Origin of the sequence: Pigmentiphaga humi (genome assembly GCF_900606115.1) — a bacterium.
GTDB lineage: Bacteria > Pseudomonadota > Gammaproteobacteria > Burkholderiales > Burkholderiaceae_B > Pigmentiphaga > Pigmentiphaga humi.
Genome location: NZ_UWPJ01000032.1, coordinates 1 through 54,049, shown reverse-complemented (window position 1 = coordinate 54,049; position 54,049 = coordinate 1). Strand labels below are relative to the sequence as shown.

57 protein-coding genes, 1 tRNA gene and 1 pseudogene (1 of these 59 cut by a window edge) are annotated in these 54,049 nt (G+C 65.6%); 35 read left to right on the top strand and 24 right to left on the bottom strand.

Going from position 1 to position 54,049, the window contains the following annotated elements:
* Positions 1 to 290 carry the 3' portion of an ABC transporter ATP-binding protein gene (locus tag PIGHUM_RS20260; RefSeq protein WP_222929294.1) on the top strand. Its footprint begins 439 nt before the window's first position, so only the last 290 of its 729 coding nucleotides appear in the window; the start codon falls outside the window, past its left edge; its stop codon occupies positions 288 to 290.
* Between the two features lie 22 nt (positions 291 to 312).
* Here PIGHUM_RS20260 and PIGHUM_RS20255 read toward each other — a convergent pair whose 3' ends face one another.
* Positions 313 to 1,857, bottom strand: coding sequence for an acetolactate synthase large subunit (locus PIGHUM_RS20255; RefSeq protein WP_124081534.1), 1,545 nt, complete (start codon positions 1,855 to 1,857; stop codon positions 313 to 315).
* Between the two features lie 85 nt (positions 1,858 to 1,942).
* Positions 1,943 to 2,911 (bottom strand): Bug family tripartite tricarboxylate transporter substrate binding protein, encoded by a 969-nt coding sequence (locus PIGHUM_RS20250; RefSeq protein WP_124081533.1) that lies wholly within the window; start codon positions 2,909 to 2,911, stop codon positions 1,943 to 1,945.
* Between the two features lie 141 nt (positions 2,912 to 3,052).
* On the opposite strand from PIGHUM_RS20250, the gene PIGHUM_RS20245 reads away from it, so the two are divergent.
* Together PIGHUM_RS20245 and PIGHUM_RS20240 are read left to right on the top strand one after the other, a co-directional pair.
* Entirely contained in the window at positions 3,053 to 4,072 is a 1,020-nt protein-coding gene (locus PIGHUM_RS20245) for a WD40/YVTN/BNR-like repeat-containing protein (protein WP_124081532.1), read from the top strand.
* A gap of 34 nt (positions 4,073 to 4,106) precedes the next feature.
* Positions 4,107 to 4,679: a carboxymuconolactone decarboxylase family protein gene (locus PIGHUM_RS20240; protein ID WP_160142376.1), complete on the top strand. Its 573-nt coding sequence runs from the start codon at positions 4,107 to 4,109 to the stop codon at positions 4,677 to 4,679.
* A 25-nt stretch (positions 4,680 to 4,704) separates the two neighbouring features.
* On the opposite strand, the gene PIGHUM_RS20235 is transcribed toward PIGHUM_RS20240, so the two are convergent.
* Positions 4,705 to 5,484: an IclR family transcriptional regulator gene (locus PIGHUM_RS20235; RefSeq protein WP_124081530.1), complete on the bottom strand. Its 780-nt coding sequence runs from the start codon at positions 5,482 to 5,484 to the stop codon at positions 4,705 to 4,707.
* Positions 5,485 to 5,768: 284 nt separating this feature from the next.
* On the opposite strand from PIGHUM_RS20235, the gene PIGHUM_RS20230 reads away from it, so the two are divergent.
* From PIGHUM_RS20230 to PIGHUM_RS20215, 4 genes are all read left to right on the top strand, one after another.
* Positions 5,769 to 6,455 (top strand): maleate cis-trans isomerase family protein, encoded by a 687-nt coding sequence (locus PIGHUM_RS20230; protein ID WP_124081529.1) that lies wholly within the window; start codon positions 5,769 to 5,771, stop codon positions 6,453 to 6,455.
* A 246-nt stretch (positions 6,456 to 6,701) separates the two neighbouring features.
* Complete coding sequence (locus tag PIGHUM_RS20225; protein WP_160142375.1) at positions 6,702 to 7,673, top strand: Bug family tripartite tricarboxylate transporter substrate binding protein; 972 nt, start codon at positions 6,702 to 6,704, stop codon at positions 7,671 to 7,673.
* Between the two features lie 16 nt (positions 7,674 to 7,689).
* Positions 7,690 to 8,481: an HpcH/HpaI aldolase family protein gene (locus PIGHUM_RS20220; RefSeq protein WP_124081527.1), complete on the top strand. Its 792-nt coding sequence runs from the start codon at positions 7,690 to 7,692 to the stop codon at positions 8,479 to 8,481.
* Between the two features lie 11 nt (positions 8,482 to 8,492).
* Positions 8,493 to 9,350 carry an amidohydrolase family protein gene (locus PIGHUM_RS20215; RefSeq protein ID WP_124081526.1) on the top strand — a complete coding sequence of 286 codons (858 nt, stop codon included), beginning with the start codon at positions 8,493 to 8,495 and terminating at the stop codon, positions 9,348 to 9,350.
* A 42-nt stretch (positions 9,351 to 9,392) separates the two neighbouring features.
* Here the strand turns inward: PIGHUM_RS20215 and PIGHUM_RS20210 are convergent, their stop codons facing one another.
* On the bottom strand, positions 9,393 to 10,565 hold the full coding sequence (locus tag PIGHUM_RS20210) for a S1C family serine protease (protein ID WP_124081525.1): 1,173 nt from the start codon (positions 10,563 to 10,565) through the stop codon (positions 9,393 to 9,395).
* Between the two features lie 36 nt (positions 10,566 to 10,601).
* On the opposite strand from PIGHUM_RS20210, the gene PIGHUM_RS20205 reads away from it, so the two are divergent.
* On the top strand, positions 10,602 to 11,417 hold the full coding sequence (locus PIGHUM_RS20205; protein ID WP_124081524.1) for a Nif3-like dinuclear metal center hexameric protein: 816 nt from the start codon (positions 10,602 to 10,604) through the stop codon (positions 11,415 to 11,417).
* Positions 11,418 to 11,431: 14 nt separating this feature from the next.
* Here PIGHUM_RS20205 and mscL read toward each other — a convergent pair whose 3' ends face one another.
* The gene (gene mscL / locus PIGHUM_RS20200; RefSeq protein ID WP_124081523.1) at positions 11,432 to 11,884 is read right to left on the bottom strand and encodes a large conductance mechanosensitive channel protein MscL; all 453 of its coding nucleotides are present in this window, start codon (positions 11,882 to 11,884) and stop codon (positions 11,432 to 11,434) included.
* Between the two features lie 228 nt (positions 11,885 to 12,112).
* Between mscL and petA the strand changes: the two genes are divergently transcribed.
* The 13 genes and pseudogenes from petA to PIGHUM_RS20135 all read left to right on the top strand — a co-directional run.
* The gene (gene petA / locus PIGHUM_RS20195) at positions 12,113 to 12,721 is read left to right on the top strand and encodes a ubiquinol-cytochrome c reductase iron-sulfur subunit (protein WP_124081522.1); all 609 of its coding nucleotides are present in this window, start codon (positions 12,113 to 12,115) and stop codon (positions 12,719 to 12,721) included.
* Between the two features lie 127 nt (positions 12,722 to 12,848).
* Entirely contained in the window at positions 12,849 to 14,234 is a 1,386-nt protein-coding gene (locus PIGHUM_RS20190) for a cytochrome b (protein WP_124081521.1), read from the top strand.
* A 57-nt stretch (positions 14,235 to 14,291) separates the two neighbouring features.
* Positions 14,292 to 15,131, top strand: a complete 840-nt coding sequence (locus PIGHUM_RS20185; protein ID WP_124081520.1) for a cytochrome c1 — start codon at positions 14,292 to 14,294, stop codon at positions 15,129 to 15,131.
* A gap of 87 nt (positions 15,132 to 15,218) precedes the next feature.
* Entirely contained in the window at positions 15,219 to 15,830 is a 612-nt protein-coding gene (locus PIGHUM_RS20180) for a glutathione S-transferase N-terminal domain-containing protein (RefSeq protein ID WP_124081519.1), read from the top strand.
* Between the two features lie 87 nt (positions 15,831 to 15,917).
* On the top strand, positions 15,918 to 16,442 hold the full coding sequence (locus PIGHUM_RS20175) for a ClpXP protease specificity-enhancing factor (RefSeq protein ID WP_124081518.1): 525 nt from the start codon (positions 15,918 to 15,920) through the stop codon (positions 16,440 to 16,442).
* A gap of 132 nt (positions 16,443 to 16,574) precedes the next feature.
* Positions 16,575 to 17,486: a TauD/TfdA dioxygenase family protein gene (locus PIGHUM_RS20170; protein WP_160142374.1), complete on the top strand. Its 912-nt coding sequence runs from the start codon at positions 16,575 to 16,577 to the stop codon at positions 17,484 to 17,486.
* Positions 17,487 to 17,500: 14 nt separating this feature from the next.
* Complete coding sequence (locus tag PIGHUM_RS20165; protein WP_124081516.1) at positions 17,501 to 18,526, top strand: ABC transporter substrate-binding protein; 1,026 nt, start codon at positions 17,501 to 17,503, stop codon at positions 18,524 to 18,526.
* A complete protein-coding gene (locus tag PIGHUM_RS20160; protein WP_160142373.1) occupies positions 18,519 to 19,346 on the top strand; it encodes an ABC transporter permease in 828 nt (275 codons plus the stop codon). Before PIGHUM_RS20165 ends, PIGHUM_RS20160 begins: the two co-directional genes overlap by 8 nt.
* Positions 19,339 to 20,118, top strand: coding sequence for an ABC transporter ATP-binding protein (locus PIGHUM_RS20155; RefSeq protein ID WP_160142372.1), 780 nt, complete (start codon positions 19,339 to 19,341; stop codon positions 20,116 to 20,118). The genes PIGHUM_RS20160 and PIGHUM_RS20155 overlap by 8 nt, the downstream gene beginning before the upstream one ends.
* Positions 20,118 to 21,548 carry an MFS transporter gene (locus PIGHUM_RS20150; protein WP_124081513.1) on the top strand — a complete coding sequence of 477 codons (1,431 nt, stop codon included), beginning with the start codon at positions 20,118 to 20,120 and terminating at the stop codon, positions 21,546 to 21,548. Before PIGHUM_RS20155 ends, PIGHUM_RS20150 begins: the two co-directional genes overlap by 1 nt.
* 17 nt (positions 21,549 to 21,565) lie before the next feature.
* A complete protein-coding gene (locus tag PIGHUM_RS20145) occupies positions 21,566 to 22,378 on the top strand; it encodes a sulfurtransferase (RefSeq protein WP_124081512.1) in 813 nt (270 codons plus the stop codon).
* Between the two features lie 45 nt (positions 22,379 to 22,423).
* Positions 22,424 to 22,499, top strand: a tRNA-Thr gene (locus tag PIGHUM_RS20140).
* A 181-nt stretch (positions 22,500 to 22,680) separates the two neighbouring features.
* A pseudogene (locus PIGHUM_RS20135) lies at positions 22,681 to 23,257 on the top strand (tyrosine-type recombinase/integrase); the annotation flags it as partial.
* A 593-nt stretch (positions 23,258 to 23,850) separates the two neighbouring features.
* Here the strand turns inward: PIGHUM_RS20135 and PIGHUM_RS20130 are convergent.
* From PIGHUM_RS20130 to PIGHUM_RS20105, 6 genes are all read right to left on the bottom strand, one after another.
* Complete coding sequence (locus tag PIGHUM_RS20130; protein ID WP_124081511.1) at positions 23,851 to 24,249, bottom strand: hypothetical protein; 399 nt, start codon at positions 24,247 to 24,249, stop codon at positions 23,851 to 23,853.
* Positions 24,250 to 24,330: 81 nt separating this feature from the next.
* Positions 24,331 to 24,645: a helix-turn-helix transcriptional regulator gene (locus tag PIGHUM_RS20125; protein ID WP_246013373.1), complete on the bottom strand. Its 315-nt coding sequence runs from the start codon at positions 24,643 to 24,645 to the stop codon at positions 24,331 to 24,333.
* Positions 24,642 to 24,962 (bottom strand): type II toxin-antitoxin system RelE/ParE family toxin, encoded by a 321-nt coding sequence (locus tag PIGHUM_RS20120; RefSeq protein WP_124081510.1) that lies wholly within the window; start codon positions 24,960 to 24,962, stop codon positions 24,642 to 24,644. Before PIGHUM_RS20120 ends, PIGHUM_RS20125 begins: the two co-directional genes overlap by 4 nt.
* 338 nt (positions 24,963 to 25,300) lie before the next feature.
* Positions 25,301 to 25,636: a hypothetical protein gene (locus PIGHUM_RS20115; RefSeq protein WP_124081509.1), complete on the bottom strand. Its 336-nt coding sequence runs from the start codon at positions 25,634 to 25,636 to the stop codon at positions 25,301 to 25,303.
* A complete protein-coding gene (locus PIGHUM_RS20110; RefSeq protein WP_124081508.1) occupies positions 25,633 to 26,250 on the bottom strand; it encodes a hypothetical protein in 618 nt (205 codons plus the stop codon). Before PIGHUM_RS20110 ends, PIGHUM_RS20115 begins: the two co-directional genes overlap by 4 nt.
* 577 nt (positions 26,251 to 26,827) lie before the next feature.
* Complete coding sequence (locus tag PIGHUM_RS20105) at positions 26,828 to 27,721, bottom strand: LysR family transcriptional regulator (RefSeq protein ID WP_160142371.1); 894 nt, start codon at positions 27,719 to 27,721, stop codon at positions 26,828 to 26,830.
* 166 nt (positions 27,722 to 27,887) lie between these two features.
* On the opposite strand from PIGHUM_RS20105, the gene purU reads away from it, so the two are divergent.
* The 5 genes from purU to PIGHUM_RS20080 all read left to right on the top strand — a co-directional run bounded on the left by purU (position 27,888) and on the right by PIGHUM_RS20080 (position 33,107).
* Positions 27,888 to 28,736 carry a formyltetrahydrofolate deformylase gene (gene purU, locus PIGHUM_RS20100; protein ID WP_124081506.1) on the top strand — a complete coding sequence of 283 codons (849 nt, stop codon included), beginning with the start codon at positions 27,888 to 27,890 and terminating at the stop codon, positions 28,734 to 28,736.
* Between the two features lie 35 nt (positions 28,737 to 28,771).
* A complete protein-coding gene (locus tag PIGHUM_RS20095) occupies positions 28,772 to 30,181 on the top strand; it encodes an aminomethyltransferase family protein (RefSeq protein ID WP_124081505.1) in 1,410 nt (469 codons plus the stop codon).
* Positions 30,182 to 30,221: 40 nt separating this feature from the next.
* Positions 30,222 to 31,121, top strand: coding sequence for a methylenetetrahydrofolate reductase (locus tag PIGHUM_RS20090; RefSeq protein WP_160142370.1), 900 nt, complete (start codon positions 30,222 to 30,224; stop codon positions 31,119 to 31,121).
* Positions 31,122 to 31,186: 65 nt separating this feature from the next.
* On the top strand, positions 31,187 to 32,044 hold the full coding sequence (folD, locus tag PIGHUM_RS20085) for a bifunctional methylenetetrahydrofolate dehydrogenase/methenyltetrahydrofolate cyclohydrolase FolD (RefSeq protein WP_124081503.1): 858 nt from the start codon (positions 31,187 to 31,189) through the stop codon (positions 32,042 to 32,044).
* An 85-nt stretch (positions 32,045 to 32,129) separates the two neighbouring features.
* Positions 32,130 to 33,107 (top strand): Bug family tripartite tricarboxylate transporter substrate binding protein, encoded by a 978-nt coding sequence (locus PIGHUM_RS20080; RefSeq protein ID WP_246013371.1) that lies wholly within the window; start codon positions 32,130 to 32,132, stop codon positions 33,105 to 33,107.
* 117 nt (positions 33,108 to 33,224) lie between these two features.
* Here PIGHUM_RS20080 and PIGHUM_RS20075 read toward each other — a convergent pair whose 3' ends face one another.
* From PIGHUM_RS20075 to PIGHUM_RS20050, 6 genes are all read right to left on the bottom strand, one after another.
* Positions 33,225 to 34,088 (bottom strand): alpha/beta fold hydrolase, encoded by an 864-nt coding sequence (locus PIGHUM_RS20075; RefSeq protein WP_222929293.1) that lies wholly within the window; start codon positions 34,086 to 34,088, stop codon positions 33,225 to 33,227.
* Between the two features lie 76 nt (positions 34,089 to 34,164).
* Positions 34,165 to 35,106 carry a 3-carboxyethylcatechol 2,3-dioxygenase gene (locus tag PIGHUM_RS20070; RefSeq protein ID WP_124081501.1) on the bottom strand — a complete coding sequence of 314 codons (942 nt, stop codon included), beginning with the start codon at positions 35,104 to 35,106 and terminating at the stop codon, positions 34,165 to 34,167.
* Between the two features lie 70 nt (positions 35,107 to 35,176).
* On the bottom strand, positions 35,177 to 36,166 hold the full coding sequence (locus tag PIGHUM_RS20065) for a PhnD/SsuA/transferrin family substrate-binding protein (protein ID WP_124081500.1): 990 nt from the start codon (positions 36,164 to 36,166) through the stop codon (positions 35,177 to 35,179).
* Between the two features lie 8 nt (positions 36,167 to 36,174).
* On the bottom strand, positions 36,175 to 37,200 hold the full coding sequence (locus PIGHUM_RS20060; RefSeq protein ID WP_124081499.1) for a Bug family tripartite tricarboxylate transporter substrate binding protein: 1,026 nt from the start codon (positions 37,198 to 37,200) through the stop codon (positions 36,175 to 36,177).
* Between the two features lie 78 nt (positions 37,201 to 37,278).
* A complete protein-coding gene (locus tag PIGHUM_RS20055) occupies positions 37,279 to 37,920 on the bottom strand; it encodes a cysteine hydrolase family protein (protein WP_124081498.1) in 642 nt (213 codons plus the stop codon).
* A 6-nt stretch (positions 37,921 to 37,926) separates the two neighbouring features.
* Positions 37,927 to 38,709, bottom strand: a complete 783-nt coding sequence (locus PIGHUM_RS20050; RefSeq protein ID WP_124081540.1) for a short-chain dehydrogenase/reductase — start codon at positions 38,707 to 38,709, stop codon at positions 37,927 to 37,929.
* A gap of 172 nt (positions 38,710 to 38,881) precedes the next feature.
* On the opposite strand from PIGHUM_RS20050, the gene PIGHUM_RS20045 reads away from it, so the two are divergent.
* The 6 genes from PIGHUM_RS20045 (at position 38,882) to PIGHUM_RS20020 (ending at position 45,373) form a co-directional block, all read left to right on the top strand.
* Positions 38,882 to 39,697 (top strand): DNA-binding transcriptional regulator, encoded by an 816-nt coding sequence (locus PIGHUM_RS20045; RefSeq protein WP_124081497.1) that lies wholly within the window; start codon positions 38,882 to 38,884, stop codon positions 39,695 to 39,697.
* 192 nt (positions 39,698 to 39,889) lie between these two features.
* On the top strand, positions 39,890 to 41,119 hold the full coding sequence (locus tag PIGHUM_RS20040; protein WP_124081496.1) for an MFS transporter: 1,230 nt from the start codon (positions 39,890 to 39,892) through the stop codon (positions 41,117 to 41,119).
* Positions 41,120 to 41,193: 74 nt separating this feature from the next.
* Positions 41,194 to 42,099, top strand: a complete 906-nt coding sequence (locus PIGHUM_RS20035; protein WP_246013367.1) for a LysR family transcriptional regulator — start codon at positions 41,194 to 41,196, stop codon at positions 42,097 to 42,099.
* Positions 42,100 to 42,237: 138 nt separating this feature from the next.
* Entirely contained in the window at positions 42,238 to 43,506 is a 1,269-nt protein-coding gene (locus PIGHUM_RS20030; RefSeq protein ID WP_124081494.1) for a carboxylesterase/lipase family protein, read from the top strand.
* A gap of 13 nt (positions 43,507 to 43,519) precedes the next feature.
* Positions 43,520 to 44,389 (top strand): VOC family protein, encoded by an 870-nt coding sequence (locus PIGHUM_RS20025; protein WP_160142369.1) that lies wholly within the window; start codon positions 43,520 to 43,522, stop codon positions 44,387 to 44,389.
* A 15-nt stretch (positions 44,390 to 44,404) separates the two neighbouring features.
* Positions 44,405 to 45,373: a Bug family tripartite tricarboxylate transporter substrate binding protein gene (locus PIGHUM_RS20020; RefSeq protein WP_246013366.1), complete on the top strand. Its 969-nt coding sequence runs from the start codon at positions 44,405 to 44,407 to the stop codon at positions 45,371 to 45,373.
* Positions 45,374 to 45,419: 46 nt separating this feature from the next.
* On the opposite strand, the gene PIGHUM_RS20015 is transcribed toward PIGHUM_RS20020, so the two are convergent.
* Together PIGHUM_RS20015 and PIGHUM_RS20010 are read right to left on the bottom strand one after the other, a co-directional pair.
* Complete coding sequence (locus PIGHUM_RS20015; protein ID WP_124081491.1) at positions 45,420 to 46,580, bottom strand: DUF1501 domain-containing protein; 1,161 nt, start codon at positions 46,578 to 46,580, stop codon at positions 45,420 to 45,422.
* A gap of 4 nt (positions 46,581 to 46,584) precedes the next feature.
* Positions 46,585 to 47,991, bottom strand: a complete 1,407-nt coding sequence (locus PIGHUM_RS20010; RefSeq protein ID WP_124081490.1) for a DUF1800 domain-containing protein — start codon at positions 47,989 to 47,991, stop codon at positions 46,585 to 46,587.
* 99 nt (positions 47,992 to 48,090) lie between these two features.
* Between PIGHUM_RS20010 and PIGHUM_RS20005 the strand changes: the two genes are divergently transcribed.
* Together PIGHUM_RS20005 and PIGHUM_RS23960 are read left to right on the top strand one after the other, a co-directional pair.
* Positions 48,091 to 48,357, top strand: coding sequence for a hypothetical protein (locus PIGHUM_RS20005; protein ID WP_124081489.1), 267 nt, complete (start codon positions 48,091 to 48,093; stop codon positions 48,355 to 48,357).
* 88 nt (positions 48,358 to 48,445) lie between these two features.
* Entirely contained in the window at positions 48,446 to 48,598 is a 153-nt protein-coding gene (locus tag PIGHUM_RS23960) for a hypothetical protein (RefSeq protein ID WP_160142368.1), read from the top strand.
* A gap of 186 nt (positions 48,599 to 48,784) precedes the next feature.
* On the opposite strand, the gene PIGHUM_RS20000 is transcribed toward PIGHUM_RS23960, so the two are convergent.
* The 5 genes from PIGHUM_RS20000 to PIGHUM_RS19980 all read right to left on the bottom strand — a co-directional run bounded on the left by PIGHUM_RS20000 (position 48,785) and on the right by PIGHUM_RS19980 (position 53,152).
* On the bottom strand, positions 48,785 to 49,756 hold the full coding sequence (locus tag PIGHUM_RS20000) for a Bug family tripartite tricarboxylate transporter substrate binding protein (protein ID WP_124081488.1): 972 nt from the start codon (positions 49,754 to 49,756) through the stop codon (positions 48,785 to 48,787).
* Positions 49,757 to 49,895: 139 nt separating this feature from the next.
* Positions 49,896 to 50,828 (bottom strand): SMP-30/gluconolactonase/LRE family protein, encoded by a 933-nt coding sequence (locus PIGHUM_RS19995; RefSeq protein ID WP_124081539.1) that lies wholly within the window; start codon positions 50,826 to 50,828, stop codon positions 49,896 to 49,898.
* A gap of 1 nt (position 50,829) precedes the next feature.
* Complete coding sequence (locus tag PIGHUM_RS19990; protein WP_124081487.1) at positions 50,830 to 51,630, bottom strand: SDR family NAD(P)-dependent oxidoreductase; 801 nt, start codon at positions 51,628 to 51,630, stop codon at positions 50,830 to 50,832.
* 43 nt (positions 51,631 to 51,673) lie between these two features.
* A complete protein-coding gene (locus PIGHUM_RS19985; protein WP_124081486.1) occupies positions 51,674 to 52,225 on the bottom strand; it encodes a carboxymuconolactone decarboxylase family protein in 552 nt (183 codons plus the stop codon).
* Positions 52,226 to 52,246: 21 nt separating this feature from the next.
* On the bottom strand, positions 52,247 to 53,152 hold the full coding sequence (locus PIGHUM_RS19980; protein WP_342773224.1) for an amidohydrolase family protein: 906 nt from the start codon (positions 53,150 to 53,152) through the stop codon (positions 52,247 to 52,249).
* Positions 53,153 to 53,224: 72 nt separating this feature from the next.
* On the opposite strand from PIGHUM_RS19980, the gene PIGHUM_RS19975 reads away from it, so the two are divergent.
* The coding region (locus PIGHUM_RS19975; protein ID WP_148087264.1) for a LysR family transcriptional regulator at positions 53,225 to 54,049 on the top strand (825 nt) is incomplete at its 3' end.

Here is a 54,049-nt window from a genome sequence, read left to right as displayed (position 1 = left end):
TGCTGGCGCTGGGCCGCGCGCTGATGGCCAAGCCGCGCCTGCTGCTGCTCGACGAGCCCTCGCTCGGGCTGGCGCCCCGCATCGTCAAGGAAATCTTCCACATCATCGCCGAACTGCGCCGTCGCGGCGTGGCCATCCTGCTGGTCGAGCAGAATGCCCGGGCGGCCTTGCAGACCGCCGACTACGCCTACGTGCTGGAGACCGGCCAGGTGGTGCTGGCCGGGCCGGCAGGGGAATTGGCCGACGATCCGCGCGTGATCGAGAGCTACCTGGGGCTGGGCCGGAAGTAGGCCGCGCCGCCCCGGCCCTTTCCTAGGGAATGCGGGCTTCGATCAGGAACGGCCCCTTGCGGGCGCACGCCGCCTTGAATGCCCGCGCGAATCCGCCGACCGTATCGACGGCCACCGCTTCGACGCCCTGGCCGCGCGCCAGCGCCATCCAGTCCAGGCTGGGGCCGGACAGGTCCAGCATCCGGCGGGCCTGCTCGCCGGGGCTATCGATGCCCACGCCTTTCAGTTCACCCTGCAGGATGCGATAGCTGCGGTTGGCCAGGATGATGGTCAATACGTCTAGGTTCTCGCGCGCCTGGGTCCACAGCGCCTGCAGCGTGTACATGCCGCTGCCGTCGCCCTCGAAACACACGACCTTGCGGTCGGGGCAGGCGACGCTCGCGCCCGTGGCCAGCGGCAGGCCGCAGCCGATGGAGCCGCCGGTGATCTGCAGGTAGTCGTGCGGGGCCGCGCCGTCGGTGAATTTGAACAAGGAGCGGCCGGACGATACCGATTCGTCGCACAGAATGGCGTTTTCCGGCAGCAGCGCCGCCATGGCTTGCATGATGGTGTCGGCGTCCAGCCGATCAGTGGCGGGCAGGGTGGGGGCGGCGGCTTGCGGGATGGCTGCCGGCCGGGCCGGGCAGCCGAGCTCGTCGGCCAGCCATGCCAGCGCGTGCAGCGTGTCGCCGCCGGGTTCGACCAGCGGCAGGATCTCGCAGCCGGGCGGCGTCTGCAGGCGCGGTTTGTTCGGATAGCCGAAGAACGCCGCGGGAGGATGGCTGCCCGCCAGCACGAGCATCTCCAGGCCGGCGAGTTGCTGGACCGCCTGATCGATGGAGAAGGGCACGCGCGGGACGACCAGGCGGCCGCGGCCGCGTGCGAAGCGGCGGTTGGCCTGCTGCGCGAGCAGCTGGATGCCGCTGTCCTGCAGGCGGGCGAGCACGGCCAGCCCGGCCTCTTCGAGCGCGCGCCCCGTGACCAGCAGCCCGCAGCGCTTGCCCGCTTTGACGGCCTGCACGACGCGCGCCATCGTTTCCGGCAGGGCCTGGACGAGCGGCGGCGGCGCGCTGGCAACCTGCGGCGTTTCGCCCGGGCCCCAGGCCGTATCGGCGGGCAGGATCAGCGTGGCGATCTGGCCGTCGCGCGAGCGCGCGGCGGTGACGGCTTCGGCCGCGTCGTGCGGAATGCGCGCGCCGGCGCCGACCCGGTACCAGTCGGAGATCAGCGCCGCGGTGGCGGGCACGTCGCTGCGCAGCGGGCTTTCGTACTGGAGGTGGTCGCTGGCGTGTTCGCCGACGATGTTGACGATGGGCGTGCGCGCCTTGCGCGCGTTGTGCAGGTTGGCAATGCCGTTGGCCAGGCCGGGGCCGAGGTGCAGCAGTGTCGCGGCCGGTTTGTCCGCCATGCGGCCGTATCCGTCGGCCGCGCCTGTCACCACGCCTTCGAACAGGCCCAGGACGCAGCGCATGCCCGGCACCCGGTCGAGCGCCGCCACGAAATGCATTTCGGATGTGCCGGGATTGGCGAAGCAGACGTCGATATTGGACGCCAGCAGGGTTCTGACCAGCGACTCGGCCCCGTTCATGATGGGAGGTTCTCCAGTGTGCGCAAAAAATGGTGAAACGCGCCGTGAGGGGCCATCCAGGCCCGCCGCCGCGGCGCGGCAACGCTCAGTTCGTCGTAATGTTGGCGTCTTTAATGACTTTGGTCCAGCGGGCGCGCTCTTCGGCCATGTAGCGTCCGGCCTGCGCCGGCGTGCTGCCGACCACCGCCACCCCCAGCGCGTCGAGGCGCTTGCGGATCTCGGGTTCCTTCAGCACGACGGCGATTTCTTTCTGCAGGCGCTCGATGCGATCGGCGGGCGTGCGCGCCGGCGCGACGATGCCGAACCAGTTGGTGACCTCGTAGCCCGGCACGCTTTCGGCGACGGTCGGCACATCCGGCAGGACGGGGGAGCGTTCGCGGCCGGTCGTGGCCAAAGCGCGCAACTGGCCGGACTGGACGAAGGGCAGGCCGATGGCGGGCGCCTCGATCGTCATCTGCACCTGGCCGGCCACGACGTCCTTGACCGCCGGCGCGCTGCCGCTATAAGGCACGTGCACCAGCTTGAGCCCGGTAGCGGAATTGAAGAGTTCGCCCGCCATGTGCGGCAGTCCGCCATTGCCGCTGGAAGCGAAATTCACCTTGTCGGGATTCGCCTTGGCATAGGCGATCAGCTCGGGTACGGAGCGCACCGGCAGGGAGGGGTGCGTATAGACCACCATGACCGACGACGCGACTACGGTGACCGGCGCGAAATCCTTCTCCATGTCGAAGGAGAAATCCTTCACCAGGCCCGGGCTGATGCTCAGGTTGCCCATCGTGCCCATCAGCACCGTATAGCCGTCCGGCTCGGCTTTGCCGATTCCCTGGAGGGCGACGATGCCGCCGGCCCCGGGCTTGTTCTCGATCACGACCGATTGCCCCAGGCGTTCGGCCAGGCGGGGGCCGATCAGCCGTCCGATGGTGTCGATGGCGCCCCCGGGCGGGAAGCCGATCACGATCCTGATCGGCCGTTCCGGATAGGCCGCGGCGGCGGGCGCCCAGGCCATGTTCCAGACGGCGCAGGCGGCAGCGCAGGCAAGCAGAGGGTGCTTCATGGTCTCCTCCTTGAATGGAGCAAAAAACTAATCTTGGAGATTTATAATAAAATTTCTTATATAGTTGGATTTATTATCAATGCATGGCGCCGGCTTGGCAACCGGATTTCCCGGCGGCCGGCAAGAAATGAGGAATCGACGATGTCCAGGCGTATCGAGGCCTACGTAGGCACGGCCGGCCACTCGGCATGGTTCAGCGATGACCAGGGCGCGACGTGGATCCACCCCAACAGCCATTCCGGGATGTACCTGGAGGCGCGCGTGTGGGCCTTCAGCAGCCACCCGGACCGCCCGGAACTGTTGTGGGCCGGTACCGACATGGGGGTGTTCAAGTGGGATGAGCGGACCACGCGCTGGACGCACGTGCCTTCGCCGATCGAGGACGCCTGGGCGCTGTGCCAGCAGCCCGACGATCCGGACGTCATCTATGCGGGCGGGCGGCCGGCAGGGCTGTATCGCTCGCAGGACGGCGGCGCCAGCTGGGAGACCCTGAGCGTTCCGGGATTGGCGGATTTCTCGCCGATCAACCGGGGGCCCACCCGTGTCACGCAGATCCTGGTGGACCCAATGGACAACGACGTGCTGTGGGCTTCCATCGAGATCGGCGGCATCTTCCGCAGCGCGGACCGAGGCAAGACCTGGACGTCCCAGGTGGAGGGGCTGGTTTCGCTGGACGTGCACGGCATTGCCGTGATCCGGCGCCCGGGCGGCCGCCTGCTGTTGGCGACGACCAACCAGGGCCTGCATCGCAGCGAGGACGAGGGCGCGCACTGGACCTTCCAGCCGCTCGATTCGCCTTGGCAGTACACGCGCGCCGTCGTGCCGCGCGCCGATACCGACCGGATCGTGTTCCTGACCAACGGCAACGGTCCGCCGGGAACGACCGGCCGGCTGCTGCGCAGTGTCGACTACGGCGATACGTGGCAGGAACTGCCGCTGCCGGGCCGGCTGAACAGTACGGTGTGGTGCGTGGCGACGCATCCGCACGACCCGATGCTGCTGCTGGTCTGCACCAACCTCGGCCAGATTTTCAGGAGCCGGGACGGCGGCGATTCATGGGAGCGGCTGCCGCACGAGTTCGGGGAGGTGCGCGCGCTGCACTGGCGCTGGGCCGAGATCCCCGAGGGGCGGCCGGGACACGCGATGACGGTGCGCAACTGAGCCGCGCCTCGATCCAATCGATATGGAGGAATACATGAGCGAACAACGTTTCCCGCGCCTTGCGCCGGAACAGATGACACCGCGCCAGCGGGAGGTGGCGCAGCAGATCGCCGCCGGTCCGCGGGGCGAGGTCAAAGGCCCTTTCCTGGCGTTGCTTCACAACCCCGACCTGGCCGAGCGGATCCAGCAGCTGGGCGAGCACCTGCGCTTCGGCACGGAATTGCCTGGCGAGCTCATCGAACTGGCGGTGCTGGTGGCGGCGCGGGTCTGGGATTGCCAGTACGAGTGGGCCGCGCATCGCCGCATCGCCACGGCGACCACCAGCCTGGCTCCCGAGATCATGGACGCGATCGCCGCCGGCCGCGATCCGGGCGAGATGCCCGGCCATTTGCGCGATGCCTATGTCTTCTGCATGGCAGTGCACCGGCTCGGCCAGCCCGGCGAGGCGGCCTGCGACGCGGTCGAGGCGCGCTATGGCAAGCGCGGCGTGCTGGATCTGCTTGCGCTGTGCGGCTATTACACGATGCTGGCAATGGTGCTGAACACGGCGCAGGTGCCGCTGCCGGACGGCGCGGCACCGCCGCTGGAGCCGTTGCGGCGGCCCTGATCCCGGCTCTTGCGGCAGCAGGCGGTCAGCCGATCGCGCGCGCGGGCAAGTCCACCACATTGGCGGAATTCGAGATGCGCTGCGAGACTTCCCGGCTCGCCTCCACCACGCGGCCGGCCAGTTTCTGGAATTCGGCGGCGCCGATCTCGGATTCGGCGGCTGCCAGCGCCAGGCTGCCCAGCACGTCGCCGGAGCGGTTGAACAGCGGCGCGGCGATGGACAGGATGCCGTGGTTGTATTCGCCGTAGGTCATGACGTGGCCGGCCTGCTTGATCTCGCGCAGGATCTGCCGGAAGCCTTCCCAGTCCGCGCCCAGCCCGACCGACGCGATGCTCTTGCGGTGGCGCGAGAAGATGGTGCGCAACTGGTGGACCGGCAGGTGGGCCAGGATGATCTTGGCCGATGCGCCCGCCACCAGCGGCCGGCGCTGGCCGCGGCTGAACAGTACGGAGGGAGCGTTTTCGGCAAGAGCTTCCTGCACGCACATGATGGAGTCGCTGAACAGCATGCACAGCAGCGAACTGTAGCCGGTCTCGGCGGTCAGCCTCCGGATGACCGGCGTGCCGGCAATGTAGACCGGGTCGCACAGGCGTGTGGTGCGGTCCATCTCCAGCACGCGCGGGCCCAGCACGTACGAGCCGTTGGCGACGCGCGCCAGCAGGCCGGCGCTGTGCAGTGCCTTGATGTAGCGGTAACAGGTCGAAGCGGGGACGCCGGAATACCGTATCAGATCGTCCGTCGCCCAGACGGGGGCTGCCGGCGTGAATACGTCCAGCAAACTCAGCATCTTGTCCAGGCTGCTCATGGAGGATCTATTCTCGATCGCTTGAAGGCCGGTCGGCCGTCCCGCCGGCCCGGCTCCGGTTTCCGGGCGGCGGGGCGGCAAAGACGGTTTTGAAAACCCGGGAATTATTCCACATCGGCATAGGCGTTACCGGAGCATGGCGGTGCCGGCATTCCTGCCGCCCGTGCGGCACGGGGGCCCTGAAGAGCTTGCCATGCGCAGACGGGTCGTTCTAGATTAAACGAAATAATTATCGAATTATGGAATTAATTTATGGCGGCGGTGGCGCCGCCGAGGAGGCAGGCATGGAAAGCGCAGCAAGGGCCCGGCCGCTGAAGGTCGGGCTGATCGTTCCCATCAACAACACCACGATGGAGCGCGAGCTCGCGGGCTGGCTGCCGCCGGGCTCCACGGTGGAGACCCGGCGCATTCCGCGCGGCAAGGGGCTGATCACGCCCGACGTGCTGCCTGCCTACGTCGCCAACACGCTGGAGCTGGCGCGGACGCTGCCGGATGACATCGACGCGGTGGCCTACGGCTGCACCGCTGCCGGCTTCGTCGCCGGGCCGGAAGGCGAGGCGCAGCTGGCGCAGTCCCTGCGGGAATTGACCGGCAAGCCGGTGATCACCACCGCGCGCGCCATGGTCGTTGCGCTGTCCGAAGCCGGCGCGCAGGACATCGCGCTGGTGACGCCGTACAGCGAGCAGGTCAATCGCGCGCTGATGCGTTTCCTCGACGAGGGGCGCATCGCGGTGCGCCGGCTCAGCAGCTTCGAGGCCGCGGACGTCGAGGCGCTGGGCCGGATCACGCACGAAGAGGTGGCGCAGCGGGCGCGCGAAGTCATGGATGAGCAATGCGGAGCGATGTTCATCGCATGTTCGCAACTGCCCACGCAGGCGATCCTGGACGACCTGGAGCGCGAGTTCGGCAAGCCGGTGCTGTCGTCGATCAAGGCGACCGCCATGCAGACTGCGCGTGCGGTCCTGGGTTGACGTAGGCATAAAATAATTATCACCATATTAGACTTTTTATAATCATCCTGCCAGAATGCGCCAATCGGCGCCGCGGCAGGACCGCTGGTCCGTGAACATGCATCGAGCGGCGCGACGCCGGCACTGGCCGGCCGCAGCGCCCCGCAACCAGGAGACACTGCCATGAAGAATTGCCCCTACGCTCTTCCCGCTATGCGGGATCGCTGCCCCCCGAGGGGGCGTTTTTCATCTTGGGACGGCCCGGCGATGAAAAAACTCCTGCTCGGCGCTGCCGCGGCGCTTGCCTGCGCAACCCAGGTCCATGCCCAGTCCGCCGCGGACGCCTGGCCCAGCCGCCCGGTGCGGGTCATCGTGCCGTTCACCGCCGGTTCGTTCACCGATACGGCCGCCCGGGCCATGAGCCGCGAATTGTCCGCGAGCCTGGGCCAGCAGTTCGTGGTGGAAAACCGCGGCGGGGCAGGCAGCACGATCGGAACGGACGTCGCGGCCAAGGCGGCCCCGGACGGCTACACCTTCGTCGTGACGGACAACTCGTTCGCCGTGTCGTCGGCCCTCTACGCATCGCTGCCCTACGATCCGAAGAAAGACATCGTCCAGGTCGCCGAACTGGCCGAGGCGCCCGCGGTGCTGGTCGGGCGGACGGAATTGCCGCAGAAGGACCTGAAGTCAGTGATCGCGGCGGCCAAGGCCCAGCCGGACAAACTGACCTTCGGTTCGGGCGGACAAGGTTCGTCGGCGCACCTAGCGATGGAGGAACTGCTGCTGCAGACGGGCTCGCGCATGGTGCACGTGCCCTACAAAGGCATCGCCGCGGCGATCCTGGACGTGGTGGCGCAGCGCATCGACGTCGCGATCGGCAGCGTCGGCTCGACCGTCCAGTTCATCAAGGACGGCAGGGTGCGCGGCCTGGCGCTCAGCGGCAAGACGCGCCATCCCATGTTCCCGCAGGTGCCCACCTTCGCCGAAGCGGGCTTTCCCGACTACGGCGTGATGTACTGGTTCGGCGTCATGGCGCCGGCAGGCATTCCTCCCGCCATTCTCGACAAGATGCAGGCGGCGGTGCAGCAAGCCACCCGTGCGCCGAAGCTGCGCGAAGTATTCGAGGCGGCGGGGGTGCAGCCGTCCGGCACCGGCGGAGCCGAGTTCGGCCGGCGCGTCGCGGACGAAACGCAGATGTGGAAACGGGTAATTGAAAAGGCCGGGATCAAGCCGGAATGAGCAGGAGGACGATAGCGTGATTTCATACGAGAACCGCGCGCTGGCGCGGATGCTGGCAGGCGATCTGGTGCTGTGCATGGGCCTGCGCCAGGCGCGTACGCCGGACATCGCGCTGATGGCGTCGGCATGCGGCTTCGACAGCATCTACGTGGACATGGAGCACAGTCCGATCGGGCTGGATGCCGTGTCGGCCATCTGCATCGCGGCGACCGGCTGCGGCGTCACGCCGCTGGTGCGCGTGCCCGGGCACGACCTGCAATGCATGGTGCGCGCGCTCGATGGCGGCGCGCAGGGCATCATCGTGCCGCACGTCGAGGATGCGGGGCAGGCCCGGGCGCTGGTCGAGGCGGCCAAGTATCCGCCCATGGGCCACCGCTCGGTGATGGGCAGCGGTCCGAGCCTCGGCTACGAGCCGCTGCCGCTGGCGCAGGTCAATGAACTCGGCAATCGGGAAACGCTGCTGGTCGCCATGCTGGAGACGCCGCGCGGCATCGCCAATGCCGACGAGATCGCCGCGGTCGCCGGCATCGACATGCTGCTGATCGGCTCCAACGACTTGTGCACCGAGATGGGCATTCCCGGCCAGCTGCATCATCCCGCCTTGCGCGAGGCTTTCGAAAGCACGGCGGCGGCGTGCCGGCGCCACGGCAAGTTCCTCGGCATCGGCGGCGTGCGCGGCGACATCGCGCTGCAGCGGGCATTGCTGGGGCTGGGTGCCCGCATGCTCATCGCCGGCAGCGATGTCACCTACCTGATGCGCGCCGCCGCGCAGGACGCCAAGCAGTTGCGCGATGTGCAGAATTCGTAGCCGGAGACGCCATGCTTCACGATGATGAAAAACCAGCCTTCCATGCGCCCGCGGGCGCTTGCGACAGCCATTTCCACGTATTCGGGCCGCCGGGCAGCTATGGGTACGGCGCCGACCTGCGCTACGAGCCGCCGCACGCGCCGCTGGAAGACTACCTCGCCCTGGCGGGCCGCCTGGGCATCGAGCGCTTCGTGTTCGTGCAGCCCAGCGCCTACGGGCGCGACAATGCCTGCATGCTCGACGCGATGGCCCGCACGCAGGCGCCGCGGCGCGGGATCGTGGACGTGGACGAGCATGCGCCGGATGCCGAACTGGCGCGCATGGACGCCCTGGGCGTGCGCGGCGTGCGCATCAACGTGCGGCCGGTCATGCCGCCCCAGCCCGGCTTCGGCGACACCCTGGTGCCGCGCATCCAGCGGCTGGCGGCGCGCTGCGCGGAGATCGGCTGGCACCTGGACTTCCTGCTGCCCGGCTGGTTGACGGTGGAGCTGATGCCGGTACTGCGGGGCTTGCAATTGCCTTTCACGCTGGCCCACCTGGGCATGCAGCAGGCCGCCCTGGGCACGGACGCCCCCGGGTTTCGGCAGGTACTGGAATTGGTGCGCGGGGGCGACCGCCATTGCCGGCTGAAGGTCACCGGCATCTACCGCATCTCCACCGCGCCGGATTTCGACGATGTCGGGCCCATGGTGCGGGCGGCGCTGGAGGCCGCGCCCGATCGCGTGATCTGGGGCAGCGATTATCCCCATCTCTCGTTCGGCGACAACAGCTCCGTCGCGTTGTTCAACCTGCTCGGCAAGTGGGTGCCCGATCCGGTCCTGCGCAAGCGCATCCTGGTGGACACCCCGGCCGAGCTGTACGGGTTCTGACGCCGCGGCAATCGCCGCGGCCGTCAGGGCGCGCCCTCCCGCTCAGGGCTGCTGCGCTTCCCGCCTGGGCTTGGGACGGGTGCCTATGGTCACCGTCGCTTCCATCTCCTGGCCGCCGCGCACGATCTTCACCGCGACCTTGTCTCCCGGCGGAAGCTGGGCGATGGTGTTGAGCATGGAGGTCGTGTCCGAGATGGGCCTGTCGCCCACGGTGATCACGATGTCGCCCGTGCGTATGCCCGCCCTGGCCGCCGGCCCGCCGCGCACCACGCCGGCGATGATGACGCCGTCCTTGCGCGACAGCTTGAAGGCATCGGCCAGTTCGGCGGTCAGGTCTTGCGGCTCGACGCCGATGTAGCCGCGCGTCACGGTGCCGGTGGTGATCAGCTGTTCCATGATCTGCCGCGCGGTGCTGACCGGGATGGCGAAGCCTATGCCCAGCGAGCCGCCCGAGCGCGAGTAGATCGCGGTGTTGATGCCGACCAGGTTGCCGTCGGCGTCGATCAGCGCGCCGCCGGAGTTGCCGGGGTTGATGGCGGCGTCGGTCTGGATGAAGTTCTCGAACGTGTTGATGCCCAGGTGCGTGCGGCCCAGCGCCGAGATGATGCCCATCGTGGTGGTCTGGCCTACGCCGAAGGGATTGCCGATGGCCAGCACCACGTCGCCCACCTGGAGGTCGTCGGCCCGGCCGAAGGTGACCGAAGGCAGATTGGGCAGGTCGAGCTTGAGCACGGCCAGGTCGGTGTCCGGATCCGCGCCCACCAGCGTCGCCTTGCTCTTGCGGCCATCGGCCAGCGCCACCTCGATCTCGTCGGCGGATTCGATGACGTGGTTATTGGTGAGGATGTAGCCCTCCGGGCTGACGATGACCCCCGATCCCAGGCTGGAAACCGGGTCCTGGCGGGTGTCGGGATCGCCGAAGAAGTAGCGGAAGACCGGGTCGTCGGAATAGGGGGTGCTAGGCTGCTGCGGCGTGTCCTTGCTGGTGAATATGTTCACCACGGCCGGCGCGGCCCGGTGGGTGGCGTCGGCGTAGGAGGCCTGCCTGCCCGCGCCGGACGAAGGGGGGCTGGCCTCGAAGAAGGGCACGACGATCGCGTTGCCGTTGCCCGGCCCGCGGCGCGTCAGCCATTCTGGGCGCAGGGTCGCCACGATGAATAAAATGGCCAGACAGACGGTGGTGGTCTGGGCGAAGATCAGCCATAGTCGGCGCATGTGCAAAATACTTTTCTCTAGCGTAGGAGATTGACAATGATCGCAGGCGAGCAGGCCTCAAGGCAAACCGGCGCATCCGGGCAGGGCGTGGACGCTTCGGAGCTGGATGCATGGCTGGCCGCCGAACTGCAGGTCGCCCGGTTTCGCGACTACTGTCCCAACGGGTTGCAGGTCGAGGGCCGGCCGGTAGTGCGCCATATTATCGCCGCAGTTACGGCTTCCGAGGCGGCGATCCGGCACGCGATCGCCGCCGGCGCCGACAGCCTGCTGGTTCACCACGGCTGGTTCTGGAAAAACGAGGATCCGCGCGTGCGCGGCATCCGGCGCGCCCGGCTCTCGCTGGTGCTGGGCCACGAGCTGAACCTGTTCGCCTATCATCTGCCGCTGGACGCCCACCCCAGCTGGGGCAACAACGCCCAACTGGCCGAGGTGCTGGGCCTGGAGCCGGACCGGATCGGCGGCGTGCCCCGCACCGCCGGCCACGACAACCTCATCTGGCTGGGCCGCGCCCCGGGCGTGGCGACCGTAGGCGAACTGGCTGCCCGGGTAGCCGGGCAGCTCGCGCGCACGCCCACGCTGATCGGAGACCCGGCGCAGCCGCTGGGCACGGTGGCCTGGTGCACCGGCGCCGCGCAGGGCATGCTGCAGGACGCGATCGACGCCGGCGCGCAGGCCTACATCACCGGCGAAATCTCCGAACCCACCGTACACCTGGCCCGCGAAACCGGCACCGCCTTCCTGGCCGCCGGCCACCACGCCACCGAACGCTACGGCGTGCAGGCGCTGGGCCGCGCCATTGCGGAACGCTTCGGCGTGCGGGTCGATTTCGTGGATATCGACAACCCCGTATAGGGGCGGGCTTTCCTTCAGCGCGCCGGGGGGGCCTTCAATAGATCGCGGATCTCCCGCAGCAGCGCGACGTCCTCGGGCGGCGCGGCCGGGGCGGGCGGCGGCGCTTCTTTTTCGAAGCGGGCCTTGGCGCGGTTCATCAGCTTGATCATCCAGAAGATGACGAAGGCCAGCAGGATGAAATTGATCAGGATGGTCACGAAGTTGCCCCAGCCCAGCAGCGTGGCGCCGGCTTTGGACAAGGCGTCGTAGGTCTGGGGGCCGGTGTAGTCGGCCGGAGCCCGGAGCACGATGAATTTGTTGCTGAAATCGACGCTGCCGCCGAGGATGAAGTTGACCAGAGGCATGATCACGTCCCTGACCATCGAATCGACGATCTTGCCGAATGCCCCGCCGATGATCACGCCGACCGCGAGGTCGACGACGCTGCCGCGCATGGCGAACTCGCGGAATTCCTTCATGACGCTCATTGTTTCCCTCTCCCTGGGATGCCCTGCGCGGAAGTATCTCTCATTTCCCGCCGTCCGGACATTGTCGTTGCGCCGGTACGCCGCCGTGCGATAGAGGGTGTCGGCCGGGGTGGGCATTGCGCTATACTCGAAAGTTACTATGAGCGCTTGTGTCTTCAAAGGCGCAAAATATAAGAAGAGTCAGCTTTCAAGTGCTTAACGAGAAGAAGTAATCTTGAGGGTCATTAAATGAGTGAGGACAAAGTGGTAGACGCCGACCGTCGTTTTTGGGTCGGCACCACCTGTGCCGTCGGGGGAGTCGCGGCAGTTGGCGTCGCCGTGCCGTTCGTCAGTACCTTTGCGCCGTCCGAGCGCGCGAAGGCGGCGGGAGCCCCGGTAGAGGTCGAAGTAGGAGACATGCAGCCTGGCGAGATGCGCACCGTCGAGTGGCGCGGCAAGCCGGTCTGGATCATCCGGCGCACGCCGGAGCAATTGGCTACGCTCAAGCAAGTGGACGGCGAACTGGCCGATCCGAATTCCGAGCGCAATCCCGACGAGATCACGCCGGAATACGCGCGCAATGAATATCGCTCGCTGAAGCCCGAGTATTTCGTGGCCGTCGGCATCTGTCCGCACTTGGGATGTTCGCCCACGGCCCGTTTCACCACGGGATCCCAGCCCAACCTGCCTGCCGACTGGCATGGCGGCTTCCTGTGTCCCTGCCACGGCTCGACGTTCGACATGGCCGGCCGGGTCTACAAGAACAAGCCGTCACCGGACAATCTGACGATTCCTCCTTACGAGTTCCTGTCCGACACCAAGATCGTGGTGGGCGTGGACGAGAGCAACAAGGCCTGAGCGCCAGTGACCCGTAGCGGCGCGGGCCGGATGCGCCGCGTCAGTTGAACGAAGCCAATAGAACACGTCGGCACCGCGGAGCGCGCAGCGCAGCGCCAGGGACCGCCGACCAAAAGGAGCAGCAGCCATGGCTGGCGAGAAGAATGTCGAGACCACTGGCCTTCTGGGCTGGATCGACGCCCGCTTTCCGCTCACATCGACCTGGAAAGCGCACCTGTCCGAGTACTACGCGCCGAAGAACTTCAACTTCTGGTATTTCTTCGGCTCGCTGGCGCTCCTGGTGCTGGTAATCCAGATCGTGACCGGGATATTCCTGGTCATGCACTACAAGCCCGACGCCGAACGCGCGTTCCAGTCGGTCGAATACATCATGCGGGAAGTGCCCTGGGGCTGGCTGGTGCGCTACATGCACTCCACCGGCGCCTCGATGTTCTTCGTCGTGGTCTACCTGCACATGCTGCGCGGGCTGTTCTACGGCTCCTACCGCAAACCGCGCGAACTGGTCTGGATCTTCGGCGTGGCGATCTTCCTGTGCCTGATGGCCGAGGCCTTCATGGGCTACCTGCTGCCCTGGGGCCAGATGTCGTACTGGGGCGCACAGGTGATCGTGAACCTGTTCTCGGCCATTCCGTTCGTCGGTCCCGATCTCGCCCTCCTGATCCGCGGCGACTACGTCGTCTCCGACGCGACGCTGAACCGTTTCTTCTCGTTCCACGTGATCGCCGTGCCGCTGGTGCTGCTGGGACTGGTGGTCGCGCACATCATCGCACTGCACGAAGTCGGGTCGAACAACCCCGACGGCGTCGAGATCAAGGCCAACAAGGATGCCAACGGCATCCCGCTGGACGGCATTCCCTTCCACCCGTATTACTCGGTGCACGACCTGTTCGGCGTGGCGATCTTCCTGATGATCTTCAGCGCCATCGTGTTCTTCGCGCCGGAAATGGGCGGCTACTTCCTCGAGTACAACAACTTCATCCCGGCCGATCCGCTCAAGACCCCGCCGCACATCGCGCCGGTCTGGTACTTCACGCCGTTCTACTCGATGCTGCGCGCGTGTACCGACGACTTCACCTGGGTGCTCGCCATCATCGCCGCGCTGGCCGCGATCGCCTTCTTCGTCAAGGGCCGCATGGCGTTCACCGTCCGCGTGACCGTGGCGGTCGTGCTGCTGGCCGTGGCCGTGCTGCTGCGCGTCTGGGACGCCAAGTTCTGGGGCGTGCTCACGATGGGCGGCGCGGTCGTGATCCTGTTCTTCCTGCCTTGGCTCGACCATTCGCCGGTCAAGTCCATCCGCTACCGTCCGGGCTGGCACAAGTGGCTGTACGGCGTGTTCATCGTCAACTTCCTGGTGCTGGGCTACCTGGGTACGCAGGCGCCGAACGACGTCTTCAACCTGATGTCGCAGATCGGCACGATCATTTACCTGGGCTTCTTCATGCTGATGCCGTTCTGGAGCCGGTGCGGCAAGTTCAAGCCCGTGCCCGAGCGCGTGACCTTTTCCGCCCACTGAGGATGCCCCAGGAAGCCGGCGCCTGGCGCCGGCCCGACAGACTTAACGGATACCAAGATGAAGAAGCTGCTCGGTGTATTGATTTTTATGCTGGCCTGCACGGCGGGAGCCCATGCCGCGGAAGGCGGGTTCCACCTGGAGAAGGCTCCCGCGCGTGTCAACGACCTGCCGGCGCTGCAGAACGGCGCCAAACTGTTCGTCAACTACTGTCTGAACTGCCATGCCGCTTCGTCCATGCGGTACAATCGGCTCAAGGACATCGGCCTGACCGACGAACAGATCAAGGAAAACCTGCTGTTTACGGGCGGTAAAGTCGGCGACATGATGACCATTGCCATGAGCGCCAAAGAGGCGAAGGAATGGTTCGGCGCTGCTCCCCCCGACCTGTCTGTCATTGCCCGGGCGAAATCCGTGAATGCGGGTCCGTCGGGTGCCGATTACCTCTACACCTACCTGCGTACGTTCTATCGCGACGAATCCCGGCCCACCGGCTGGAACAACCTGGTGTTTCCGAACGTGGGCATGCCCCACGTCCTCTGGCAGCAGCAGGGCCCGCGCGAGCTCACCACCATCGCCATGCACAAGAGCGAGGGCGAGCACGGCTGGGAACGCGTCACGACCACTTACGACGTGAACGGCGTCGCAACCGTCAAGCACGAGCCGGTGACGGGCTATCATGGCCACGAAACGATGGAAACGCGTTTCACGACCAAGGATCCCGCCAAGGCCGCAGCCTACGAGAGCGACGTGGCCGACCTGGTCGCGTTCATGACGTGGATGGCCGAACCCGTGCAGCAGCAGCGCGTGCGTCTGGGGGTGTGGGTGCTGATATTCCTGGCTTTCTTCACGGTCATCACCTGGCGCCTGAACGCCGTGTACTGGAAGAACGTCAAGTAGTTTTCGAACTACCTTTCCGGGGCCAGCATCCTTCACCAGGATGTCTGGCCCTTTAATGTTTTTACTCCCTGTCTGGAGCCCCTCGCCATGATGGTGCTTTACTCCGGAACCACGTGTCCGTTCTCCCAACGCTGCCGTTTCGTGCTGTTCGAAAAAGGCATGGATTTCGAAATCCGCGACGTCGACCTCTACAACAAGCCTGAGGACATCGCCGTCATGAACCCCTACGGCCAGGTGCCCATCCTGGTCGAGCGCGACCTGGTGCTGTACGAGTCGAACATCATCAACGAGTACATCGACGAGCGCTTCCCGCATCCCCAGCTGATGCCGGCCGACCCCGTCATGCGCGCCCGCACCCGCCTGTTCCTGTTCAACTTCGAAAAGGAATTGTTCGTGCACGTCAGCACGCTGGAAGCGCGCGAAAGCCGTGCCGACGAAAAGGCCCTGGAGCAGGCTCGCCAGCAGATCCGCGACCGCCTGTCGCAACTGGCTCCCATGTTCCTGAAGAACAAGTTCATGCTGGGCGAAGAGTTCTCGATGCTGGACGTGGCCATCGCGCCGCTGCTCTGGCGCCTGGACCACTACGGCATCGAGCTGCCCAAGAACGCCGCGCCGCTGCAGAAGTACGCCGAGCGTATCTTCTCGCGTCCGGCCTACATCGAAGCGCTGACGCCTTCCGAGAAGGTCATGCGCCGCTGATGCGGAGCGTCCGAACCACCGGGCGGGCGCGACGTCCGTCCGTGCCGCCGGGCAAGGCCGGCGGCTTGCAGCGCCGGGGGTGCAACCATGAGTGAAGTCTCTACCAAGCCTTACCTGATCCGCGCGCTGCACGAGTGGTGCACCGACAACGGCTATACGCCCCACATCGCCGTGGCCGTCGACGAACGCGTCGTGGTGCCGCGCGAGCACGTCCGCAACGGCGAGATCGTGCTGAACGTCGGGCGCCTGGCCACCCACAAGCTGGAGCTGGGCAACGAGTTCATCGAGTTCCAGGCCCGCTTCGGCGGCGTGGCGCGCCAGATCTCGGTGCCCATCGATGCCGTCACGGCCATCTATGCGCGCGAGACCGGGCATGGCATGGCCTTCGAGGCCGGTCCCTCGGCTGTCGCGGGCAACGATGTCGATGCGCCGTCAACCGAGGAGTCCGGCGGTACGGCGGCGGCCGACGGATCTTCCGCCATTCGTCCGCAGCTTTCGTCGGTGCCTTCGGGCGACACCACCCCGGCCGCTCCTGCCGGTAGCCCCGACGAAACCGACCCGCCGCCCGCCGGTCCGGACCGCGGCCGTCCGAAGCTGACGGTGATCAAATAGCGGGGCCCGGCATCGTCCGGGCGGTAATTAGCAAACAAGGCATTTGCAAAGACGCATAACGAAACGCGAAAACGTTCGTTCGTCGCGCGCGGGCCTGTCGATATTCTTCTTGCTTTGATGGGAAGAATCACGATGAACGCGCTGCTCAAACCCTTGCACCGGCCCGCGGATACGACGCTGCATCAACCGCGCATCCTGGAGCCGGAGCTTTATCGGCATGAGGATGCCCGCCTCGGGGATATCCGCATCGAGGCGTATTCCCCCATTGTCGGCGGGGTGGTGCATGGCTTCCGCTTCGAGCAGGAAACCCCGGACGCGGTTCGTTCGTTTCTGTATCGCTCCCTGCTCGAGTACGGCTTTCTTTCCTTCGCGCCGGGATCGGTCGCGGCCGAGGAGTTCGAAGGTTTCGCCGCCTTGTTCGGCGCGCCGCGCTTCGCCGGCAATCCGCAGGCGCCCCGCGTCGGCGGCGAGGCCAATTCCATCGACTCGGCGCGCAAGAAGACGCGCACCAACTACATCTGGCACATCGACCAGGCGTATCGCGAGCGTCCGCAGAAATTCACCGCGCTGTATGCCGTGAAAGCCCCGGAGCACGGCGGCGGCACCTTGTTCTCCAACGCCACCGCGGCCTATCGCTTGCTCGATCCGCAGTTCGCGGCCTACCTGGACACGCTGACCATTCTGCACAACGCCGACCAGATGGGGCTGGTGTCGATGTCCTATGCCGATTCGGAGCGCCTGCTGCAGGCCAGGATCGACACGCCGCCGCTGGAGGTGCCGCTGGTGCGCGTCCATCCCGAAACCGGCGCGAAGCAGCTGTTCGCCTGCGAGCTCTATGCGCAGCGGATCCTCGGCCTGCCCAGGCTGGTCAGCGACCATTTGCTCGGCATCGTCTTCGAATTCATCAAGGCGCCCGAAGTCTGCACCGAATACCGGTGGGAGGCCGGCGCGGCGCTGATCTGGGACAACCGCATCGTCCAGCACCGGGGCATTTTCAACTACGCCGGCCAGGACCGCCTGTTGCACCGCGCGGTGCTCGATTGAACGGAAAGAACATCATGAAGAAATCGTTTGGAAAACTCGCCGCCGGCCTGATCGCCGGGTTGGCCTCGATCGCGCTGGCCCCCACGGCGCAAGCGGCCGAGCCGCTGCCCAGGCTTGCGGTCACGGTATTCGCGCCGCCCTCGCAGAGCATCTGGATACCGGCGCTGATCCAGCGGCTGGAGCTGGACCGCAAGCATGGATTCGAGCTGGTCGTGACGCCCAAGCCGTCCAACGTTGCCTATACGGACTTCGCCACCGGCAAGGACCCGGTCTGCTTCTGCGCGGCGATCGCCGCCGTCAGCCGCTTCAAGCAGCAGGGCGCGGATTTCACGCTGCTCTGGAACATCTTCAATTTCGAATCCGACATCGTGGTGCGCGACCCGGCCATCAAGGACGTGAAGCAGCTGCAGGGCAAGGTCGTGCAGACCGACACCATTACGGGGAGCTGGGCGCTGTCGAAATGGTTCCTGCAAGCTCGTGGCGTCGATCTTGACAAGGTCAAGATCAAATCGTCCAGCGCACGCGGTGCCGCTGGGTTGGCAGAACTGCAGCTCGGCCGTATCGATGCGCTGCTGGTCAATCCGACCGAAGGCGCCGCGGCCGTGGCGCAGGGCAAGGGTGCCTTGCATTCGCTGCCGGTATTCGACCAGGCAGTGTGGCAGAAGGTGTCGGGTACGGATTTCGTGCCTTCGATCGCGCTCGGCGTGGCTTCGTCCTGGATCGCGCAAAAGCCCAACCAGGATCTGGCGCGCAGATTCTATGCGGCCAATCGTGAAGCGGCGGCGTTCATCCGGGAGCAGCCGGCCAAGGCCGCGCAACTCGTGGCCAAGGACGCCCAGATGGACGCGCCCGCGCTGCAAGGCGTGCTGGAGCGCTACCGCGACCTGATGCGCATCGAGCCGCTGCGCCGCCACATCAAGACGGTGGCACTGCTGACGCAGAAGCTGCTGCCCGAAGGCGGCCAGTTGCCGCGGCCGTTGACCGACCCGGAACTCGATTCGCTGGTATCGGCATTCGATGTGGAGGGCCGCAATGAATAGCATCGCAAGCGGACGGGCCGCGCCGGCGCCGCGGCCGTCCTGGCGCGCGCGGGAATGGCCCGCGGTGCCGTGGGAGGGCGCGCTCGCCATCGCCCTGATGCTGGCGGCATGGGAGTGGGCCTCGCGGCATTCCACGCCCATGTTCTTCCCTTCGCTCGCGCAGATTGCCGCAACCGGAGCCGAGCAGCTCGCCTCGCCGGAGGGCTGGACCGCGATCGCGATGACGTACGGCCGCATCTGGGCCTATCTGCTGGTCTCGTTCGTGGTGTCCTTCCTGCTCGGCATGGCAGTGGCCGGCAATGTGCACATCGAGCGCTTCCTGGTGCCGCTGGTCGAACTCAAACAGGGGATTCCTTCGCTGTGCTGGATCCTCTTCGCCATCCTGTGGTTCCAGGATTCCGAGACGCGCATCGCTTTCGTGGTCGTTACCTCCGCGCTGCCCGCGTTCTTCTACCAGGCGCGCGACGCGCTGCGCGGCATTCCGCGCGACTGGATCGACCTGGTGCAGGCCATGCGGCCGACCTTGTGGCAGAAGGCGCGCATCCTGTGGTGGCCGGCGGTCCTGCCGTCGCTGCTGACGGTGTGGCGCATCAACATCGGCAATGCCACGCGCGTCACCATCATGGCAGAACTGCTGGGCGGCATCACCGGGATCGGCCATCAATTGCGGGTCTCGCAAGAGATGTTCCGCATGGACCAGACCATCGTCTGGACGGTCGTGCTGGTGGCTTTCGTGATCCTGAGCAACCAGGTCTTGAGCGGCTTCGAGCGGCGCCTGCTGTCGTATCGCGGCCATGACGGAGTACGCGGCGATGCCTGACGCCATCGAATTCTTCAACGTGGAGAAACGCTTCTCCAAGAGCGCCGGCCGGCCGGCCATCGCCGACCTCAGTTTCACCGTGGCGGCAGGCGAGCACGTCTGCGTGGTCGGACGGACCGGGTGCGGCAAGTCCACCGCCGTCAACCTCATTCTCGGCTTGGCGCAGGCGACCCGCGGACAGGTGAGAGTGCTGGACGTCGACCCGTACCGCGCGTTCGGCCAGTTGCGCGGCCGCATCGGCTGCGTATTCCAGACCGATCGCCTGCTGCCGTGGCGCACCGCGCTCGACAACGTGCTGCTGCCGCTGGAAGTGCTGCGCGAGCGTTCGCCCGAGACCGAGCAGCAGGCGGTCGAATTGCTGCGCAAGGTCGGGTTGGGTGGTTACGAGCACATGCATCCCGCGCAACTGTCGGGCGGGATGCGCCAGCGCGTGGCGCTCGCCCGGGCGCTGATCACGCGTCCCGAGGTCATGATTGCCGACGAGGCGTTCGGCGCGCTGGACGAAGTGACCGCCGCCGCGCTGCGCGCCGATTTCCAGCGCATCGCCAAGGCGCACGGACAGACGGTGCTGCAGATCACGCATTCGCTGGACGAGGCGCTATCCATGGCGGACCGCATCCTGGTGTTCGACCGGCCGGGCCGCGTGGCGGGCGAATTCGCGCGCGTCCAATGGCAGACGCCGGAACAGCGGCAGTCGGTCAGGCACTCGCTGCGCGGTTTGATCGCGGGCATCCATGACGCCGGCGCGGCCGCCGTGCGCGAGGTAGCGTGATGCCACCGACTGCCGCCGCTGTCGGGGCGCCGCCGTCCGAACGCCTGTCGCCGCAAACCCGGCGCACCGCATGGATCGTCTCGTCCATCTTTTTCGTCGAGCAGCTCGACGCGACCAGCGTGGCCTCGGCGCTGCCCGCGATGGCCGCCGACCTGAACACCGACGCGGTGACGCTGAGCGCGACCATTACCGCCTATCTGCTCGGCCTGACCATACTGATCCCGCTGAGCGGCAGGCTGGCGGAGCGGTATGGCGACAAGCAGGTCTTCGCGGGGGCGATCTGGCTGTTCCTGGCCAGTTCGATCGCTTGCGGACTGGCGCCCAATGCGACGTTCCTGATCGCGCTGCGATTCATCCAGGGCATGGCCGGCGCGCTGATGGCGCCGGTGGGCCGCCTGATCGTCCTGCGCGCGGCCGCCAAGCACGAGATCGTCGAAGCCATGGCGCTGGTCATCCTGCTGGCCATGATCGCGCCCATGGTCGGGCCGTTTCTGGGCGGCCTGCTGACCACCTACGTGGGATGGCGCTGGATATTCTGGATCAACGGGCCGCTCTGCCTGGCGGCGCTGTGGCTGGTCTGGCGCTTCCTGCCGGCCACCGGAGGCAGGAAGGATGGCGCGTTCGATCTGCGCGGCACCGCACTCAGCGGACTCGGCTTCGCCGGACTGACGTGGGGCCTGATCGCCTTGGCCGACGCCCACGCGCAGACCGGACCGGCCGTCGCGGCGCTCGTCGCCGGCCTGCTGCTGCTGGGCGCCTACGTTCGCCATGCGCGCCGCACGGCCGAGCCGGTGCTCGCCCTGGACCTGCTCAAGCTGCGCAGCTTCCGCGATGCGATGGCGGGCGGTTCCGTATTCCGCATCGCCGTGGGCGGCGTGCCCTTCCTGCTGCCCGTCACCTTGCAGCAGCGCGACGGCTACAGCCCCCTGGAAGCCGGGCTGGTGGTGCTGATCCCGGCGGTGGGCGGCTTCGCCATGAAATTCTTCAGCGGCAAGATCCTGCGGCGCGCCGGATACCGCACAGGGCTGTTCCTGCACGGACTGCTCGCAGCGGCGTGCCTGGCGGCCGCCGGACTGGTGCCGCCCCGCGACCTGCTGCCGTTCTACGCGGCCCTGCTGCTGGGATTCGGCTGGGCCCGCTCGCTGCAGATGAACGCCTACGGCACGCTGGCCTATGCCGATGTCGCGCGCCCCAGGCTGGCCGCCGCAACCAGCTTCTTCCTGGCCGTCCAGAACCTCACCGTCGCCGTCGGCGTGGCCGCCGCGGCGCTCCTGCTCAAAAGCGGCGCGGCGATCGATGGCGCGGGCACGGCCTTTTATTCCTGGGCCCATCTGGCCCTCGCCGCGATCGCGCTGGCCAGTGCGATCATGACGCTCTCCATGCCGGCCTCGGCAGGCAGCGCCCTCCTGCAAAGCAAACGCCCATCCTGACAACGAGGAGTCCATCCATGAGTACCGTCCACGCTGCAGCCGTTTCCCCTTTCATTTCCGCCGAAGCACTGGCCGCCCGCCTGGAGGCGGGGGAGGCGGCCGTGGTCTACGTCGCCCGCGAGCCCGGGGCCGCGCCGTCCACGCTGATCCCCGGATCGGTCCGGACTGCCGTTCCCACGCACTACGCCGACCCGGGCGATCCGGCACGAGGCCAACTGCCGCTGCCCACGCAGGACGCCGTGCGGCGCTGGGCCGCCGAGGCGAGCCTGGACCGGGCCCGCGAGATCGTCGTCTACGACGACACTACCGGCACCGCCGCGGCGCGGGCATGGTGGGTGCTGACCTGGGCCGGCCTGGAAGGCGTGCGCATCCTCGACGGCGGCCTGCGCGCCTGGACGGAAAAAGTGGATGCCGAGGCAGAGTCCGGCCCGGCGGTTCCCGCAGCACTCCCCGCGCTGTCCGCCATCGACACCGAGGCCATCGCCGCCCAACCGGCCGGCTACCGCCTGTTTGACGCCCGCTCCCGCTCGGCCTATGACGGCGACGGCGTCGCGCCCTCCCACTTGCCGGGCGCGCTCAGCAGCCCGGCCGCGGTCTGGCAGGACGCCGACGGCCGCCTGCTGCCCATCGACCGCCGCCGCGCCGTCGCCCGCGCCCTCGGCCTCCTGGACGAGAACGAGCGCCCCGTGGTCGCCTACTGCGGTTCGGGCGGCGCCGCCGCCTACTGGATCGCAGCGGTCCAGGACCTGGGCGTGCAGGCGTCGCTGTACGCGGGGTCATGGAGCGCATGGTCCAGCGACTCCGCGCGGCTGGCGGCGCATGCAGGCTGAGGGCGTCTTCTGGTAAGGGAGTTTTCCATTACAATCCGGCCTTTCGCCGGTGTAGCTCAGTTGGTAGAGCAGCTCACTTGTAATGAGAAGGTCGAGGGTTCGATTCCTTTCACCGGCACCAAGTACTTGTCCAAAGTAGTCTGAGAAAGTCCAAAAGCCCGTATCGCTCCTAGCGTTGTGGGCTTTTTCTTGTCTACAGTGATCCAAGTGCATCCATTGCCATACCATCAGGCGCTGGTATCTTTGCTGGTATCTGGCCGTTTCGTTAAGCCGGAGCGGAAAAATACCATCAGGACGCCGCTATGCCCCTCACCGATACCGCCGTGAGCCAGGCCAAGCCCAGGGCGAAGCCCTACAAGCTTGCCAATGGGGACGGTCTGTACTTGCTGGTGAACCCGGACGGCGGGAAATATTGGCGCTGGAATTACCGCCATCTAGGCAAGCAAAAGACCCTGGCTTATGGCGTCTATCCGGATGTGACGTTGGCCGGCGCTCGGGACAGGCACCAGGAGGCCCGCAAGCTGTTGGCGGCAGGCTCCGATCCTGGCGAGGTCAAACAGGCCTCCAAGCGCGCCGAGACGTTGGCGGCGGCTAATTCCTTCGAGGCCGACGGAAAGCACCTATGACCATGCGCTGTCATGGATGGAAAATGACGTGTTCCCTTGGCTAGGCAAGCGGCCCATTACTGCGATTGACGCCCCCGAAATCCTGATCGTGCTGAAGCGCATCGACGGGCGGGGTGCCCGGCATACTGCCCACAAGGTGCGCAGCAAGATTAGCCTCGTATTCCGCTTCGGGATCAAGGAGGGCCTTTGCAAATCCGATCCGGCCCGCGACTTGGTTGGCGCGATCCCTTCGCCCAAGACCACACACTTTGCGTTGACCCGCGTTCGCTTGCGTTCGTGCGCGTTCGTCACCTCCGCGGTGCCTAGTCCGAATCTCGGACAGTGAACGAATGTCGTGCTATCTGCTAGGCCAGATTCCGCACCAGGCACGCCAGCGCGTGTTGGGGATAAAGGTAGTTGCTACGTTTTCTACCCGAAGGCACGCAGGCCCGTGCCGGATGGGCTGGTTTCGATGCAGGTGGCCCCGATGCGCTTCATGATTTCGACGGCCGCGGGGTCGGGTGTACCCTCAAGTCCACGGCGATATCTGCGACGGTCTTGTATCGGCCAATTGGGTCATCCTGGCGGCGGATTCGCTCTAAGGCGTAGTTGGCAATTTTCTCCGCATCTATGCCTAGGTGCTTAAATACATTCCCAGGGTGCTCCATTGCGTCGTCCACACCTTCGTCTGTGTGCAAGCGCTTGTATGGATCGACGCTTAGGGCGGGTGGAGCTTTCTCCTTCGTCATGCATGTAGCCCTTGGTCGTTCATTTGAGGCATATCAGCACCAGGCCGGTGGACGACCGGCTTTTCTCCCCGTTGGGATAGGTGTTGGCGTAGAGGGGTTAGGCAACGTCAGCCCCACGCTACTTCTCTACGTTTTTCTGCCACGTTGAGCGATCACACTTTGGCGCTGGCTTGAGGTCGCTACTCCCGGACATCGATTCGGCCTCTCTATCGCATGCGTAAGCTGCATCGTGATATGCGCGGTCACTAATCGGTTGTGCTATTGGATTGCACTTGTTTGCTGCCATCAGGGCAATATTGGCCTGTATGACATTCAAATCATAGATTGCAGATAGCTTCCTGTTAGTCTCACGGGGAGCGCTGTCATCGATGACATACAACCTATCCATTGCAAGCTCTTTAAGCCCGGCGTCTACTTCTCCACTTAAGGCTGTGCATGCGGGGGTTTGTGCGTTAGCCCCCATGGACGCTATTCCGATCAAGAAGGCGACGAGGAAGCGGGAGGTCTCGTCTCTCATTACATCCTATCCACAGTAGAAATCACGATGTTTGCTCTAGGGTAAGTGTCGGCCCGAGATCGAAGCGAGAAAAATTCGGGGTTAGGCAGCGGCCAGGCGCTTACCGCGCTTCACCTGCGGCGACTCCAGGCGCACCGCTACGCGCGCGCCCGTGGCCTCGGCAAAGCGGGCGAGCGTGCGCATGGATGGCATGGACCTGCCGCTCTCCAGGCGGGCGATGGTCGATTGCGTGGTCTGCATCCGCTCGGCCACCTCGTCTTGGGTCAGGCCGGCACGCACCCGGGCCGCGATCAGCTCTCGGGCTAAGGCAAATTCCGGGGCCTGGGCCTCGTACTCCGCTTTCACCTTCGGGTCAGCCAGCAGATGGCGCTTGAGTTTTTCCAGGTCGCTCATCATGTCGCCTCTTTCAATCTGCCCAAGGCCGTTTCGATGGCTTGGGGCGGGGTTTTCTCGGTTTTCTTCACGAAGACGTGCAGTACTTGCAACCGCCGCCCGGACATCGCCACATACAGGGCACGAGCGATGCCATCGCGGCCGGTCATGCGGATTTCCCATAACTTGCCCTGAATGGGGCGGATATGGGGCATGCCGACTCGCTGCGGCCCGAAGGCTTCTAGTAGCTCGGCGATGTGCAGGAACCGCGCCTGCATGTCTTTGGGTAAAGCACTCAATTCGGCTTCTGCCTGGGGCAGTAGCACCACCTTCCATGCCATAGATTTTATCTCTTTTTTGCTATGTAGCAAGATTTCCTGACTCCCGCCCGATGCCACATGCAGCACCAAGCGGGGAATGCGGGCGTGGACTACAGTAGCTACTACGGCAGCTACTGTAGGTGTAGGTAGGCCAGAGCGTTAGCAAAGTCTCCTATCGCATTGCCAGACCCGTCCGGGCTGAGTGGCATGACTCCCTCGGGGTCTCCTGCCCCATGTCCTTCCAGAATTTCACCTCGCCCTGGACACGCACGACCTCGCCATAAGCGGCCAAGCCAAGGACCAGGGCATACCGGATGGCCTCTATTGCCTCCTGGTCGAGCGTGAGGTGTTTTCTTCGCTCATGCCCGTACTTCCTCGTTCTGGCGCTGCTTCCGTGCATGGCGTCGTCGCTGTTCGGCTTCGTCCACGCAATTGCAGCCGACGGCCTCCGCCTCCGCGTTGATGCAGTTCTCTAAGCGCAAGGCGGTACCCCAAATCGTTTCCAGCGCGACGGCGTAGGTTTCGATCTCGTGTGCCGTGGTAGGAGATTCCATCGCATACAGGGCCAGCCGGGCAATGCTGGCGATCTGTCCGAAGCCTTCCCGCGAAAGGCCGTCCATGTTCTCGATGGCTTCTTTGAGCGCCTTCACGCTAGCTTCTGTCGTGGTGCGGGTATCAGGGTGATTCGTGTTCATGCTTGGCCCTCGCGCTCTTGTGCTTCCAAAGCTCTGTGATACGCAGGGGGAAGCATCCACTCCTCGGCATCTCCGCGAACACCGACACCGCCCAGCTTCTTGGTCCCCAGGTCTGCAAGCCACCCGACCTTGCAGATCGCGGAACGAAGGTAGGAGGCTTCCGCCGCCCATGCCTCCGTGTCGCCATCGTTGCATGTGTAAGCGCACAGGGTGTCCGCCGCTTGCGCCGTCTGCGCCAATTCGTCGAATATCCAACGAAGGACATCATGGGGCGCAATACCACGCCGGCGCATGACAGCTTCTACCAGGGGCATGAACACGGCCGTGGAGTAACCGTTGGGTTGCTCGACCTGGTGGGCCAGGCGGGCGACGATATCGTTTACGGTTTCGCATCCGGCGAGGCTGACGGGGCTGTACAGCGCCGCGCCGATGGCCTGTACTAGGGCTTGGTATGCACGGGCGATCCCATCGGCGTCCCCGGGATGGCGGTTGGCGCAGCCGAAGGTGGAGATGGCGCGCTCGATGTGCGGGGGAATGCTCGGCGCGGCGTTGCCGGCGGCCTGGCCGGCGGGCGGAGTGGTGGGGCGGGAGGTATGATCGGGTACGGCTGACATGGCGTTTCCTTTGCAGGGGTTGTAGATAAGTGCCCAGCGGGCACGCCATGATGGTATTTTTGGTTGCTTGTCTTCGTAGATCAAGCATTCATGTGGATTATCGAGGAATGTTCGATTCCTTTAATCGCCACATTAGAAACCCCGGAAATGCCCTGTTTCCGGGGTTTTTTTGCCCGCAACAATGGGGCGGGGCCGCCGCAAAAGCGGAAATGCTGTGTTAAAAGCTAGCCACAATACATAGGGAGGTAGTATGGATTACACACCGAACCAGCAGCCGGCGGCGCCGGAACTCGAATCGAAGCGCCCCTACATGGCCCCGTCCGTGCTTGTACTGGGGACGGTCGGCGGCGTCACCGAGGGGCCCCTCATGGGCATCGGCCCCGACCTTGCACTCTTTGAGTCGTAAGCACAGAGCGCGATAAACCCGCTATCCACGGACCGGCGGGCTTTGGGCGCAACGCGAAGAGGCCCCTGCATGGCGCTTGCGCTTGCATGCGCATGACCGGTCCGGTGGGTCCGCGGGCAGAATGCGCGGCGTGCTCAGAGTCCGCGTGTCGCCGGTCGTAATGGCGGCCTGCTACTTCAGATCGAGAACGCCTTGCCTTTTTGCCCAATGGGCGTCCAGCCATTCCAGCATTGCCTTCACTCTCGCAATGGATAGGCGCCGCCTCGGAACATAGGCCTTGAACCAGTTTTCCTGAGGCGAGAAGTCCGGCAGCACATTCTGCAGGCTGCCCGCCAGAAGGGCTTCGCCCGCCACGTACTCCGGCAAGAGCGCCAGACCCAGGCCGGCACAAGCTGCATCGAGCAGCGTGCCTGTTTCGTCCACAAGCAGCCTGGGCGTTACATCAACGCTTTGCACCCCTCGCGCACCTTGGAATCTCCAGGTCGTTCCCGTCGCGGAGAACACCAGACAGCTATGGTCTGCCAGGTCGCGCGGATTCGTCGGCGGGGGGCGCGATGCCAGGTAGCTCGGCGCCGCGCACAGCAGCGGCCTGACAGGGCAAAGCGGAACATCGACGACTCCTTCGTAGGTCGCGGCGCGACCGCTGATCGCAATGTCGAAGCCTCGTTCGGCGGGATTCGCTGAACGGTCCACCAGAGATACTTCCAGGGTGATGCGGGGGTGTTCGAGCAGAAACGAGCGAAACACGGGCGCCAATTGCTGGGTGGCCAAGGTCGTCGGCGCCATCACGCGCAGATGTCCTACGAGCTGGCCGTCGTCACGTTCGACGGAGTTGACCAGTTGTTCGAAGTCGGCCACCAGGTTCGATGCCTTGACGAAGAATTTCTCGCCCGCTTCGGTTAGCGTCACGCGCCGGGTCGTTCGCTCGAACAGCCGGGTGCGGAGCTCTTCTTCCAGCTGGCCGATGCGCTTGGCCACGACCGACGGTACGACGCCGAGCTCCCGGGCGGTTTCCGTGAAGCTTCCGAGCCGCCCGGCGGCGACGAAGGTACGAACGTGGGTCATGAGATCCATTGATGCACCCGAGCGAATTGTTATAAGCAAAAATTAGTCTAATTGTGCTTGGGTGGCAACAATATACTTGGCTCAACCAAGTGCGCGATGGCTGTACCGCGGCAGCAGTACCGGGTTTCCTGTCATGCCGAAAGCCATCTCGCTCCGGAGCACATTGATGAGCCACGTCTACATTCTCACCCTCTCTTGTCCTGACCGAATCGGTCTGGTCCACGCCGTGTCGGGCTTTCTCGCCGAGCGTGGCGGGAACATCGAAGAGGCGGCCCAGTTCAACGACTGTGCCGAAGATCTGTTCTTCATGCGCGTCCGCTTTTCCTGCGATACGTGCGAGATGGAGGATCTGCAGGCGCAGTTCGCGTCCTTCAACGAGCCCTTCAAGATGGACTGGGCCTTGCACAGAGCCGACGTCCGCGTGCGGACGGCCATCATGGTCAGCAAGGAAGGGCACTGTCTCAACGACCTGCTGTTCCGCGCCAAGACCGGTCTGCTGGCAATCGACGTGTGCGCGATCATTTCCAATCACCGCGACTTCTATCAGTTGGCGGCCAGCTACGACATCCCGTTCCATCACATTCCGGTGACGGCTCAGACAAAGGCCCATGCGGAAGCAAGGCAATGGGAGATCGTGGAGTCGGAGCGGGCGGAACTGGTGGTGCTTGCGCGCTACATGCAGGTTCTCAGCGACGAGATGTGCCGCAAGCTGAGCGGCAGGGCGATCAACATCCACCACAGTTTCCTGCCCAGCTTCAAGGGCGCTCGGCCCTATCGCCAGGCGCACGAGCGAGGCGTCAAGCTCATCGGCGCGACTGCCCACTACGTGACGGCAGATCTCGACGAGGGCCCGATCATCGAACAGGACGTCGCGCGCGTCGACCATAGCAAGACGGTCGGCGACCTCACTGCGATCGGACGCGACACCGAAAGCCGGGTACTTGCCCGCGCGGTGAAATTCCACAGCGAACGCCGCGTGCTGCTGGACAGGAACAAGACAATAGTTTTCGGTTGAGAACGGCTCAATTTCTGACGAAAAGGTCAAGCATCATGATGCAAGGCGCAACGGGCAAGTCCTTACAGGATCTGATCGATTCCACTCCGAACCTGGCGGAGTATTTCTACAACGGAACGGCGTCGCCGCACGACCGCAATAACGCCGGAGGCTCGCCGGTACCCCTGGAGCACTCCAACTGGCGCGAAGAGCAACGCGCGTGGCGCGAGGCGGCAGTTCTTTTCGACCAGTCCCACCACATGCCCGAGCTGTTTCTCAAGGGACCCGACTCCGCGCGTCTTCTGAACTACCTCGGGATCAACACCTTCAATAACTTCGTGCCAGGGCGAGCCAAGCAGTTCATTGCTTGCAACCACAACGGCCAAGTGATCGGCGAGTGCGTGCTGTATTACCTCGAGGAGAACAGCTTCGAACTGGTCAGCGGCATGCAATTGCAGGACTGGGTTCATTTCCATGCCGAGACCGGCGGCTACGACGTCAGCTTCGAACGCGATCTGCAGACGGCGGAGAACCCCAAGGGGCGGACGAAATTCCGCTATGGCATGGACGGACCCGAAGCCCGGCAGATCTTCGCCGAGATCGTCGAGGGCGAGGTGCCCGAGATTCCATTCTTCCACTTTGCAAAGGTGCGGATTGCCGGTCGGGAAGTGCTTGCGCTGCGCCATGGCATGGCGGGTCATATGGGCGTCGAGCTGTCCGGCAGATGGGACGACGGTGATGCGGTGCTCGCGGCAATCCTCGAGTCCGGCAAAAAGCACGGCCTCAAAAGAGGTGGCCGTATGTCGTACTTCAGCGCACAGGGCGAAGGCGGATGGATGGCGTATCCGCTTCCCGCGGTGTACACCGACCCGAAACTCCAGGCCTTCAGACAATGGCTGCCCGCCAGTTCCTGGGCGGGCCGGGCGCAGCTTTCGGGCAGCGACTACGTCCCCGACATCAAGCACTACTACGTCACGCCCTGGGACATGGGCCTCGATCGCATCATGAAGTTCGACCACGACTTCGTCGGCCGCGCCGCGCTGGAAGCAATGGTCGATGCGCCGCACCGCACCAAGGTGACCCTGGTATGGAACAAGGAGGACATAGCCCGTATCCAGGCTTCCATGTTCGAACCGGGAACAGCTTTCAAATCCCTCAATTTCCCGATGGCGTCGTACGGCTTTCCGCATTGCGATGCAGTGCGTACCGCCGGCGGAAAACTTGTCGGCCGCGCCGGCTACTCCGGCTATTCCGCCAACGAGGCCGAGATGCTTTCGATCGCATCCGTGGACGGCGGCCTGGCATCGCCGGGCACCGAGCTCGTCCTGACCTGGGGCGAACCCGATGGCGGATCGGGCAAGAGACACGTCGAGCGGCACCGCCAAACCGACGTGCGTGTCACCGTCGCTCCGGCTCCGTATGCGACGGCCGCGCGCATCGCACGCGGCCTCGGCCTCGGCCAGTGACATTCATGCACGGCGCGTTCGTCGATTACAGGAGAAGCCGGTGCCGGCACTTTCGACAGGGAATCAGGTGAGCATGGATTCAAGGACGGCTCGGCCAGACCTGGACGCCATCAAACGACTCGCGGCGGTTGCCACGATCGAAACGTCCACACGCGAGGAATCGGAAATCCGGATCCAGGCCAGACGCGTGGCTCCCGGCTCGGACGTGTACATCCCTTGGCTGCCCGACAGCTCCTGGCGGGACATCGTTGCGGTGGCCGCCGAACTGCGAGCGTGCGGCGTGAACCCCGTCCCGCACGTTGCGGCACGCCGGCTTCTCTCTCGTGAGGATGCACAGCAGTATCTGTCGGCACTGCGTGGGCAAGCCGGCGTGACGCGAGCGCTGCTCATCGGTGGCGAGCACAGCGCAAAGCGCATGGGGTTCGCCCACAGCATCGAGCTGCTGGAGTCCGGCCTGATCGAAACCCATGGCATTCGGAGCCTCGGGTTTGCCGGGCATCCGGAGGGGCATCCCGCCGTTGCGAGCGAAGTCATGGACGCCGCCCTGCAGCGAAAGATCGCCTATGCGGACGAGCACGATCTGGAGCCGTTCATCGTTACCCAGTTCGCGTTCGACCACCGTTCCGTTTTGTCCTGGCTCGAACACGTGCGCGCCATCGGCATCCGCGCGCCGGTGCGCCTCGGCGTAACCGGACCGGCCTCGGTGCGCACGCTGCTCCGCTATGCATTGCGCTGCGGCATCGGCACTTCCCTGAAAACGGTAGCTGCCAGGGGCCCGGCATTGATGCGGTTGATCGAGAAAGGCGGCGCCGAAGACGTGGTGCGCGCCGTAGCGCCTCGGGCCGCCGAACTCGGAGTCATCGGACTTCATCTGTTCCCATTCGGAGGGTTCGAGCTTTCCGCCGGTTGGATCGCGAAAGTGGCCGCCGAAGGCCTTTAGGCGCGCCGGCGCGAGCGCCGTCTTCCATCCAAGGATATCCATGTGGCGAGAGCCGGGGATTTCGCATGACTGCACACCTCATCGATGGAGCTGCTTTGGCAAGGCGCCTGCGCGCCGGCGTGGCCGCCCAGCTTCCCGTTCTGAAAGCCGCAGGGGTGAATCCCGGCCTGGCAGTCGTGCTGCTGGGCGACGATCCAGCCAGCCATGTGTACGTGCGCCACAAGATCAAGGCGTGCGAGGAAGCCGGCATCGATTCCTTCCTGGAGAAGTACGAGGCGACGCTGTCCGAGCAGGCGCTGTTGGCGCGAATCGACGCGTTGAACCGGGATGCGCGCGTACATGGCATCTTGGTGCAGCTGCCGCTGCCCAGGCACATCGATGCTCGGAAGGTCATCCAGGCCATCTCGGCGAAAAAAGACGTAGATGGCTTCCACGTCGCCAACGCGGGCGCCTTGATGACAGGTATCGAAGGTTTTTGGCCTTGTACGCCCTACGGCTGCATGAAGATGCTCGAAAGCATCGGCTATCCGCTCCCGGGAAAGCATGCCGTCGTCATCGGCCGCAGCAACATCGTCGGCAAACCGATGGCGATGATGCTGCTGCAGCAGAACGCCACCGTAACCATCTGCCATAGCGGGACCAGGAACTTGAAGGCGCTGACGCGCGAGGCTGACGTTCTCGTTGCCGCCGTCGGGAAAGCCCGGCTCGTAACTGGCGACATGGTCAAGCAAGGCGCAGTGGTACTGGATGTCGGCATGAATCGCACGACGGAAGGAAAGCTGTGCGGCGACGTCGATTTCGAATCAGTGAGAACGGTGGCCGGACACATCACTCCCGTGCCCGGCGGCGTAGGGCCGATGACGATCGCGATGCTCCTGGTCAACACCCTAGAGTCGGCGCGCCGCGCCGCTCGCGCGCAATAACGCGTGGCGCGCTGATGCGCGTCCGTATCCCCGGGCACATGCTGCTCAGTCCTTCCACCCCGTCGTTCATTTGCGGAGAAGTGCCATGTTGAATGCCATTGTTCTTATTGCCAGAAGAATTGCAGTGTGTCTTGGTCTGGCAGTAGCGAGCCAGGCCGCGGTTGCGGCCGATTGGCCGGCGAAGCCCGTGACCATCGTGGTTCCGTACGCCGCCGGCGGCAATACCGACCTCATGGCGCGGGTCACCGCCGAGGCGCTGTCGCAGTTCACCGGCAAGCGCTTCGTCGTCGAGAACCGCGGCGGAGCCGGCGGCACGATCGCGGCTGAATACGTCGCGAAGCTGGCCAATGACGGCCACACCCTGTTTTTCGGCACGGTCGGCCAACTCTCGACGGCGCCATTCACCAATCGAATCAAGTATGACCCGCAGAAGGACTTCATTCCCATTGCCAACGTAGGCGGCAATCCCTGCGTCTTTGCCGCGAGTCCGAATGCCCCATTCAAGACCCTGCAGGAGATGGTCGCCTATGGCAAGGCGCACCCGGGCAAGATGACCATCGGTAACGCCGGCATCGGCGGACTGACGCATCTTTCCTCGGCGCTGTTTCTTTCCCAATCGAAGATCGATGCGGTGCTGGTTCCGTACAAAGGCGCTTCCGCGGCATTGGCGGACGCCCTGGCAGGACAGATCGACTTCTACTCCGGAAGCCTGTCGGAGGTGCTTCCCCATGCGAAGAGCGGGAGCTTGCGTATGCTCGCCGTGACCAGCCCCGGGCGCGACGCGAGTCTTCCGGACGTACCTGCGATATCCGAGATGTACCCGGGCTACTCGGTCGAGACCTGGAACGGACTTCTGGCGCCTGCCGGTCTGCCCGCCTCCGGCGCCGCATATCTCATCGAGGCAATGAGAAAGATCCACGCCGACCCGGCTTTCCAGAAAAAGCTCTTGAACCTCGGCATTACGCCGATTCCCGAATTCGGCGATGATTTCCGCAAACGGATCGTCGCGGATACGGAGAAGTGGGGCCCGGTCATCCAGGCCGCGGGTATCGTGCCGGAATAGCCGGCGGGCCGGCTGCCCGGTGTTTCTGCTGTATCCCGGCAGCGGCATCGCGCGGCATGCCTTGCCACGGATCTGGGCAACTCGTGAAGGCAGGAAGCAAGCTCCACCACGCGGACCTCATGCTTCCCCGGCCAGGAACTCCAGGACCATGCGGTTGAATTTCTCCGCGTGTTCCCATTGCGCCCAATGTCCGCAGCGGCTGAAGACGTGCAGGTCTGCGTTCTGCAAGCCTGCCAGCAAGCGCAGGCCTATGTCGAGCGGCACGAAGCGGTCGTCTCGTCCCCAGATGATCAAGGTTTGCGCGCCTACCTCGCCAAGGCGGTGCCCGACGTCGGGGAATTGCCGGGGATTGGCCGCCGCGCTCTTGACGAAGTTCTCGAGATGGTCGCGCCGGGCCAGCATGTTGTCGAGCCGGCTCTGCATGAGTGCTTCAGTCAGGCTGCTACTGTCGTATACGAAGACCTGCAGCATGCGTTTGAGGTTTTCTATGCTTGGGTCGCGATACAGCGCTCCGATCAGTTTGATGCCCTCGGTCGGCATGGGAACCACCGAGCTCGTTCCTCCGGTGCCGCCTCCCATCAGCACCAGTCTGCCCACACGATGGGGATGCGCCAGAGCGAATGCGACGGCGCTGTGCGCGCCCATGGAGTTGCCCACCAGGTGGGCCTTGTCGATGTTCAGGCCGTCCATCAAGCCTTGCAGCATACGGGCATTGAGGTCGGATCTCGAACCTGTCGAGACGATCGCATCGCTTTTGCTCCAACCGGGGAAGTCGAGCAGGATCACGCGATGTCCTGCGTTGACGAAGGGCTCGACGTTGCGATGGAAGTTCGCCCATCCGCTCGCTCCGGGGCCGGAGCCGTGGAGCATGATGACGGTGTCGGCGCCGCGCTCCGTGTCGTTGTAGTGAAGCCTGAGGGCGTGGCCGCCTTCGGTGATTTCGATGAAGCGGCTCGTTTCCGCTTCGCAGAGGGGTGGCATCGTTTGAGGCATTCCTGTTCCTTTTGGTTGGGCTGCGGCGGGTCTGGCCGGTAGAAATCGATAGAAGCGCAGCCGCTCAGCGCATGAAAACCAGCCCGAATCCCGCGATGTATTCCGGTATCGCCCGGTAGTAGCGCAGGAGGCACGAGTGGGATGCATCGGGCCGAAGGGCTGCGCGTCCGATCAGCCAGCTTTTCGATTCATGGGCCGACCGGCCGGCAACCGCGTCAATCCCTGCCTCCGGGTGCCGGCAAAGCTCGTCCAGCCCCGAAGCCGGGCCGACGATGGCGTCCATCCACCACTGATCCCAATCGGGGTTCAACGGCTTGACGGATATATCCCCGGCGGCCAGTGCCCGGCCTGCGGCCATGACGCGGATTTTTCGTGCCTCCATATCGTCAGCGGTCGGCTCCCGGGGAACGGTTATCCGCTCGCGGACGGCGGGGTCGGCATGCTCGAGCGTCGGCACCGGGGGTTCGTGCGATAGCCCTCCCGACCCGATGAGCAGCGTTCGCCGGGGCAGTTCGTCGAGATATCGGCCGATGGCCTCGCCCAGGGCACGGCAGCGCCCCAGCCGCGGGATGCCGGGAGGCGCGACGGCATTCAGGAAGACCGGCACCACCGGGGGAGTCTCCAACCCGCCCCAAAGGAGTTGGAGCGGCTGGGAGAATCCATGGTCGACCGTCATCCGCCGCGATACGGCGATGTCGAAGCCGGCGTCCATCAGGGCATCGACCAGGTCGAGCGCCGTTTCTTCCGCCACGCGCAAGTTCCCTTTCGGCGAAAGGTAATCGCCTATTGCGCAAGCCTGGCTGCCGATGCAGAAGGGCGGCATCAGTTGATTGAAGAAGCCGTTGTAATGGTCTGGAGCGATCAGGACGATCAGCTCGGGGTCGAACTCCCGGATCTGCGCCCGGGCTTCGGCGAAGGTCTGCTGCAACGCCGCTTCAACGTAGCGCGGTATCTCGTTGAGGCCCAGCAGAGGCGTGTGGGAGATGCCCAGGAAGGCGCGGCTCATGGATCGTTCCTCGTCGTTGCGCCGGAATCGCCGCTGGAGTCCTGACGAATCGTCGGTAGATGTTTCGCTGTCACGTCTTGGTGTATGTCAGGCACTCACGGGCGAACAGCTCTTCGACTTCGATCCGCCGGCGCGTGACGCCCTGCTCGAACGCATACTGCAGGAAAGCCTCAAGAGTCGGCCGATTCGCCTCGACCCCATAGGGCCAATAGTCTTGCCCTGCCACGGACCTGGCCTGTTCGACGGCGTAGGCCATCAGGGGCACCGGAAAGTACGACGCGGTGAGATCGGCCGCCCGTTCCAGGCTGCGGCGCTTGGCCTCTTCGAAGCCCTTGAGCAATTGCATGGCGACCCACCGGTTGCGCTCATAGACGTCCCGGCGGATGCCTATGAGGTGCATGATGGGAAATACGCCGGTCCGGCTCCAGTAGTTCAGTTCCTCTGTCCGCGGGTCGCCGAACAGGTGGCGCACCCGGCCGCTGCCGCCTTGCATGACACGCGGCACGCGGGCGCTGATCAGCGCATCCAGTTCTCCGGCGGCGAGCAGATCGTTCAGCGAGCTCGCCGTCTCTTGGCGGTAGTCCAGGCCCAGTTCGGGATCCGGGGGGCTGCGGTCTTCCCTGCCGGGATCGTGCAGTCCTCCCTGCACCCAGTGCAGCGTCCGCAGGTCCATGCCGTACTGGTGGACCAGCGCCCCGCGGGCATACACGGCCGCGGCCATGCCCCATTCGGGAACGCCCACTTTTCTGCCCACCAGTTGGGCGGGGGACGAGATGCCGCTGTCGGCGCGCACATAGATCGCGGAGTGGCGGAAGATCCTCGACGTGAATACCGGGATGGCGATGATCGAGTCGTCTCCCCGGTCGATCGCCGCGACGTAGGCGCCCAGGCCCGTTTCGGCGACGTCCCATTCCTTGTAGCGATGCCCACGCACCAGAATGTCTTCGATCGGCCCGTGCACCGCATGGATCTCCAGGCCGGAGGCGCGCACGTCTCCCGAGGCCAGATCGCGCACGTGGTCGTATTCACCGACGGCCAGCGAGAGAGATATGTTCGCCATGGCCGTTCTCACTCGGGCTTGACGCCGGCCTGCCGCAGCAGGGTCTTGTATTTGTCGACCTCCGCGGTCATCCGTTTCTTGAACTCGGCTCCCGGCTGCAGCTCCGGGTTCAGGTTCAGATTGGCCAGTTTCTTGGCGAAGCCAGGATCGGCGTAAACGCGCTCCAGGTCTGCGTAGATTTTTGAAACGACATCGCTGCCGGTGCCGTTCGGAACGAACAATCCGAACCAGTGATGAAAGCTCACCGGATAACCCAGTTCTTTCAGCGTCGGCACGTCGGGAAACAAGGGATCCCTGGTTTCGGACACCACCGCCAGTGCCTTCAGCCGGCCCGAACGGAGCTGAGGCGTGATGCCGCCTGCGCCCCCGATGACGAGCGGAATCTGGCCGCCGGCCGCGTCGACCACGGCGTTTGCGCAACCTTTATAGGGAACGTGGAGCATCTCCGTGGAAGCTTCCGTCTTGAGCTGCAGGCCGACGATCTGCCCCGGCGAGCCGTTGCCGCACGAGCCGAACGCGAGTTTGCCCGGCTCCGCCTGGGCGCGCTTGGCCGCCTCGCCGAAACTGGACAGGCCGGAGCCAGCGGCCGTTGCAACGATTTGCGTAGAGTTGGCGAGGGAAGCCACAGGGGTGAGGTTCTGGGCCGGATCGTAGCGATTGCCGTCGAGCACGGCCGGATTGATCGCGATGTCGAGCGGCATGATCAGGACCGAATAGCCATCGGCCGGCGAGCGGGCGACGTACTCCGCGCCGATCAGGCCACTGGCGCCGGCACGGTTGTCCACGATCACCTGCTGGTTCCAGCGCTCGCCCAGGCCCTCCGCGATCAAGCGCCCGACTTGATCGACACCGGCGCCGGGAGGATAAGGGACGACCAGCCTGACGGGCTTGGCCGGGTAGCTCTGGGCCTGCGCCGGCAGCGAGGCGGCGAGCGCGGCAGCGCACATCAAGGCTGCCGCGAATCGGACGGTACGCGATGCGCCGGCCAGGGCCGCGTAGGAATGGCGTGAAAACAGGGATGGAATCTTGGACATGTCGTTGTCTCCTGAGTCGAATGTCGTGATCAAGCAAGACCGTGGCAGTGCGTTGCCAGTCGATCGCAAGCGGTTAATTCAACGGGCGTGCAACCACGCCAGAAAGTGTTCTGCTTCGAGCACATGCGTGGACAGCGCACGCAGCGTAAGCAATCCGGCTTCGTGGAAGGACGCGTTGGACGAGCAACAACAGTCTTCCAGCAGCACGGTCGTGAAGCCGTCCTCGACCGCGTCGCGCACGCTGTGATCCACGGCGACATTGGTGGCGACCCCGGTGAACACCAGCGTATCGATGCCGCGCTCGCGCAAGGCATCCGCCAGTCCGGTCCGGTAGAACACGCTGATGCGGTCGTGCTCGACAACCATCTCTCCCGGCTGCGGGCCGAGCGGCGTGGCGAATTCGGAACCGGGCGTGCCGCGCACGAACGCGTCGCGCTCGCAGACCGTTCGGAACAGTGCGTTATTGCGCAGAACGCCGGCGTGGCCGGGCTCATAGACGACCTTGACGTGGACCATCGCCATGCCGATGGCCCTGGCCGCATCGAAGACCCGCCGCACGCGGGGCACGAGGCCGAGCTCGGCAGCCCTGGCGGCGAAGATCGGTCCGAACGCGCCCTCGGGATCGAGGATGTCGTTTTGCCAATGAATGCCGATCAAGGCGGTTCGCCGGGGATCGACTTCGCCCAGCGCTTGAATTCGATGATCGAGGATGAGCTGCATAGTGGGTCAGGCAATGGATTTGCGGTACGACGCCCCTGCGTCGATCGTGAGAACGGTGCCGCTGGTGTACGCCGACACAGGAGAGGCGAGCCACATGACGGCATTGGCGATTTCCTCGACTTCGGCGGCGCGTCCGAGCGGAAAGGCTGACAAGACTTCCCTCCAGCGTTCTTCCGAGCCGAGCCGCTGCTGCGCCCGGCCCCGCGCAATCCTCTCGAGCCGGTCCGTGGCCACGGGGCCCGGATTCACGCCGACGACACGAACGCCATGGTCCGTACTGACCGAACCGAGCGTTTTCGTGAATGCCATCAGCGCCGCGTTACCGACGCTGCCGGCGATGTAGTTCGCGTCGAGAGACTCGCCGGCAGCCCCGATCACGTTAACGATGACGCCGCCGTTCGCCGCTTTCATCAGCGGCAGATAGGCGCGCGACAGATTGATATAACCGTAGACCTTCACGTCCCAGGCGGCGCGCCAGGCGTGGTCGCTGACTTCTTCCAACGAGCCGCCCGGGATGTTGCCGGCGTTGTTGACCAGAATGTCGATGTCGGGAAATCGCGCGGCGAGGCGCTCGGCCGCCGAGGCCGAGCCTGTGTCCTCGACATGGGTCAGCACCTGTGCCCCGCATTCCTCGCGGATGAGCGAGGCTGCACGAGCCAGGGCCTCCTCGTTCCTCGAGACGATGCAGACGCGCGCGCCTTCCCGTGCAAAGGCGCGAGCTATGCCGAGCCCTATTCCCTGGCTCCCTCCCGTCACGAGCACCTTGTGGCCATAAAGACGTAAGTCGATCATTCTTGTCCTTTCATGCATTGAATTCCGGACCGTCCCGGTCCGGCTCGTCCGGATCCGGCCGCAGTAAACTCAGGAACGACCCAATTCTCCGGTGCTTCACCGCGACCCAAAACACTGTGCACCTGGTGCACCAAAAACCGCGGGTTATCCCTGAAGATCTCAACCGACAATGCCTACCGAGCGTAACGAGCATCGGGGCGAATCCCCCTACAAGGAAGTTCGCGGGCTGAGCCGAGGCATCGACGTGCTGAAGGCGATGAACGCCTGCCCTGGCGGTTTCTCGACCGTCAGCGAGCTGGCGCGCAGGACGGGTATCCACCGGACCACGGTCAAGCGCCTTCTCGAAACCTTGCGAGCCCACGGACTGGTGACGCAGGAGGATGAAGAGGGAAGGTACACATTGGGCCATGACCTGCTGCGGCTGACCGAGGGCATCCAGCAGCGCGGCTGGATCAAGCAGGTCGCTTCTCCACTGATGCATGCGTCCATACGCAAGCTGCTCTGGCCGAGCGACCTGGCTGTCTCGGAAGCCGGCTTCATGGTCGTCCGCGAGTCGACGCACAGTTCGAGTCTGCTTTCCCAGCATCGCGCGATGGTGGGCGAGCGCCTTCCGATGCTGGTCACGGCAATCGGCCGAGCGTACCTGGCAGCGTGTTCCGACAGCGAGATCCAGGCGATCGTCCAAGTGTTGTCCAGACGCCGCGACGCCCTCGGGGAGTTGGCAAGGACCAAAGACTACGTTCGCAACGTCATCCGGGAAACGCGCCGCCGAGGCTATGGCGTGAATTCGGGCGACTGGACCATGCAGCCGTCGATTGCCGCCATTGCAGTGCCGGTTGCCAGTGGCGAAAGGCTGCTGGGCGCGATCAATCTGATCTACCCGATAGGCGCGTTGGGCGCCGCGGAAATCCGCCAGCGTTTCCTGCCGGCCTTGAAAGAGCTGGCCGCATCGATCGGGGAGGCCAGTTCCGCCTGGCTCGACTGAAAGTGCCGATGCGGCGCCGGCACCGCGCCGTCTTGGAATATGAATCGCCATCACCGCCGGCTTCCATCGTTCGACGAGCGCAACGCCGTTCATCCGGTGCGGGGGGGGGTATCATTCAAGGGGCGTGGCAGCCCGGCCGGCGCCGTTCGGTCCGCCCCGCATCCTCCCGACAAGAACGACGCAAGAGACTCGATGACCAGCGCAGCGCCTGCTTGGCTCATGCCCATAGTGGCAATTTGCACTCTGCAGACCATTTCGTCATTTCTGACCCGGTTCATTCCCATCATCGCACCGGCAATGTCCGCGGATTTCGGCTGGAGCGGCAGTTCCATCGGCTACCTGACCGCGAGCAACTCCCTGGGCGGGCTTGCAATGCTGATCGCGGGCTCCGCATTGCTCAAGCAGATAGGCGGGATGCGGACCTTGCAGTTCACCTTGTCCCTGGGAGCCTGCTGCCTGGCGTTCCTGCTGTATCCCAGCATCGCCGTCGCCCTGGCGGCATGCTTCACCATGGGCCTGAGCAACGGCGTTTCCAACCCGGCCGGCAGCGAGGTTCTGCAAAGGTTTTCCCCGCCGGGCAAGCGCAATCTGATGTTTTCGATCAAGCAGGCCGGAGTGCCGCTGGGCGGCGTGATGGCGGGGCTGCTGGTGCCCATGGTGGTCGACTGGGCGGGCTGGCGCATGGCGCTTCTCGTCTGTGCGCTGCTCGTGCTGCTGCCCACCGTGTTGACCTGGCGGCTGAGCGCCGGGCTGGACGAGGTCCCCGAAAGAACGGGTCGCTTCCTGCCCATGCCGACATGGCGGTCGCTGCGCACGCTCGTCGTGCCGCTGACATCGCTGGCGTACAACCGCGGCCTGATGAAGATTTCCATCGTGGGCGGCCTGTTCGCCGTATCGCAGAGCTGCTGGTTCACCTTTACGGTGATCTACCTGATCGACGGGCTGGGCTATTCCCTGAGCCGGGCCGGAATGGTGTTCGCCGTGATGCAGGCGGGAGGCGTGATCGGCCGCATTGCATTGGGTTGGCTGTCCGACCGCATGAAATCGGCTACCGCGACATTGTCGATCGCGGCCATTTTCTCGGCGGCGACGACGGTGCTGCTGGGGCTCACCACGCCGCAGTGGCCGCTATGGAGCACCGCTCTGCTGGCGTTTGTCGCGGGATGTTCGGTGGCGAGCTGGAACGGGGTGCAGATCGCGGAAGTGGCGCGGCGCTCGGCCCCGCAGGCGATCTCCGAAACCGCGGCGGGATCCAGCATCCTGGTCAACCTGACCAACATGGTGGCGCCCACGATGTTCGCGCTGTTCGTTTCGGCAGGCGGAGGCTACGGCTACGCCTTCATCTGCGCCGGCGCATGTTCGCTGCTCGTGCTGGTCTGCTTGCCGCGCGATCGGCGCAAAGGCGCCGGCGCGGCGGCTTGACAAGACGGCCGGCGTGTCGGCACATTCGGCCAGTCGACAGCCTGCGTGCGATTATGAGACCGTTTCAGGGGAAATTGCGGATCCGTCATCTCGAGACGATTCTGACCATCGTCGATTGCGGCAGCGTATCGAAAGCCTCTCAGCAACTGCACATGACTCAGTCGGGGCTTTCCCGCGCCATCGCCGAACTGGAGGAGATCGTCGGCGGACGGCTGTTCGAGCGAACGGGGAAGGGCATGACGTGCACTGCCCTGGGCGAGACGATGTGCCGGCACGCGCGCATCCTGCTCGGGGACTTCGCCAAGGCCGAGACGGACATGATCGCGGTGTCGCGCGGGGATCTCGGCAGCCTGGCCGTAGGCTGCTTCTCGATGTTCAGCGGGTGGCCCCTGGCCGAATCGGTGCAGCGTTTCCGCGTCCAGTATCCGCGCGTCGAACTCACGGTGCAGGTGGGCATGCACGAGCGCATGATCGAGGATCTCGATTCCGGTAGGCTGGACGTGCTCGTCAGCCGTAGTCTTCCCAGTCTGGACTCGGAGATCTACCGGTCCGTCACGCTGCTGGACGATGCGGTGATCCTGGCTTGTTCTCCAGGCCACCCGCTGGCGCTTAGCGAACGCATTGGGCTGGCGGACTGCGTGGCCTATCCGTGGGTGACGGCGCCGCCTCAGACGCGCGTGCGAACAGAGCTCGAGAGTTTCCTGCGGCAGCGCGAGTTCGCCGTGCCCGACGTGGTCGGGGCGCTGTCCCTCGAGTTCGCGCTGGAGATGCTGGCGAGCGGTGTCTATCTCTGCATGCTTCCTCGCAGCGTGGCCATGGTGCATCAAGCGCGGGGCGCGGTGCACGTGCTTCCGACCGTGCTGGAGGTCGAATTTCCGCCCCTGGCGGCGATATGGCGGCGCGAGCGATCGAGCACCCGCCACATCCGGGAGTTCGCCGCTGTGCTGGCCTCGGTCGTCGAGGAGCATTCTTCCGCCTGATCGTCTTCCCCGCAAGGTATGACGGTTGCGAACAGATCCGTTCACAACCGTCATGGCTGCTGGCCGCCGGGCGCACCTAGAATACGCCACGGCGGCATCGTCATGCCGTCTTCTCTCCGGAGCTTAGACGAGACATGCATGAGTGAGCGAATCGATGTGGCGCTATCGAACGGCATCGTCACGGGAGAGCGCGAACGCGACGTCTGCCGTTTCTCGGCGATACCTTATGCGCAGGCTCCGATCGGCAGCCTGCGGTTCGCGCCGCCGGTGCCGTCGACGTGGCGAGGCCGCCTGGATGCGACCCGACCCGGTCCCGTCGCGCCGCAGCTCCCATCGCGCCTGCGTGGCGCGATGGGAGATTTCGAGGCTTCGCAGTCCGAGGATTGCCTTCACCTGACAGTCTGGACGCCCAGTCCGGATTCTCGCCGTCGGCCGGTGGTCGTCTGGCTGCACGGGGGCGCCCATCAAAGCGGCGGCGGCGCGCTCGATTGGTATTCGGGCGCCCGACTGGCGGCGCGGGGCGATCTGGTGGTCGTCGCGCCGAACTATCGACTCGCCGCGCTGGGCTGGCTATGCGTGCCGGGCGAGTTCGCCAACCTCGGATTGCTGGACAACGAGGCCGCCCTGGACTGGGTGCACGAGCACATCGAATCTTTTGGCGGAGACCCGGAACGCATTACCGTCATGGGCCAGTCCGCGGGCGCCGCTTCCATCGCCTGCCTGCTCATGCGCGCGCCCAGGTTCGATCGCGCGATCTTGCAAAGCGCCCCGCTGGGGCGGGGGCTGCGGTCAGCAGAGCAGGCTGGCCAGTTGGCCGACGCCATGCTGGAGGCCGCGGGCGTGCGGAGCATGGGCGAGGCGCGCGCCGCGCCGATCGACGCCTTTCTGCGTGCCCAGCAGGCGCCTCGGGTATTGGATGTGTTGAAGGCCGCCGGTGGGAACCAGAATCCGTTCGGGCCGGCGGCCGATGGCGAGGTGCTGCCGATCGACGCCAACGAAGCGCTGTGGCGAGGCTGCGGCAAGGTCGATGTGCTGATCGGCTACACGAAGGACGAGATGGCCGCCTTTCCGGCCTTCGGGGTCGATCCCGAAGCGGAGCGCGTAGGCGACGCGCTCTTCGGAGCTCCGTCCCGCCGCTGGGCCGGCGACGCGGTGCGGTCGGGTCGTTCGGCTTGGCTGTACCGCTTCGATTTCGCGCCCTCGGCACGCTTTGGCGCGTGCCACTGCATCGAGCTGCCTTTCGTCTTCGATACGGTGGACGCGTTCATCGAGGCGCCAATGATGTCCGGGACGATGCGCGAGGACGCCCGCCGCCTGACGCAGGACCTTCAGCGGGCATGGGTGGATTTCATCCGGGGCGGAAGCCCGGGATGGACCGCAGGGCCGCAGCCGCACATTTTTTCCTGACCGGAGAACGCACGTGACACAGCAGGATATACATAGCGTCAATCATGTCGGGCTCGTGGCGCGGGATCTCGCGGCGGCGGCCGATCGCTATCAGCGCATGGGTTTCGTGCTGACGCCTTTCTCCGCGCATGCGGGCGCCTGGAAACCGGGCGCGGCCGTCTCTCCCCTGGGTAGCGGGAACCGATGCGTCATGTTTGAGCAGAACTACCTCGAGATCCTGGGCAGTGAACATGCCGCGGCGCCCAGCCCGCGCCTGGAGCAATACCTGCGGCATCACCAGGGCGGCCACATCATCTGCTTCGGTTCCGAGGACTTGTCGTCGGTCGATCGCCGGCTGAAGGCATGCGGCATGGGGTCCTCCGGCGTTATTCCGCTGCAGCGCGACGTGGAGACGCCCGAGGGCGTGAGAACCGCGCGGTTCGAACGCGTGCAGTTCTCGCCCGACGATTCGCCCGAAGGATATATCCAGGCCGCTCGACATTTGACGCCCGAGTTCATTTACCAGCCTCGCTATGCACGGCATCCGAACGGCTGCACCGAATTGTCGGACACCGTGCTGATCGTGGACGATGTCGCTCGCTTCCGTGAACGTTATGAACACTTCACGGGGCTGGAGCCGACAGTTGAGGCAGGTGAGGTGACGTACCGGTTCCCGTTGTGTTCGAGGCTGACGCTGCTGGGGCGCGACAGGGCGCTGGAGCGCCTACCGGGGACGCTGCATCCGCCGGTTCCCGGCATCGCAGCCGTGGGTTTTCGCTGTCCTGACCTGCGGACCCAGGCCGATCTGCTGCGCAGCGCCGGGGTGCCCTTTCTCGAGGCTGGCGGGCGGCTCATCGTGCCGGCGGAAGAGGCGGCGGGTGTCGCCGTGATTTTCGAAGCTTGATTGAGGATGTCGTCCATGAAATTCATCCGTTCGCTCCTGTTCCTTCTGACCGCGATGGCGGTTCAAACCGTCGCGGCGCAGGATTTCCCGGCCAGGCCGGTGCGCTTCATCGTCCCCTATCCGCCAGGCGGCGGGGTGGACGGGATGGCGCGTCCTCTGGCCGAACGGCTGGCGACGCTCTGGGGCAAGCCCGTCATCGTCGAAAACCGGGCCGGCGCCGCGACCATCATCGGCACGGATGCCGTCGCCAAATCGCAGCCGGACGGACTGACGCTCCTGTTCACGAGCGATTCCAGCATTACGAGCAACCCGCACCTCTACGCCAATCTGCCGTTCGATGCGATGAAGGATCTCGTCCCGGTAGTGCAGTTGATCGATCTCTACCAGATGGTCGTCGTGCATCCCTCGGTCAAGGCCGATACCTTGAGGGAGTTCGTCGAGCTGGCCAAGAGCCGGCCGGAACCGATGAACTACGGTTCGTACGGTGCGGGTAGCCAACCCAACCTGTTGTTCGAAGAGCTCAAGCTGAGAGCTGGGATCAAGCTTATGCACATTCCGTACAAGGGGATCGCTCCGGCGATTCAGGCCACATTGGCGAACGAAGTGCAGGCGACCCTGGGGGGAGCAGCGACGACCGGACAATACTTCGCGGTGGGGCGCATGAAGGGGCTCGCCATTTCCGCGCCCAGGCGCAATCCGCAATATCCGGATATCCCGACCCTGGCGGAAGCCGGCTTTCCCGATCTGGGACCGCGCGCGTGGTTCGGCATCTTCGCTCCCGCCGGGACGCCGAAACCTGTCGTGGAGAAGATCAGCCGCGATGTCGCCGCGATCCTGGCCGAGCCCGAGTTCGAGGCGCAGCAGATCACTGGAAAAGGATATCAGCGGGTGGGCAGCACGCCTGGCGAATTCGCGGCATTCGTTCGAGACGACTACATGCACAAGGGCAAGGTGATCAGGGAGTCGGGCATCAAGCTGGATTGAAGCCGCGCGGCGCGGCGCGCGGAAGCAGGAGTCTTGGCACGCCAGGCTAGCTCTTCAACAGCCCCGGCAGCTTCCCTGCCGCCGACTGGCCAGGATACAGCGTCTGCAACGTCCGCCGCGGATCCAGCGCGAAGCATTCGGCCGCGGTGGCGGCGATCAACGTGTGCAGGCCAAGCGTGGGGCGCAGATCGCGCGCTTCGAGGAGGTTGGCCTGGCCCAGCCCCGGCCAGTCGGCGATGACGCGGCCGCCTTGCACCGCGCCGCCGACCAGCATGGCTGCGGATCCCGTGCCGTGGTCGGTGCCGCCGGTGCCGTTCGCGGCGGCGGTGCGGCCGAACTCGGTGGCGATCAGGACGATGGTCTGGTCCCATGCCGTGCCCAGATGCTCTTTCAGAGCGGCCAACAGCGCGTCCAGATTCTTCAACTGCGCCGCGAGCCGGGCGTTCTGGCCCGCATGCGTGTCCCAGCCGCCGGTTTCTATCATGGCGATGCGCGGGCCGTCGGGGCGCTTCAGAAAGCCGGCGGCCAGCTTGCCCAGTTCGGCGGGATTCTGCCGGCCCCGCGCGTTGCCGGCCTTGCCGCGCGTGTCCATGGCGGCCTCCCATAGCGCGTGCAACTGGGTATCGGGTTCGTACAACTGCCGGACGCGCAGCAGCAGGTCGTTGGAGGGCTGGGGCAGGGAAGAAGGGGCATACGAGGCGACCTGGCCCTTGCCGCGCAACGCCAGCGGCACGGTCGGCGCGAGCGCGATGGCTTCCGCGTCTTTCTGGCCGGGCAGCATGTCCAGCAGCCGGTTCAGCCATCCGTCCTTGCGCTGGTAGGGACGGGAGCCGCCGGTCTCCAGTACGTTCTGGCCATCGAAGTGGGATCGTTCGCGATAAGGCGAAGCCACGGCATGGACGAACAGCGCCTGGCCGGAACGATAGAGTTCGCCGGTGGCGGCCAGCGAGGGATGCAGCGCGAAGGTGCCGTCCAGCCGCATGGCGGTGTCCGCGGCGATGGCCAGTTCGCGCCGCAGCGAGGCATAGGCGGGATCGGCGTACGGGATCACGGTGTTCAAGCCGTCGGCCGCGCCGCGCTGGATGATGAAGACGAAGCGCCGGTCGGTGGGGGCCCGCGCGAACAGCATGCGCGGCGCGAAGACGGAGGCCGCGGCGGCGAAGGCGGCCTGCTTGAGCCAGAGCCGCCGGGAATTTTCGATGGCCATGGCGTCATCTCCTCAAGAACTCGGGCGATACCAGCAACAGCGCCATGGCGGTGGGGCCGGATTCCGCGCGCGACAAGGCGGTGGCCGTCGCCTCGCCCAACTGCCCGGGCAAGAGCTCGGGCGCCAAGCGGCGCGCGTCCAGGCCGGCATCCGATTGTCGCGCCAGCCGGCCGGCCAGTTCCACGCGCCGCATCAGCGCATCGGGCGCCGCCCAGCTCGCGGCGACGTCGTCGTAGCCGGCCGGCGAGCCGGGGCGCCACAGCGGCTGGCCGAGCTGCTGCATCAGGGCCTCCACCCGCACGTTCTGCAGGTCGGCGCGGCCCAATCCGCGCAGCGAAGACACCAGCCATTCCCACGGCGTCTTGAACTTGGCCGCCCGGGGCCGCCAGGCCTCGGGAGAGTCGAGCAGCGCCCGGTAAATCGCCTTCAGCTCGCCATCGCTATCGCGATAGGCCCGGGCCAGCCGCTCGACCACGGCGGGCGGCGGGGTATCCGCCACGAAATGGCGGGCGAGTTTGGCGGCTACGTGGCGAGCGGTGGCATCGGCGCGCGCGAAGTCGCGGATGATGGCTTCGGCCTGCTCGCGTCCGCCTTCGCCGTAGCGGAGGCCGAGCACCTGGCGGCCGCCGGGTTCGTGGCGGGCGGCCTGGAACACGTAGCCCGTGGCCTCGTCCAGTTGGATCCCCGGTTCGGGCGCGTCGGGCGCGCCCAGGCCGGCGACGGACCAGCCGGTCATGGCGCGCGCGAACTCGGTTACGTCGTCCTGGCCGTAGCCGCTGCGCACGCCCAGCGTATGCAGCTCCATGATTTCGCGCGCGAGGTTTTCGTTCAGGCCGCGTTGCTGGCCGGGATTGCGCTTGGCGTTGCGCCGCGCCGCCGGGCTGTCCGGACCGATCGAGGCGTTCTGGTTGAGGTAAAGCAGCATCGCCGGATGGCGTTCCACCGCCAGCACGAGGTCCTCGAAGCGGCCGAGCACGTGCGGGCGGATGGCCTCTGCCTCGAAGCTGCCCGCGAGCATGGCGACCGCGGGGTTCTCGGTGGAAATGGCGAAGTGGTTGGACCAGAAATGGACGAGGCGTTCGATGAAAGGCGCGGGCGTGGCCAGCGCCGACAGCGTGCGCATGTCAATCGCTTCGAGGTAGCGCTGGCGCTGCATTTTGCGCAGGGCGTCCCGGGCGGTTTTCTGCTCGTCCTGCGCCGCGCCGCGTATTTCGCGCTGGCTTCGGACCTGGTCCCCGACCAGTTCGCCGGAGGCGGGCTGGGCGTCCCAGGCCGCGGGCCGGATCTCGTATCGGTCGAATTGCTCGAGCAGCCACTGCTTCGCATGGGCAGGCGCCGTGTCGCCAGCGCGGACGCCCAGTCCGAAGCGATTCAATGCGATGCCTGGCATCGCCGGGCTGTGATCGGCCATGCTTGCTCCCGTGGCCGAACCTGCAGGCTGGCCATCCATGGAGTTTTTCACGAAGCCGCACAGGGCGCTGTAAACGCGTGTAAGGCCAGCGGCAACCTTATGAATCCGAATCCGGCCCGGGAACGGCAATTGCTGGCCGTCGGCTCTCTTTTCGAGGAGACCGCCATGCTGACCATTGCCGAGGTCCGGAACGCCATGCGAGTATGGGATGACGCGCACACCGCCGTGCATGACTATTTCGGGAACAACGACGTCCTTGACCCGAATTGCTGGATGACCTGGCAGGATCTGATCGAAACGGAAAACATGGCTCGCACTCAAGCCTTGACGGCGATCAACAGTTACCGGGGGCAGGCGCAGGGGTAGGCAGTCAGCCGGTGCGGACCGCAAGAATGGATGCCGCGAAAGCGGAAATGTTGTGTTAAAAGCTAGCCACAATACATAGGGAGGTAGTATGAATTACACACCGAACCAGCAGCCGGCGGCGCCGGAACTCGAATCGAAGCGCCCCTACATCGCCCCGTCCGTGCTTGTACTGGGGACGGTCGGCGGCGTCACCGAGGGGGTCGTGGGCTTCGGCCCCGACATTGGACTCTTTGATTCGTAAGCACAGAGAGCGAGAAATCCGCTATTCACCGCCAATGGGCTTTGAGCACAGCGCGAAGTCTGCCTGCCGAGGCAGGAACAAAGCGGCGCAGGCCAAGCGGCGGATGATTGCTTAAAAAACAAGGCCGGCGAGCCCGAGGGCGTCGCCGGCCTTGTCGCAAGGGCCGGGCCTTGCAATCTGCTTTGCTTACTCGTCTGCCTTGATCCCTTCCGCCCGGATCAGATCTCCCCATTTCTTCGTGTCGTCCGCCGCCAGCTTGGCGAATTGCTGGGGCGAGTTGGGCGACAGTTCCACGCCGGTGGCTGCGGCATAGGCCTTCAGCTCGGGCGAGGCCATGACCTTCTGCACCGCGGCGTTCAGGGCGGCGATCTTGTCGGCCGGCGTGTTCTTGGGCGCGAACAGGCCGTACCAGTTGTTGGCGTAGACGTTGGGCACGCCCAGTTCGTCGAAGGTGGGCACGTCGGGCAACAGCGGCGAGCGCTTGGGAGCGGCGATGGCCAGGGCGGTGAGTTTCTTGGCCTGGATGTTGGTCATCAGGCCGGAGATGTCGCCGATGAAGCCGTCCACCTGGCCGCCGATGGTGTCGGTAATGGCGGGGGCGGCGCCTTTGTAGGGCACGTGCAGGATGTTGCCCTTGCTGGAGAGCTTGAGCTGCGCGATGGCCATGTGGGGCATGCTGCCGACGCCGGAGGAGGCCATGGTGATGCCCTTGCTGTTCTTGGCGCGGGCGACGAAATCCTTGGCGGTCTTGTCCGGGCTGTTGGGGCCGACCACCAGCACTTCCGGGGTGGAGATCAGCAGCGAGACCGGCGCGAAGTCCTTGACGGGATCGTAGATGAGCTTGGGGTAGAGCGCCGGGTTGATCGAGATCGCGCCGACCGAGCTCAGGAACAGGGTCTGGCCGTCGGGGCGCGAGCGGGCGACCTGGCTGGCGGCGATGGCGCCGTTGCCGCCGGGTTTGTTCTCGATGACGACGGTCTGCTTGAGCTCTTTCTCCAGCTGGGTGGCGACGACACGCGCCAGCGAGTCGGCCGGCCCGCCGGGCGGGAAGGCGACGACCATGCTGGTGACGGTCTGGGCGTGGACGCCGGCCGCGGCGGCCAGCAGCGCGCCGGCGGCGAGCGGTTTCAGGAGCGAGGCGGGACGAAGGTGGAACATGGTGTTCTCCTCTTTAGTTGTAGAAACTTCCCCTGCCCGCTTGCGCGGGTTCCCTTCACGGGGGGCGCCTGGCGGACCGGCAAAGCCGGATCCGCCGTGCCCGGGGTCAAAACAGTGATGCGGGCCAGGACTGCATGGATCAGCGCGCAGGGACTCCCTGCGTGTTGACGAATAACGAATAAACGGACGTGCTGGAGGCCATGAACAGCCGGTTGCGGTGCCTGCCGCCGAAGCACAGGTTGGCACAGCGCTCGGGCAGGGCGATGCGGCCCAGCAGTTCGCCGCGCGGGGAATAGACGCGCACGCCGTCGAGTTCGGGCGTGCCCATGCCCCAGCCGCACCAGAGGTTGCCCTCGACGTCGATGCGGAAGCCGTCTGGCGTGCCCTCGGCGGCATCGAACAGCACGCGCTGCGGACCGAGCGTGCGGCCGTCGGCGGAGACGTCGAAGACCAGCACGTTGCGGGGCCGCGCGCGCGACTCGATCACGTAGAGTCGCTTTTCGTCCGGCGAGAAGGCCAGGCCGTTGGGGCCGTTGACGGTATCGCACACCATGGCGACTTCGCCGCTGTGCGGATCGATCCGGTAGATGGCGGAGGGCAGTTCCTGTTCGGCTTTTTCACCCTGGTAGTACCCGACGATGCCGAAGGGCGGATCGGTGAACCAGATCGAGCCGTCCGATTTGACCACGAGGTCGTTGGGAGAATTCAGGCGTTTGCCGTCGTAGCGGTCGGCCAGCACGGTGATGCGGCCGTCGTACTCGGTGCGCGTGACGCGGCGACCCTGGTGTTCGCAGGTGACGAGCCGGCCCTCGCGGTCGCGGGTGTTGCCGTTGGCGTGGCCGGAAGGATGGCGCCAGACGTGGGTCTGGCCGCTGGCCTCGTCCCAGCGCATGATGCGGTCGTTGGGAACGTCGCTCCAGAGCAGGTAGCGGCCATCGCCGAACCAGACCGGCCCTTCGGCCCAGCGGCAGCCCGAGGCGATGCGCTCGACCGCCGCCAGCGGCAGGACCAGCTTCTCGAAGCGCGGGTCCAGCGCGACGACGGCCGGATCGGGGTAGCGTACCGGGGGCATGTCAATCGCAGCGCGCACTCATGCCTCCGTCGACCACGATTTCGGCGGCGGTGATGAACCGCGCTTCGTCCGAGGCCAGGAACAGCGCCGCGTTGGCGGTATCGATACCGTCGCCCATGAAAGGCAGCGGGATGCGCGCCTGGCGCTGGGCCAGCAATTGCTCGACGTCGCCGCCGGCGCGCTGGCCGGCCAGCCGCACTTCGACCATGGGGGTGTGCATCTGCCCCGGTACGACGGTGTTGCAGCGGATGTTCTTCTTGGCGTACTCGAGCGCGACTACGCGCGAGAGCTGGATGATGGCCGCCTTGGCGCTGGAGTAGCCGATCTGGGCCGAGCCGGTCCAGCGGATGCCGGAGGTGGACGAGACGTTGACGATGGCGCCGCTGCCTTGTTCGACCATGCGCGGCAGCACGTGCTTGCAGCCCAGGTAGACGCTCTTGAGGTTGAAATCGATCTGCTTGTCCCAGGTTTCCTCGTCCAGGTCCACCGGGCCGCCCTTGCGCGAGCCGCCGACGTTGTTGACCAGGATGTCCACGCGGTCCCAGGTGTCGATGCAGGCGCGCACCATGTCGCCGACCTGTTCGGACGCGGTGACGTCGGCGCGCCAGATCTCGATCTCGCCGCCGATCTCGCGCACGCGCGCGACGGTTTCTTCCATGGCGGCCGGATCGAGATCCACCGCGAATACCTTGGCGCCTTCCTGGGCGAAGCGGTAGGCGATGGCGCGTCCGTTGCCCCAGCCGGGGCCGACGCTGCCCGCGCCGGTGACGATCGCGACCTTGCCTTGTAAACGTCCTGTCATTGCTAGTCCTTCATGTCTCGCATCGATCTTGCGCGTGCGGCGGTCAGCGGCCGAATGTCACGGTGCTGCCGTCGGGCGGCGCGATCTCGAACACGCTCAGCGTCATCGAGATCAGGGTGTAGTAGCCGGCCATGCCGACCAGGTCGACGACGCTGTCGGTGCCCAGCACGTCCACCGCTTCCTGGTAGAGCGCGTCGGGCACCTGGCGGGTTTCGACCAGCTGGCGCACGAAGCGGTAGACCACGGATTCGTCGGGCTGCGCGAACGCGGGCTCGTCGCCCAGGCGGATGCTCTCGGCGATCCCGGGCGCCAGGCCGGCATTCAGCGCGATGGGGTGGTGCGCCCACCATTCGAAGGGGGCGCGCCACAGCGCCGCCATGGTCAGGATCGCCAGTTCGGACAGCCGTGGCGGCAGGCTGGAGTCGTAGCGGCAGTACTGGCCGAGCGCCTGGGCGTGTTCGGCCAGGCCGGGGCGGTGCAGCCAGATGGCCAGCGGCCCGCGCACCTTGCCGCGCGGACCGGAGGCGATGGCGTCGTAGATGCGGCGCTGGTGCTCCGACATGGTGTCGCGCTCGGGTGGTTGCAGTCGTGCCATGGGGTCAGGTCTCCGGGGTGGTCAGGGTTGGAAGCGGAACAGCCTGTCCGGATTGTCGGCCAGGATCCGGCGGCGCGTGGCGGGGTCCGGGCACAGGCGCAGGAAAGTATTGAGCAGTTCGCCATCGTCGGGCATATCGCCGCGCACGTTGGGATGCGGCCAGTCCGTGCCCCACAGCAGGCGGTCCGGCATGGCTGCGATCAGCGCCGCGACCAGGGGTTCGGCATCGGCATAGGGACGTTTGCCGGTGCTCGAGGAGCGGTCCAGGCCGGAGATCTTGACCCATGCGCCGGGATGATCGCGCAGCGCCAGCAGGGCCTGGAAATCCGCGCCTGCGGTGCCGGCCGCGGCCGGGATGCGGCCCATGTGGTCGATCACGAAGGGCATGGACAGCGCTTTCAGGCGCGGCAGCAGGCCGGCCAGCGAGGCCTGGTCGGAATGGATGCACAGATGCCAGCCGAACGGCGCGATGCGCGGCGCGATCGCGGCCAGTTCGTCCCATCCGGCGTTGGCCAGGTGGGCGACGAAGTTGAAGCGCACGCCGCGCACGCCGCGGCGGTCGAGTTCGGCGATGCGGGCCTCGTCGGCATCGGACGCGAGCAAGGCGACCGCGCGGTATTGGCCGGCGCCGCGGTCGAGCGCGTCGAGCGTGACCGACAGGTCGTAGCCGTGGCAGCCCGGATGCACGATGACGCCGCGCCGGAAGCCGAGTTGCCGGTGCAGCGCGCGCAGCCTGTCGAACGGCGCGTCGGGCGGCGTGTAGGGGCGGTCCTCGGCGTACGGGAAGGCCGCGGCGGGACCGAACACGTGGAAGTGGCTGTCGCAGGCGTTGGCCGGCAGAGCCTCGGCGGGCGGCGTGATGGTGTCGAGCGGCGGTGCGCAGTCGGGCATGGCGTGCAAGGACTTGTGGGGAATCCTTGGCATCATGCGCAAGCCGGGGCGGCCGCGCAATGCGGCTGGGCGGACTTCTGATATAGGAAAAACGTATACCATAGCCGCATGGACCTGAAGCAACTCCGCTATTTCATCGTGGTTTGCGAGATGCGCAGCTTTTCCCGTGCGGGAGAGGTGCTGGGCGTGTCGCAGCCTTCGCTCAGCCGCCAGATCCAGACGCTGGAGGCCGAACTGCGCCACCACCTGCTGGCGCGCACGGGGCGCGGCGTGGAGCCGACCGAGGCGGGCCTGCGCTTTCTGGAGCATGCCCGGGCCATCGACGCGCTGGCGCAGCACGCGCGCCAGGACATGCGGGCGTTCCGCTCGCCCGCGCAGGACAAGGTCAGGCTGGGCATGCCGCATCGCGTCGCGCGCCGGCTGGCGCCGCAGATCGTCCAGGCCTTCCGCCGCGAACATCCCGGGGCGGCGCTGACGCTGGCCGAGGGTCTGAGTTCGCAGATGAACGAATGGCTCGTCAAAGAGCGCGTGGACATCGCCTTGCTCTACGAGCCGCCGCCTTCGTCGATGGTGCGCTATGAATCGCTGTACCGGGAAGACCTGGTGCTGGCCTACGGCAAGACCTGCCGCCCCGAGCCGCCGGCCCGGGTGCTCGCCCGCGACCTGGGCCGCTACCCCCTGGTGCTGCCGAGCGCGCCCAACACCATCCGCGCGCTGGTGGACCAGACCTGCAAGGAAGTCAACGTGACGCTGGACATCGTGGCCGAGGTGGACGTGGTCCACACCATCCTCGAGACCATGACCGAGCAGAGCATGTACACCATCGTGCCGCGCTCCGCGCTCAGCGACATGCCCGGCCAGGACTTCCTGGACTTCTCCGCCATCGCCGAGCCCACCATCATGAACAACCTCACCCTGGCCACCCCCGCCGGC

What these genes read in the sequence shown, in the direction of transcription:
- PIGHUM_RS19980 (WP_342773224.1), bottom strand. Translation starts at nt 53,152, where the DNA reads ATGATGCCAAGGATTCCCCACAAGTCCTTGCACGCCATGCCCGACTGC.
- PIGHUM_RS20130 (WP_124081511.1), bottom strand. Translation starts at nt 24,249, where the DNA reads ATGAGAGACGAGACCTCCCGCTTCCTCGTCGCCTTCTTGATCGGAATA.
- PIGHUM_RS20030 (WP_124081494.1), top strand. Translation starts at nt 42,238, where the DNA reads ATGAGTGAGCGAATCGATGTGGCGCTATCGAACGGCATCGTCACGGGA.
- PIGHUM_RS20080 (WP_246013371.1), top strand. Translation starts at nt 32,130, where the DNA reads ATGTTGAATGCCATTGTTCTTATTGCCAGAAGAATTGCAGTGTGTCTT.
- PIGHUM_RS20245 (WP_124081532.1), top strand. Translation starts at nt 3,053, where the DNA reads ATGTCCAGGCGTATCGAGGCCTACGTAGGCACGGCCGGCCACTCGGCA.
- PIGHUM_RS20095 (WP_124081505.1), top strand. Translation starts at nt 28,772, where the DNA reads ATGATGCAAGGCGCAACGGGCAAGTCCTTACAGGATCTGATCGATTCC.
- PIGHUM_RS19990 (WP_124081487.1), bottom strand. Translation starts at nt 51,630, where the DNA reads ATGACAGGACGTTTACAAGGCAAGGTCGCGATCGTCACCGGCGCGGGC.
- PIGHUM_RS20115 (WP_124081509.1), bottom strand. Translation starts at nt 25,636, where the DNA reads ATGAACACGAATCACCCTGATACCCGCACCACGACAGAAGCTAGCGTG.
- PIGHUM_RS20110 (WP_124081508.1), bottom strand. Translation starts at nt 26,250, where the DNA reads ATGTCAGCCGTACCCGATCATACCTCCCGCCCCACCACTCCGCCCGCC.
- PIGHUM_RS20165 (WP_124081516.1), top strand. Translation starts at nt 17,501, where the DNA reads ATGAAGAAATCGTTTGGAAAACTCGCCGCCGGCCTGATCGCCGGGTTG.
- PIGHUM_RS20185 (WP_124081520.1), top strand. Translation starts at nt 14,292, where the DNA reads ATGAAGAAGCTGCTCGGTGTATTGATTTTTATGCTGGCCTGCACGGCG.
- PIGHUM_RS20060 (WP_124081499.1), bottom strand. Translation starts at nt 37,200, where the DNA reads ATGTCCAAGATTCCATCCCTGTTTTCACGCCATTCCTACGCGGCCCTG.
- PIGHUM_RS20225 (WP_160142375.1), top strand. Translation starts at nt 6,702, where the DNA reads ATGAAAAAACTCCTGCTCGGCGCTGCCGCGGCGCTTGCCTGCGCAACC.
- mscL (WP_124081523.1), bottom strand. Translation starts at nt 11,884, where the DNA reads ATGAGCGTCATGAAGGAATTCCGCGAGTTCGCCATGCGCGGCAGCGTC.
- PIGHUM_RS20015 (WP_124081491.1), bottom strand. Translation starts at nt 46,580, where the DNA reads ATGGCCATCGAAAATTCCCGGCGGCTCTGGCTCAAGCAGGCCGCCTTC.
- PIGHUM_RS20045 (WP_124081497.1), top strand. Translation starts at nt 38,882, where the DNA reads ATGCCTACCGAGCGTAACGAGCATCGGGGCGAATCCCCCTACAAGGAA.
- PIGHUM_RS20075 (WP_222929293.1), bottom strand. Translation starts at nt 34,088, where the DNA reads ATGCCACCCCTCTGCGAAGCGGAAACGAGCCGCTTCATCGAAATCACC.
- PIGHUM_RS20230 (WP_124081529.1), top strand. Translation starts at nt 5,769, where the DNA reads ATGGAAAGCGCAGCAAGGGCCCGGCCGCTGAAGGTCGGGCTGATCGTT.
- PIGHUM_RS20175 (WP_124081518.1), top strand. Translation starts at nt 15,918, where the DNA reads ATGAGTGAAGTCTCTACCAAGCCTTACCTGATCCGCGCGCTGCACGAG.
- PIGHUM_RS20010 (WP_124081490.1), bottom strand. Translation starts at nt 47,991, where the DNA reads ATGGCCGATCACAGCCCGGCGATGCCAGGCATCGCATTGAATCGCTTC.
- PIGHUM_RS20180 (WP_124081519.1), top strand. Translation starts at nt 15,219, where the DNA reads ATGATGGTGCTTTACTCCGGAACCACGTGTCCGTTCTCCCAACGCTGC.
- PIGHUM_RS20020 (WP_246013366.1), top strand. Translation starts at nt 44,405, where the DNA reads ATGAAATTCATCCGTTCGCTCCTGTTCCTTCTGACCGCGATGGCGGTT.
- PIGHUM_RS20160 (WP_160142373.1), top strand. Translation starts at nt 18,519, where the DNA reads ATGAATAGCATCGCAAGCGGACGGGCCGCGCCGGCGCCGCGGCCGTCC.
- folD (WP_124081503.1), top strand. Translation starts at nt 31,187, where the DNA reads ATGACTGCACACCTCATCGATGGAGCTGCTTTGGCAAGGCGCCTGCGC.
- PIGHUM_RS20255 (WP_124081534.1), bottom strand. Translation starts at nt 1,857, where the DNA reads ATGAACGGGGCCGAGTCGCTGGTCAGAACCCTGCTGGCGTCCAATATC.
- PIGHUM_RS20150 (WP_124081513.1), top strand. Translation starts at nt 20,118, where the DNA reads ATGCCACCGACTGCCGCCGCTGTCGGGGCGCCGCCGTCCGAACGCCTG.
- PIGHUM_RS20000 (WP_124081488.1), bottom strand. Translation starts at nt 49,756, where the DNA reads ATGTTCCACCTTCGTCCCGCCTCGCTCCTGAAACCGCTCGCCGCCGGC.
- PIGHUM_RS20170 (WP_160142374.1), top strand. Translation starts at nt 16,575, where the DNA reads ATGAACGCGCTGCTCAAACCCTTGCACCGGCCCGCGGATACGACGCTG.
- PIGHUM_RS20235 (WP_124081530.1), bottom strand. Translation starts at nt 5,484, where the DNA reads ATGAGCAGCCTGGACAAGATGCTGAGTTTGCTGGACGTATTCACGCCG.
- PIGHUM_RS20190 (WP_124081521.1), top strand. Translation starts at nt 12,849, where the DNA reads ATGGCTGGCGAGAAGAATGTCGAGACCACTGGCCTTCTGGGCTGGATC.
- PIGHUM_RS20155 (WP_160142372.1), top strand. Translation starts at nt 19,339, where the DNA reads ATGCCTGACGCCATCGAATTCTTCAACGTGGAGAAACGCTTCTCCAAG.
- PIGHUM_RS20205 (WP_124081524.1), top strand. Translation starts at nt 10,602, where the DNA reads ATGATCGCAGGCGAGCAGGCCTCAAGGCAAACCGGCGCATCCGGGCAG.
- PIGHUM_RS20250 (WP_124081533.1), bottom strand. Translation starts at nt 2,911, where the DNA reads ATGAAGCACCCTCTGCTTGCCTGCGCTGCCGCCTGCGCCGTCTGGAAC.
- PIGHUM_RS20125 (WP_246013373.1), bottom strand. Translation starts at nt 24,645, where the DNA reads ATGATGAGCGACCTGGAAAAACTCAAGCGCCATCTGCTGGCTGACCCG.
- purU (WP_124081506.1), top strand. Translation starts at nt 27,888, where the DNA reads ATGAGCCACGTCTACATTCTCACCCTCTCTTGTCCTGACCGAATCGGT.
- PIGHUM_RS20040 (WP_124081496.1), top strand. Translation starts at nt 39,890, where the DNA reads ATGACCAGCGCAGCGCCTGCTTGGCTCATGCCCATAGTGGCAATTTGC.
- PIGHUM_RS20105 (WP_160142371.1), bottom strand. Translation starts at nt 27,721, where the DNA reads ATGACCCACGTTCGTACCTTCGTCGCCGCCGGGCGGCTCGGAAGCTTC.
- petA (WP_124081522.1), top strand. Translation starts at nt 12,113, where the DNA reads ATGAGTGAGGACAAAGTGGTAGACGCCGACCGTCGTTTTTGGGTCGGC.
- PIGHUM_RS20240 (WP_160142376.1), top strand. Translation starts at nt 4,107, where the DNA reads ATGAGCGAACAACGTTTCCCGCGCCTTGCGCCGGAACAGATGACACCG.
- PIGHUM_RS20215 (WP_124081526.1), top strand. Translation starts at nt 8,493, where the DNA reads ATGCTTCACGATGATGAAAAACCAGCCTTCCATGCGCCCGCGGGCGCT.
- PIGHUM_RS20070 (WP_124081501.1), bottom strand. Translation starts at nt 35,106, where the DNA reads ATGAGCCGCGCCTTCCTGGGCATCTCCCACACGCCTCTGCTGGGCCTC.
- PIGHUM_RS20005 (WP_124081489.1), top strand. Translation starts at nt 48,091, where the DNA reads ATGAATCCGAATCCGGCCCGGGAACGGCAATTGCTGGCCGTCGGCTCT.
- PIGHUM_RS20065 (WP_124081500.1), bottom strand. Translation starts at nt 36,166, where the DNA reads ATGGCGAACATATCTCTCTCGCTGGCCGTCGGTGAATACGACCACGTG.
- PIGHUM_RS20120 (WP_124081510.1), bottom strand. Translation starts at nt 24,962, where the DNA reads ATGGCATGGAAGGTGGTGCTACTGCCCCAGGCAGAAGCCGAATTGAGT.
- PIGHUM_RS20145 (WP_124081512.1), top strand. Translation starts at nt 21,566, where the DNA reads ATGAGTACCGTCCACGCTGCAGCCGTTTCCCCTTTCATTTCCGCCGAA.
- PIGHUM_RS20210 (WP_124081525.1), bottom strand. Translation starts at nt 10,565, where the DNA reads ATGCGCCGACTATGGCTGATCTTCGCCCAGACCACCACCGTCTGTCTG.
- PIGHUM_RS19995 (WP_124081539.1), bottom strand. Translation starts at nt 50,828, where the DNA reads ATGCCCCCGGTACGCTACCCCGATCCGGCCGTCGTCGCGCTGGACCCG.
- PIGHUM_RS19985 (WP_124081486.1), bottom strand. Translation starts at nt 52,225, where the DNA reads ATGGCACGACTGCAACCACCCGAGCGCGACACCATGTCGGAGCACCAG.
- PIGHUM_RS20055 (WP_124081498.1), bottom strand. Translation starts at nt 37,920, where the DNA reads ATGCAGCTCATCCTCGATCATCGAATTCAAGCGCTGGGCGAAGTCGAT.
- PIGHUM_RS23960 (WP_160142368.1), top strand. Translation starts at nt 48,446, where the DNA reads ATGAATTACACACCGAACCAGCAGCCGGCGGCGCCGGAACTCGAATCG.